At 71.0% G+C, this 47,412-nt stretch carries 43 protein-coding genes and 1 pseudogene; 23 read left to right on the top strand and 21 right to left on the bottom strand.

The genetic code is table 11. The annotated features are described in order from the left end of the window. Positions 1-47 precede the first annotated feature (47 nt). Positions 48-860 (top strand): SAM-dependent methyltransferase, encoded by an 813-nt coding sequence (locus BFF77_RS20010; protein WP_066951694.1) that lies wholly within the window; start codon positions 48-50, stop codon positions 858-860. Then, a complete protein-coding gene (locus BFF77_RS20005) occupies positions 860-3,016 on the top strand; it encodes a putative bifunctional diguanylate cyclase/phosphodiesterase (protein ID WP_211280279.1) in 2,157 nt (718 codons plus the stop codon). The genes BFF77_RS20010 and BFF77_RS20005 overlap by 1 nt, the downstream gene beginning before the upstream one ends. Here BFF77_RS20005 and BFF77_RS20000 read toward each other — a convergent pair. Continuing rightward, positions 2,986-3,984, bottom strand: a complete 999-nt coding sequence (locus BFF77_RS20000; RefSeq protein ID WP_079125316.1) for a LysR family transcriptional regulator — start codon at positions 3,982-3,984, stop codon at positions 2,986-2,988. The genes BFF77_RS20005 and BFF77_RS20000 overlap by 31 nt on opposite strands. 94 nt (positions 3,985-4,078) lie before the next feature. Between BFF77_RS20000 and BFF77_RS19995 the strand changes: the two genes are divergently transcribed. The 3 genes from BFF77_RS19995 (at position 4,079) to BFF77_RS19985 (ending at position 7,595) form a co-directional block, all read left to right on the top strand. After that, positions 4,079-4,789, top strand: a complete 711-nt coding sequence (locus tag BFF77_RS19995) for a succinate dehydrogenase (RefSeq protein WP_079125318.1) — start codon at positions 4,079-4,081, stop codon at positions 4,787-4,789. Positions 4,790-4,878: 89 nt separating this feature from the next. After that, entirely contained in the window at positions 4,879-6,852 is a 1,974-nt protein-coding gene (locus BFF77_RS19990; RefSeq protein ID WP_066951716.1) for a fumarate reductase/succinate dehydrogenase flavoprotein subunit, read from the top strand. After that, positions 6,849-7,595, top strand: a complete 747-nt coding sequence (locus BFF77_RS19985) for a succinate dehydrogenase/fumarate reductase iron-sulfur subunit (RefSeq protein ID WP_066951680.1) — start codon at positions 6,849-6,851, stop codon at positions 7,593-7,595. The genes BFF77_RS19990 and BFF77_RS19985 overlap by 4 nt, the downstream gene beginning before the upstream one ends. On the opposite strand, the gene BFF77_RS19980 is transcribed toward BFF77_RS19985, so the two are convergent. Next, a complete protein-coding gene (locus BFF77_RS19980) occupies positions 7,592-8,605 on the bottom strand; it encodes an MsnO8 family LLM class oxidoreductase (protein WP_066951678.1) in 1,014 nt (337 codons plus the stop codon). The two genes, BFF77_RS19985 and BFF77_RS19980, sit on opposite strands and share 4 nt — an antisense overlap. A 68-nt stretch (positions 8,606-8,673) precedes the next feature. On the opposite strand from BFF77_RS19980, the gene BFF77_RS19975 reads away from it, so the two are divergent. Then, entirely contained in the window at positions 8,674-9,162 is a 489-nt protein-coding gene (locus tag BFF77_RS19975; protein WP_066951675.1) for a phosphatase domain-containing protein, read from the top strand. A 79-nt stretch (positions 9,163-9,241) separates the two neighbouring features. Here BFF77_RS19975 and BFF77_RS19970 read toward each other — a convergent pair whose 3' ends face one another. The 3 genes from BFF77_RS19970 to BFF77_RS19960 are packed head-to-tail and all read right to left on the bottom strand — an operon-like array spanning position 9,242 to position 11,198. Further along, positions 9,242-9,466: a dodecin gene (locus BFF77_RS19970; RefSeq protein ID WP_066951714.1), complete on the bottom strand. Its 225-nt coding sequence runs from the start codon at positions 9,464-9,466 to the stop codon at positions 9,242-9,244. 59 nt (positions 9,467-9,525) lie between these two features. Continuing rightward, entirely contained in the window at positions 9,526-10,314 is a 789-nt protein-coding gene (locus BFF77_RS19965) for a GntR family transcriptional regulator (RefSeq protein WP_066951672.1), read from the bottom strand. Positions 10,315-10,346: 32 nt separating this feature from the next. Further along, entirely contained in the window at positions 10,347-11,198 is an 852-nt protein-coding gene (locus tag BFF77_RS19960; protein WP_066951669.1) for a GntR family transcriptional regulator, read from the bottom strand. 263 nt (positions 11,199-11,461) lie between these two features. On the opposite strand from BFF77_RS19960, the gene BFF77_RS19955 reads away from it, so the two are divergent. The 9 genes and pseudogenes from BFF77_RS19955 (at position 11,462) to BFF77_RS19920 (ending at position 21,174) form a co-directional block, all read left to right on the top strand. Continuing rightward, positions 11,462-12,709, top strand: a complete 1,248-nt coding sequence (locus tag BFF77_RS19955; protein WP_066951666.1) for an extracellular solute-binding protein — start codon at positions 11,462-11,464, stop codon at positions 12,707-12,709. Next, positions 12,706-13,647 (top strand): carbohydrate ABC transporter permease, encoded by a 942-nt coding sequence (locus BFF77_RS19950; RefSeq protein ID WP_079125315.1) that lies wholly within the window; start codon positions 12,706-12,708, stop codon positions 13,645-13,647. The genes BFF77_RS19955 and BFF77_RS19950 overlap by 4 nt, the downstream gene beginning before the upstream one ends. Positions 13,648-13,751: 104 nt before the next feature. After that, positions 13,752-14,501, top strand: a complete 750-nt coding sequence (locus tag BFF77_RS19945) for an ABC transporter permease subunit (RefSeq protein ID WP_107422200.1) — start codon at positions 13,752-13,754, stop codon at positions 14,499-14,501. Between the two features lie 12 nt (positions 14,502-14,513). Then, positions 14,514-14,727, top strand: a pseudogene (locus BFF77_RS36960) (glycoside hydrolase family 20 zincin-like fold domain-containing protein); the annotation flags it as partial. A gap of 2 nt (positions 14,728-14,729) precedes the next feature. Continuing rightward, the coding region (locus BFF77_RS19940; protein ID WP_245703601.1) for a beta-N-acetylhexosaminidase at positions 14,730-16,005 on the top strand (1,276 nt) is incomplete at its 5' end. A 128-nt stretch (positions 16,006-16,133) separates the two neighbouring features. Further along, the gene (locus BFF77_RS19935; RefSeq protein ID WP_066951704.1) at positions 16,134-17,519 is read left to right on the top strand and encodes a cellulose binding domain-containing protein; all 1,386 of its coding nucleotides are present in this window, start codon (positions 16,134-16,136) and stop codon (positions 17,517-17,519) included. 271 nt (positions 17,520-17,790) lie between these two features. Next, the gene (locus BFF77_RS19930) at positions 17,791-19,044 is read left to right on the top strand and encodes an extracellular solute-binding protein (protein WP_066951657.1); all 1,254 of its coding nucleotides are present in this window, start codon (positions 17,791-17,793) and stop codon (positions 19,042-19,044) included. A 436-nt stretch (positions 19,045-19,480) separates the two neighbouring features. Beyond that, entirely contained in the window at positions 19,481-20,299 is an 819-nt protein-coding gene (locus BFF77_RS19925) for a GNAT family N-acetyltransferase (protein ID WP_066951654.1), read from the top strand. Next, positions 20,296-21,174, top strand: coding sequence for a lysophospholipid acyltransferase family protein (locus BFF77_RS19920; RefSeq protein WP_066951641.1), 879 nt, complete (start codon positions 20,296-20,298; stop codon positions 21,172-21,174). The genes BFF77_RS19925 and BFF77_RS19920 overlap by 4 nt, the downstream gene beginning before the upstream one ends. Here the strand turns inward: BFF77_RS19920 and egtD are convergent. From egtD to BFF77_RS19895, 5 genes are all read right to left on the bottom strand, one after another. Continuing rightward, complete coding sequence (gene egtD, locus BFF77_RS19915) at positions 21,069-22,031, bottom strand: L-histidine N(alpha)-methyltransferase (RefSeq protein WP_066951626.1); 963 nt, start codon at positions 22,029-22,031, stop codon at positions 21,069-21,071. The two genes, BFF77_RS19920 and egtD, sit on opposite strands and share 106 nt — an antisense overlap. Continuing rightward, positions 22,028-22,783: an ergothioneine biosynthesis protein EgtC gene (gene egtC / locus BFF77_RS19910; protein WP_066951623.1), complete on the bottom strand. Its 756-nt coding sequence runs from the start codon at positions 22,781-22,783 to the stop codon at positions 22,028-22,030. The genes egtD and egtC overlap by 4 nt, the downstream gene beginning before the upstream one ends. Further along, positions 22,783-24,144 carry an ergothioneine biosynthesis protein EgtB gene (gene egtB / locus BFF77_RS19905; RefSeq protein ID WP_066951620.1) on the bottom strand — a complete coding sequence of 454 codons (1,362 nt, stop codon included), beginning with the start codon at positions 24,142-24,144 and terminating at the stop codon, positions 22,783-22,785. Before egtB ends, egtC begins: the two co-directional genes overlap by 1 nt. After that, positions 24,141-25,415 (bottom strand): ergothioneine biosynthesis glutamate--cysteine ligase EgtA, encoded by a 1,275-nt coding sequence (egtA, locus tag BFF77_RS19900; protein ID WP_066951617.1) that lies wholly within the window; start codon positions 25,413-25,415, stop codon positions 24,141-24,143. Before egtA ends, egtB begins: the two co-directional genes overlap by 4 nt. A gap of 285 nt (positions 25,416-25,700) precedes the next feature. Then, positions 25,701-26,153 (bottom strand): type II toxin-antitoxin system PemK/MazF family toxin, encoded by a 453-nt coding sequence (locus tag BFF77_RS19895; protein WP_066951614.1) that lies wholly within the window; start codon positions 26,151-26,153, stop codon positions 25,701-25,703. A gap of 154 nt (positions 26,154-26,307) precedes the next feature. Here BFF77_RS19895 and BFF77_RS19890 point away from each other — a divergent pair, with 154 nt between their 5' ends. Together BFF77_RS19890 and BFF77_RS19885 are read left to right on the top strand one after the other, a co-directional pair. After that, positions 26,308-27,342, top strand: a complete 1,035-nt coding sequence (locus BFF77_RS19890) for a LacI family DNA-binding transcriptional regulator (RefSeq protein ID WP_066951611.1) — start codon at positions 26,308-26,310, stop codon at positions 27,340-27,342. A 90-nt stretch (positions 27,343-27,432) separates the two neighbouring features. Next, on the top strand, positions 27,433-27,702 hold the full coding sequence (locus BFF77_RS19885; RefSeq protein WP_066951608.1) for a hypothetical protein: 270 nt from the start codon (positions 27,433-27,435) through the stop codon (positions 27,700-27,702). Positions 27,703-27,734: 32 nt separating this feature from the next. Here the strand turns inward: BFF77_RS19885 and trxA are convergent, their stop codons facing one another. Then, positions 27,735-28,121, bottom strand: a complete 387-nt coding sequence (gene trxA / locus BFF77_RS19880; RefSeq protein WP_066951605.1) for a thioredoxin — start codon at positions 28,119-28,121, stop codon at positions 27,735-27,737. Positions 28,122-28,306: 185 nt separating this feature from the next. Here trxA and BFF77_RS19875 point away from each other — a divergent pair, with 185 nt between their 5' ends. Further along, positions 28,307-29,740 carry a dihydrolipoyl dehydrogenase family protein gene (locus BFF77_RS19875; RefSeq protein ID WP_066951601.1) on the top strand — a complete coding sequence of 478 codons (1,434 nt, stop codon included), beginning with the start codon at positions 28,307-28,309 and terminating at the stop codon, positions 29,738-29,740. A 154-nt stretch (positions 29,741-29,894) separates the two neighbouring features. Here the strand turns inward: BFF77_RS19875 and BFF77_RS19870 are convergent, their stop codons facing one another. Both BFF77_RS19870 and BFF77_RS19865 read right to left on the bottom strand, forming a co-directional pair. After that, entirely contained in the window at positions 29,895-31,103 is a 1,209-nt protein-coding gene (locus tag BFF77_RS19870) for a S8 family peptidase (RefSeq protein WP_066951600.1), read from the bottom strand. Between the two features lie 332 nt (positions 31,104-31,435). Beyond that, entirely contained in the window at positions 31,436-31,987 is a 552-nt protein-coding gene (locus BFF77_RS19865) for a protease (protein ID WP_066951599.1), read from the bottom strand. Between the two features lie 279 nt (positions 31,988-32,266). Between BFF77_RS19865 and BFF77_RS19860 the strand changes: the two genes are divergently transcribed. The 4 genes from BFF77_RS19860 to BFF77_RS19845 all read left to right on the top strand — a co-directional run bounded on the left by BFF77_RS19860 (position 32,267) and on the right by BFF77_RS19845 (position 37,391). Further along, on the top strand, positions 32,267-33,217 hold the full coding sequence (locus BFF77_RS19860; RefSeq protein ID WP_066951597.1) for a GlxA family transcriptional regulator: 951 nt from the start codon (positions 32,267-32,269) through the stop codon (positions 33,215-33,217). Between the two features lie 83 nt (positions 33,218-33,300). Continuing rightward, positions 33,301-34,164, top strand: a complete 864-nt coding sequence (locus BFF77_RS19855) for a helix-turn-helix domain-containing protein (RefSeq protein WP_066951591.1) — start codon at positions 33,301-33,303, stop codon at positions 34,162-34,164. Between the two features lie 183 nt (positions 34,165-34,347). Beyond that, positions 34,348-35,364 (top strand): AEC family transporter, encoded by a 1,017-nt coding sequence (locus BFF77_RS19850; RefSeq protein ID WP_066951588.1) that lies wholly within the window; start codon positions 34,348-34,350, stop codon positions 35,362-35,364. 155 nt (positions 35,365-35,519) lie between these two features. After that, positions 35,520-37,391, top strand: a complete 1,872-nt coding sequence (locus BFF77_RS19845; RefSeq protein ID WP_066951585.1) for a LamG-like jellyroll fold domain-containing protein — start codon at positions 35,520-35,522, stop codon at positions 37,389-37,391. 33 nt (positions 37,392-37,424) lie between these two features. Here the strand turns inward: BFF77_RS19845 and BFF77_RS19840 are convergent, their stop codons facing one another. Both BFF77_RS19840 and BFF77_RS19835 read right to left on the bottom strand, forming a co-directional pair. Next, on the bottom strand, positions 37,425-37,922 hold the full coding sequence (locus BFF77_RS19840) for a hypothetical protein (RefSeq protein WP_066951582.1): 498 nt from the start codon (positions 37,920-37,922) through the stop codon (positions 37,425-37,427). Positions 37,923-37,973: 51 nt separating this feature from the next. Beyond that, positions 37,974-38,516 carry a COG4315 family predicted lipoprotein gene (locus BFF77_RS19835; RefSeq protein WP_066951580.1) on the bottom strand — a complete coding sequence of 181 codons (543 nt, stop codon included), beginning with the start codon at positions 38,514-38,516 and terminating at the stop codon, positions 37,974-37,976. A gap of 361 nt (positions 38,517-38,877) precedes the next feature. On the opposite strand from BFF77_RS19835, the gene BFF77_RS19830 reads away from it, so the two are divergent. Further along, the gene (locus tag BFF77_RS19830; protein ID WP_425424399.1) at positions 38,878-40,269 is read left to right on the top strand and encodes an LCP family protein; all 1,392 of its coding nucleotides are present in this window, start codon (positions 38,878-38,880) and stop codon (positions 40,267-40,269) included. Between the two features lie 52 nt (positions 40,270-40,321). Here the strand turns inward: BFF77_RS19830 and BFF77_RS19825 are convergent, their stop codons facing one another. The 6 genes from BFF77_RS19825 to BFF77_RS19800 form a co-directional block, all read right to left on the bottom strand. Continuing rightward, positions 40,322-41,497, bottom strand: coding sequence for a serine hydrolase domain-containing protein (locus tag BFF77_RS19825; protein ID WP_066951579.1), 1,176 nt, complete (start codon positions 41,495-41,497; stop codon positions 40,322-40,324). Next, positions 41,494-42,420 (bottom strand): DUF6895 family protein, encoded by a 927-nt coding sequence (locus BFF77_RS19820; protein ID WP_066951576.1) that lies wholly within the window; start codon positions 42,418-42,420, stop codon positions 41,494-41,496. The genes BFF77_RS19825 and BFF77_RS19820 overlap by 4 nt, the downstream gene beginning before the upstream one ends. A 349-nt stretch (positions 42,421-42,769) precedes the next feature. Further along, on the bottom strand, positions 42,770-43,513 hold the full coding sequence (locus tag BFF77_RS19815) for a hypothetical protein (RefSeq protein ID WP_066951574.1): 744 nt from the start codon (positions 43,511-43,513) through the stop codon (positions 42,770-42,772). Continuing rightward, positions 43,510-43,695: a hypothetical protein gene (locus BFF77_RS19810; RefSeq protein ID WP_425424398.1), complete on the bottom strand. Its 186-nt coding sequence runs from the start codon at positions 43,693-43,695 to the stop codon at positions 43,510-43,512. The genes BFF77_RS19815 and BFF77_RS19810 overlap by 4 nt, the downstream gene beginning before the upstream one ends. A gap of 116 nt (positions 43,696-43,811) precedes the next feature. Further along, entirely contained in the window at positions 43,812-45,740 is a 1,929-nt protein-coding gene (locus BFF77_RS19805) for an APC family permease (RefSeq protein WP_425424400.1), read from the bottom strand. A 585-nt stretch (positions 45,741-46,325) separates the two neighbouring features. Next, positions 46,326-47,312, bottom strand: a complete 987-nt coding sequence (locus tag BFF77_RS19800) for an ABC transporter substrate-binding protein (RefSeq protein WP_066951572.1) — start codon at positions 47,310-47,312, stop codon at positions 46,326-46,328. Positions 47,313-47,412 lie beyond the last annotated feature (100 nt).

Genomic DNA, 47,412 nt, shown 5'->3' with positions numbered 1-47,412 from the left:
CGGCCAGGTACCTGGCCGCGATCCGTGGCGACTTGTTGGAGACATCGATGGAGCGTCCCGCCTGGGCTCCGCGAGGCATCGACATATCGATGCCGAGCGTGTCCCGCATTTATGACTACTATCTGGGCGGTTCGCACAATTTCGAGGTGGACAGGGAAGCCGCGCGCAAGGCAATGGAGTTCATGCCGGGGCTTCCCAAGATCATGAAGGCGAATCGGGCGTTCATGCGCCGTGCGGTGGAATTCGCCCTGAACGAAGGCATCTCGCAGTTTCTCGACATCGGTTCCGGTATTCCCACCTTCGGAAATGTCCATGAAGTCGCCCAGACCGCGAACCCCGAAGCCCGGGTGGTCTATGTCGATCACGACCCGGTCGCCGTCGCCCACAGCCGGGCCGTTCTCGACGGGAACCGCAACGCCGCGATCGTGAATGCCGACCTGCGCAAGCCCGGTCAGATACTCGCCAGTCCCGAGGTGCTCCAACTGCTCGATCCGGCCCGGCCCGTGGCACTGCTGCTCGTCGCCGTGCTGCACTTCCTGGAGGACGAGGACGATCCGTACGGCGCGGTGGCCGAGCTGCGTGACGCGCTCGCGCCCGGCAGCCTGCTCGTCCTCACCCACGCCTCGTCCGACCGTCTGCCGCTCGGTCCTGAGCAGGCGGAGGGCACGGTCGGCGTCTACCGGGACATCCGCAATCCGCTGGTGATGCGGTCACGCGCGGAGACCGCCCGTTTCTTCGACGGCTTCGAACTGGTCGAGCCCGGCCTGGTGTTCATGCCCGAGTGGCGGCCGGACTGCCCGGAGGCCCAGGAGGACCCGTATGCCTACTCGGGCATCGCCGGCGTAGGACGCAAAGCGTGATGGTCCCGTCGGAGCCCGCGGACCCGGACGGCCTGGAGGACAGACTGAGGCGGTTCGCGACCATCTGGAGCCGGGCCGTCTTCCCGGCCACGGCGACACCGCTGACCCGCCCCGAGTTCGAGACCCATCTGATCCCGCTGGCCAGGAAGCTGACGGACGCGCTGCACGCGCGCCCGTTCGACACCGCGCCCGCGGCACATGTCGGCGCCGAACTGGTCATGGCGCACTGCACCGACCCCGAGGCCCTCACCCGGACGCTGGGCGTCATCGACTCCTATCTGGTCCTGTACTGCGGTACGGAGGACCTGCCGGTAGAGGAGGGCCGGGCCCGCTGCGCCCGGCTCCAGCACTCCCTCGCCGCGGGCTTCGCCCAGGCCCTGCGCGAGCGCACCCTCGCCGAGCAGGAGGCCATCGCGCGCTCCGCGCTCGCCGCCCGCAGCCATGCCGAGGAGGCGCTGCACGCCACCGAGACCCGGTTCCGCGCGGTCTTCGACGGCGCGGCCGTCGGTATCGGCATCGCCGACCTCGAAGGCAATGTGCTGGAGGTCAACGAGACCCTCACCGAGATGTTCGGCGGACTGGAACACCATGTCCGCAGCAGGAACGTCAGTGAGTGGGTCCATCCCGAGGACGTGCCGCACGTCTGGCGGATGTACGGCGAACTCGTGCGCGGTGAGCGGGAGAACTTCAGGGTCGAGAAGCCGTTCTACCGCAACGACGGCACCGTGCTCTGGACCAATCTGACGGTCTCGCTGCTCCGGGACGCCGAGGGCGCGCCGCAGTACCAGCTGGCGCTGATGGAGGACACCACCGAGCGGCGGCTGCTCAATCTGCGGCTGCGGTACGAGGCCACCCATGACGCCCTGACCGGGCTGCCCAACCGGACCCTGTTCTTCGAGCGTCTCGACAAGACGCTCTCCGCCGCCGGAAGCACCCGCTTCGGTCTCTGCTATCTCGATCTCGACGGCTTCAAGGCGATCAACGACAGCCTCGGCCACGCGTCCGGGGACCGGCTGCTCGTCGAGGTCGCGGACCGGCTCCAGAGCTGTGCCACGGCGCCCGGCGAGATGGTGGCCCGGCTCGGCGGCGACGAGTTCGTGGCGCTGACCACGGGCCCCGACACCCAGCGCGGTGTGGCCGATCTCGCCTCGCGGATCCTCGGCGCACTGGCCACGCCGATCCTGCTCGACGGCCGGGAGTTCACCGTACGCGGCAGCATCGGCATCGTGGAGGGACCCGCCGCCGAGCACAGCCCCGCGGAGGTGCTGCGCAGCGCGGACATCACCATGTACCGGGCCAAGGCGGCGGGCGGCAACCGCTACGAGCTGGCCGATCCGGAGGCCGATGCCCGCGCCATCACCCGGCACGGGCTGACCACCGCGCTGCCGGCGGCCCTGGAGCGCGGTGAGTTCTTCATCGAGTACCAGCCGCTCGTCCATCTCGACGACGGCTCCGTGTACGGCGCGGAGGCGCTGGTGCGCTGGTCGCATCCGCAGCACGGAGTGCTCGGGCCCGACCGGTTCATCCCGCTCGCCGAGCACACCGGGCTGATCGTGCCGCTCGGCCGCTGGGTGCTGGAACAGTCCGTACGGCAGGCCATGTTCTGGCAGCAGACACTGCCCGCCGGGGCACTCGGCGGACCGCTGCGGATCAATGTGAACCTCTCCCCGACCCAGCTCCACCACCCGGGCCTGGTCTCCGACACGGTGGAGGTGCTGGAGCGCATCGGTCTGCCGCCCGGCTCACTCTGCCTGGAGGTCACCGAGTCGGGGCTGATCGGGGCCGACGAGGATCTGCTCAAGCCGCTGCGCCAGCTCGCCGAGATGGGCGTCGACATCGCGCTGGACGACTTCGGGACCGGCTACTCGAATCTCGCCAATCTGCGCCGGCTGCCGGTGAGCGTGCTCAAGCTGGACCGTTCCTTCACCCAGGGGATGCAGCAGCATCCGGCGGACCCGGTCGATCTGAAGATCGTCGAAGGGATCGTGTCGCTCGCGCACAGCCTGGAGCTGGCCGTCACGGTGGAGGGCGTGGAGACCGGAGCGCAGGCGGAGCATCTGCGCCGGCTCGGCTGCGACACCGCGCAGGGCTGGTACTACGCCAGACCCGGGCCGCCGGAGCAGCTTCACGAGCTGTCGCTGGCGGACGCGGTCTGACCGTGCGTGACAGCCGCGGCCCCGGTCCTTCCCGGGGCCGCGGCTCCCGCGGTCCGGGTTCCTTCCGCGGTCCTGGCTCCTTCCTGGGCCGCGGCCCGGGTGGCCAGCAGCACCCGCTGGAGCTCACGGGCGGCGCGCGGCGGCGCGACATCGCTGCGGTGGGCGAGCGCGATCGTACGGCGCAGTCCCGGCCTGGCCAGGGCGGTGACCCGTAGATCGCGCGCCCGCCCGGCCACCATGCTCGGTACGACCGCCATACCGAGACCGGCCCGTACGAAACCGAGGACCGCGTCCATCTCGCCGCCCTCCACGGTGAACGACGGCTCGAATCCGGCGGCCCGGCAGGCCGCCACCGTCAGCTCGCGCAGGTCGTAGCCGTGCCGGAACATCACCAGCGGCTCGCCCTCCAGATCGGTGATCCTCAGCGGGCGGCGCGGTGCCGGGGCGGCGGCCGACGAGACCACGACCAGATCCTCGTGCAGCAGCTCCACCGTGGTCAGTGCCGGGGACGCGGCCGGCAGCGGCATGACCACCAGCGCCAGATCCAGCGCGCCGCGCGCCAGCTCCCGTACGAGATCGTGCGAACCGCTCTCCTCGATCAGCAGCTCGATGCCCGGGTGCAGATCGTGGAAGGCGCGCAGCACATCGGGCAGCAGGCCCGTGCACACACTGGGGGTCGCGCCCAGCCTGACCCGGCCGCGCCGGAGCTGCACCAGCTCCTGCACCTCGTGCCGGGCTGTCTCGGTGTCGGCGAGGATGCGCCGGGCGAGCGGCAGCAGCGCCTCGCCCGCGTCGGTGAGGGCCACATTGCCCCGGGCGCGGCTGAACAGCTCGGCGCCCAGCTCCTTCTCCAGCGCTCTGATCTGCTGCGAGAGGGAGGGCTGCGACACATGGACCCGTTCCGCGGCGCGGGTGAAGTGCCTGGTCTCGGCGACGGCCACGAAGTAGAGAAGCTGCTGGAACTGCACAGGGCCAGGGTAGACCCTACGATAGCCACTGGCTATGGAGATCAGCCGGACCATGTCTTGGACCACTGGGCGGCGGCGGCCTAGCGTGCTGTACATGGCGCTGGCGACGCGGGGGACGGACCAACGGCCGTCCATGACCCGCACCCTCTGGGGATCGACGATCGGGAAGAAGACGGTCATGGCCGTGAGCGGCCTGATCATGCTCGGCTATCTGGTCGCGCACATGCTCGGCAATCTCAAGATCTTCTTCGGGGCACCGGAGTTCAACGGATACGCGCACTGGCTGCGGACCCTGGGCGAACCGGTCCTGCACCACGAGTGGGCGCTCTGGATCCTCCGGGTGGTGCTGGTCGCGGCCGTGGTGCTGCACGCGGTCTGCGCGTACCAGCTCAGCCGCCGTGACCGCGCGGCCCGCCCGGTCGGCTACGCGCACAAGCGGGCGCGCGCCACGTACGCCACCCGCACCATGCGCTGGGGCGGGGTCATCCTCGCCCTGTTCATCGTCTGGCACATCCTCGACCTGACGACCGGTACCGCGCATCCCGGAGGCTTCCAGCCCGGCCATCCGTACCAGAACGTCGTGGACACCTTCTCCACCTGGTACGGAAACGTGGTCTACATCGTCGCGATGCTCGCGCTCGGCCTGCACATCCTGCACGGCTTCTGGAGCGCGGCCCAGACGCTCGGTGTGGGCGGCGCCGCCCGTGAACGCGCCCTGAGGACCTCCGCCGCGGTGCTGGCGTTCGCGCTCACCGCGGGCTTCATCTCCATACCCGTCGCCGTGATGACCGGAGTGGTGGGCTGACCATGGAAAACACCGCGGACAGCACGGACGGGACGGACTCCACGGACTTCACGGACGCCACGGACACCAAGGACAGGGATGAGCCGAGCATGAACAGGACCGCCCACTCCGCCCACTTCGACTACGCCGCGTACACCCTCGGGGAGCCGATCGCCGACACCCGGGCGCCGGACGGGCCCGTCGCCGAGCGCTGGAACCGGCGCCGCTTCGAGGCGAAGCTGGTGAATCCCGCCAACCGCCGCAAGCACACCGTGATCGTCGTCGGTACCGGCCTCGCGGGCGGCGCGGCGGGCGCGACACTCGCCGAACAGGGCTATCACGTCGTCCAGTTCTGCTACCAGGACTCGCCGCGCCGCGCCCACTCCATCGCCGCACAGGGCGGGATCAACGCGGCGAAGAACTACCGCAACGACGGCGACTCCGTCCAGCGGCTCTTCTACGACACCGTCAAGGGCGGCGACTTCCGCGCCCGTGAGTCCAATGTGCACCGGCTCGCCGAGGTCTCCGTCGAGATCATCGACCAGTGCGTCGCCCAGGGTGTGCCCTTCGCCCGCGAGTACGGCGGACTCCTCGACACCCGCTCCTTCGGCGGAGTCCAGGTCTCCCGTACGTTCTACGCGCGCGGCCAGACGGGCCAGCAACTGCTCCTCGGCGCCTACCAGGCGCTGTCCCGGCAGATCGCGGCCGGCGCCGTCGAGATGCGTCCCCGAACCGAGATGCTCGACCTGATCGTGGTCGACGGACGGGCCCGCGGCATCGTGGCCCGCGATCTGATCAGCGGCGAGGTCTCCACGTACTTCGCCGACGCGGTCGTCCTCGCGTCCGGTGGCTACGGCAATGTCTTCCATCTCTCGACCAACGCCAAGAACAGCAACGCCACCGCCGTCTGGCGGGCACACCGGCGCGGCGCCCTCTTCGCCAATCCCTGCTTCACCCAGATCCATCCGACCTGTGTCCCGCGCTCCGGAGAGCATCAGTCCAAGCTGACGCTGATGAGCGAGTCGCTGCGCAACGACGGCCGTATCTGGGTGCCGCTGACGGCCGGTGACCGGCGCCCGCCGGCCGAGATCCCGGAGGACGAGCGGGACTACTACCTGGAGCGGATCTATCCCTCCTTCGGCAATCTCGTGCCGCGCGACATCGCCTCGCGGGCCGCGAAGAACGTCTGCGACGAAGGGCGCGGGGTCGGCCCCGGCGGCCAGGGCGTCTATCTGGACTTCGCCGACGCCATCGCCCGGCTCGGCCGCAAGGCCGTCGAGGAGAGGTACGGCAATCTCTTCGAGATGTACGAGCGGATCACCGCCGAGGATCCCTACGAGGTGCCGATGCGGATCTATCCGGCGATCCACTACACGATGGGCGGACTCTGGGTCGACTACGACCTCCAGACCACCGTGCCCGGTCTGTTCGCGATCGGCGAGGCCAACTTCTCCGACCACGGCGCCAACCGGCTCGGCGCGTCCGCGCTGATGCAGGGCCTCGCCGACGGCTACTTCGTCCTGCCGTCCACCATCAACGACTACCTCGCCCGCAATCCGCACCACGACGGGATCGACGATTCCCACCCGGTGGTCGCCGAGGCCGTCGCCGAGACCGAGGACCGGCTGCGGCTGCTGCTCGCCGTCGACGGCGACCGTACGCCCGACTCGTTCCACAAGGAGATCGGCGAACTGCTCTGGGACCACTGCGGCATGGCACGGAACGAGCAGGGGCTGCGCAAGGCGCTCGACCGGATCCCGCAGATCCGCGAGGAGTTCTGGCGGCGGATCAAGGTGCCGGGCACCGGCGAACAGCTCAACCAGTCGCTGGAGAAGGCCAATCGCGTGGTCGACTACCTGGAACTGGCCGAGCTGATGTGCCTCGACGCGCTGCACCGCGCCGAGTCCTGCGGAGGCCACTTCCGTGAGGAGTCGCAGACCGAGGGCGGTGAGGCGGCGCGGCGTGACGGGGAGTTCTCGTACGCGGCGGCCTGGGAGTTCACCGGCACCGGCACCGCGCCCGTCCTGCACAGGGAAGACCTCGTCTTCGAGTACGTCCACCCCACCCAGCGGAGCTACGCATGAGGCTCACCCTGCGCGTCTGGCGCCAGCCGGACGCCGACACCCCCGGTGCCATGGTCACCTACGCCGTCGACGGCATCTCCGAGGACATGTCCTTCCTGGAGATGCTCGACACGCTCAACGAGGAGCTGATCCTCAAGGGCGACGAACCGGTCGCCTTCGACCACGACTGCCGTGAGGGCATCTGCGGCGCGTGCGGCGTGGTCATCAACGGCGATGCCCACGGCCCCGAGCGCACCACCACCTGCCAGCTCCACATGCGGCACTTCGAGGACGGCGACACCATCGACGTCGAGCCCTGGCGGGCCGGGGCCTTCCCGGTGGTCAAGGACCTGGTGGTGGACCGCTCGTCCTTCGACCGGATCATCGGCGCGGGCGGCTACATCACCGCCCCGACGGGCTCCGCGCCCGAAGCCCACGCCACCCCCGTCCCCAAACCCGACGCCGACTTCGCCTTCGAACACGCCGAATGCATCGGCTGCGGCGCCTGCGTCGCGGCCTGCCCCAACGGCTCGGCGATGCTCTTCACCTCGGCCAAGGTCAACCACCTCAACGTCCTCCCCCAGGGCGCCCCCGAACGCGAGACCCGCGTCCTCGACATGGTCGCCGCCATGGACGAGGAAGGCTTCGGCGGCTGCACCCTCACCGGCGAATGCGCCACGGCCTGCCCGAAGGGCATCCCGCTCCCCTCGATCACCGCGATGAACAGGGAATGGCTGAGGGCGACGCGCAAGGTGGCGCGCTAGCCCGCGCCGCTGAGCCCCAGCAGGGCCGCCAGGCGCTCGTACGAGTTCAGCAAGGAGACGGTGTCGTAGGTGCTGGTGGTGACCAGGAACTCGTCCGCCGCGGTGCGGGTGAGGAGTTTCTCCAGGGCCGCCGTCACCTCGTCCGCCGTGCCGTGGAGCTGGTCGCGGTGGGCTGCCTCGAAGAGGGTGTGCTCGCGGGTGGTCATGGTGGTGGTGAGGACCGTGTCGACGGGCACGAGCGGCGGGAAGACCCCGTGTGTGCGGGAGTACGCCGTGGACCAGGCCTCCGGGAGGAGCAGCCGGCGGGCCTCCTCGGTGGTGGCCGCGACCGCGACCGTGCCGGAGAGCACGACATGGGGGCGCTCGCTCCAGACGGACGGGCGGAAGTCCTCGCGGTACGTGTCGATCGCGCGCAGCATCGCGTCCTCGCCGCGTACCGCCGCGATGACCAGTGGCAGTCCGGCTCCGGCCGCGACCTGTGCGCCCTTGCCGGTGGCCAGGACGAAGGCGGGAACGCGCAGGCCCTCGGCGGGGTGGGCGTGGACCCGGGGGTGCGCGGTCTGGGTTGCGGTGAAGTAGCCGAGCAGTTCGGCGAGCTGTCCGGCGAAGTCCTCGGCGTCCCGCTTGTCCCGGCCGAGGGCCGCGCGTATCCCGTCGGTGAAGCCCACGGAACGGCCGAGCCCCATGTCGATCCGGCCCGGGAACAGCGACTCCAGCACTCCGAACTGCTCGGCGACGACGAGGGGTTGATGATTGGGCAGCATCACACCGCCGGTGCCGACGCGGATCGTCGAGGTCGCGGCGGCGACGGCCGCCGCGAGGACGGTCGGCGCGGACCCGGCGACTCCCGGCACGCTGTGGTGCTCGGAGACCCAGAACCGGTGGTAGCCGAGCGCCTCGATCCGCCGCGCGAACCGCACGGTGTCGCGCAGCGCCGTCGGCCCGTCCTGGCCCTGCCGGGTACGGGAGCGGTCGAGTACGGAGAACGGGATGCCGGCCAGGATGCTCACACACCTTTCAACGCCCGGCCCGCGCCAGGATTCCCAGGGTCCCCGGGACAGCACCTAGGCTGGTCGGCATGCCCCGTAACAGCAGGCCGCTGGCCGTGTTCGACCTGGACGGAACACTCGCGGAGACCGGCCACCGCCAGCACTTCCTGGAGCGGGCGCCTCGTGACTGGGCCGGGTTCTTCGGCGCGGCCGGGCGGGACGCGCCGCTGGCCGAGGGCGTACGGCTGGCGCTGGAGGCCGCCGGGGAGTGCGAGGTCGTCTATCTGACCGGCCGGCCCGAGCGCTGCCGCGCGGACACCGTGGCCTGGCTGGCCGAGCACGGTCTGCCCGGGGGCCGGATCTGGATGCGCCGTGACGACGACCGCAGGCCCGCCCGTACGACCAAGCTGGAGGTCCTGCGCCGGCTGAGCGGCGACCGTGAGATCCGGATGCTGGTGGACGACGACGAACTGGTCTGCGCGGCGGCACAACGCGCGGGCTTCCGCGTCGTACGCGCCCGCTGGGCCAGTACGTCACAGGCGCTGAGGGACGGGCAGGAGCGTGAGGGACGGACCTGAGCCGACCGGCCGCGCTTCCCCGCCCGTCGGCGCACCCTCCGTCAGCGCACCGCACCGTCCGTCCGTGCTTCGTCCGCGTTCACTCGTCGTCTTCGAGGCGGAACCCGACCTTCAGCCCGACCTGGAAGTGCTCGATGTCGCCGTCGACGATATGGCCGCGTACCTCCGTCATCTCGAACCAGTCGAGACCGCGCAAGGTCTGCGCCGCACGGCCGATGCCATTGCGGATGGCGTCGTCGATCCCCTCGTGGGACGTGCCGACGATCTCGGTGACCCGGTAGGTGTGATGGGTGTGGTGGGACATGGGCCTGCCCTTCTCCTCGTACGCCCCGGCACGCGTCCGTACGTCGTACGCCACGGTTCTCACTCCACCGTGCCCCACCACGCGGCGCTCCGCGAGGCGTCCGGCGCCGGACGGTCCTCCGCCGCGGTGCCCAGGGCCAGCCGGGAGACGATCCGGTAGCGGTCGCCCCGGTAGAGGGAGCGCACGTATTCCACGGGCCGGCCCGACGCGTCCGAGGTGATCCGGTCGAACAGCAGCGCCGGTGAGAACACCGGTACCCCGAGCAGCTCCGCCTCGTCCTCGCTCAGCACCGTCGGCTCGATCGACTGCACGGCCTCGGCCGGCGTGATCCGCCGCTCCTCGCGCAGATACGCGTAGAACCCGGACTCCATCCGCGCCGGTGTCAGTCCCGGGACCAGCTCGGCGGGCAGATGCAGATACTCCAGGGCCACGGCCCCGCCGTCCACGAGCCGCAGCCGGGCCACATGGACGACCTCGGCGGCGGGCGGGAGCCCCAGCCTGCGCCCGACCCGCGCGCCCGCGCGCACCGTACGGAACTCCAGCACCCGGGCCGACCACGCGCCCGGCGCCCGTGGGGCCAGGGCGGAGCGGTCCTCGGCGACCAGCTCCTGAGTGATCTTCGCGGGTGCGACGAACATGCCGCGCCCGTGTTCACGGACCAGCAGCCCGGTGGCGACCAGCTCGTCCACCGCCGCGCGCAGCGTGGGCCGCGACACGCCCAGCTCGGCGCAGAGCGTGCGCTCGGACGGGATCGCGTCGCCGGGCCCGCGGGCGTCGACCAGCCCGAGCAGATGCTCCCGTACCCGCTCCCGCTTGAGCACCGGGTGAGGGGAACGGGTGTCGCGCACGGGCCCTCCCGGTGAGCCGTCGGAAGCTGCGGTCAGTATGCATCACCGGTGGTGGACGAGGTGATGATGCCGTCGTGGGCGAAGTCGCCCGGCGGAATGCCCGGATGGTGGCCGTCGGGGCGCGGACGGGGGCGGGGATGGGACGGCCGGGTGCCCAGGGCCAGCCGGGAGACGATCCGGTAGCGGTCGCCCCGGTAGAGGGAGTGGACGTACTCGACGGGACGGCCCGAGGTGTCGAGGGTCAGGCGTTCGATGAGCAGGGCGGGGGAGAGCACCGGGACACGCAGTACCGCCGCCTCGGACTCGCTGACCACCGTCGGCTCGATGGACTGGGTGGCCTCGTGGACGTAGAGCTGATGATGCTCCCTCAGATGGTCGTACAGTTCGCCCGACTCCAGCTCCTGCGGAGTGAGGGCGGGGGCGAGTTCGGCGGGGATGTGGAGATGCTCGATGGCGATGGGCGAGCCGTCGACGAGCCGGAGCCGGGCGATGTAGATCAGCTCCGTGGCGGGCGAGACCCGCAGCTTGCGGCCGATCCGGGCGCCGGCCTGGAACGTGGTGCGCTCCAGGACGCTGCTGGACCAGGTGCCGGAGGCCCTGGGAACGACGAACGCCGTGTCCTCGGGCGTGAGTTCCTGAGTGATCTTCGCGGGTGCGACGAACATGCCCCGGCCGTGTTCACGGACGAGCTGCCCGGTGGCGACGAGTTCGTCCACCGCGGTGCGCAGGGTCGGCCGGGAGACGCCGAGTTCGGCGCAGAGGGTGCGCTCGGACGGGATCGCGTCGCCCGCGCTGCCCGCCTCGATCAGGCCGAGCAGATATTCTCGTACGCGCTCACGTTTGAGTACGGCACCTGACGAGCCACCCGACGCGCCGCTCCCCATGGGCATGACCTCTTCCGTCCTTCGTGATTCTGTCCCCGATGACCCTGGTATGACCCCGACTGGTCAACTGGTAAACACCATCGTAACCAAGCGAACGGTGCGTTCGCTGCGGGCGGCTCGGAGGATCTGTGCACAGTGTCTGCGGGCGGTGCCTCCGAACAGCGCCTGCTTTCCAGGGGCTTGACGCCGACATTGGTCCATGCCACCTTCTGGGCACACACCTTACCAGTTGACCAATTGGTAAATCCCTATCGAGGTGGCCCGTGAAGATCCGCTTCATCGCCGGCGCCGCAGCGCTCGCGGCGACCCTGGCCGTCAGTGCGTGCGGCTCCTCCTCCGACAGCGCCGAAGGACCGGAGAGGCTCACTGTCTGGATCATGAAGGACAGCGTCACCGAGGACTTCCTCACCCGGTTCAGCGAGGACTTCGAGCGGCGGCACAAGGACATCGACCTGGACGTCCAGATCCAGGAGTGGGACGGCATCGGCGAGAAGGTCACCGCGGCCCTCGCCTCCACCGACGCGCCCGATGTCATCGAGGTCGGCAACACCCAGGTCGCCCAGTACGCCGCCAGCGGCGGCGTCAAGGATCTCACCGACCGTACGGAGGACCTGTCCGGCGCGGACTGGCTGCCGGGACTCGCGGAGCCGGGGAAGATCGACGGCAAGCAGTACGGCATTCCCTGGTACGCGGCCAACCGGGTCGTCCTCTACCACAAGGACCACTTCGCCCGGGCCGGGATCACCTCGCCGCCCGCCACCCAGGACGACTGGCTCGCGGACACCGCGAAGCTCGACAAGGGCCGGATCCAGGGCATCTATCTGCCGGGCCAGAACTGGTACACCCTGGCCGGCTTCATCTGGGACCAGGGCGGCGATCTCGCCGTGCGCTCCGGCGACACCTGGAAGGGTGCGCTGGACACACCTCAGGCGCTCGCCGGGATGGACTTCTACCGCCGCCTCCAGGCTCTCGGCAAGGGGCCCAAGGACTCCGACGAGGCCAAACCGCCGCAGGCGGAGGTCTTCGCCAAGGGCGATGTCGCCCAGATCATCTCCGTACCCGGCGGAGCCAAGATCATCGAGGAGGCCAATCCCGCGCTGAAGGGGAAGATCGGCTTCTTCCCGGTACCGGGCAGGACGGCGGGCGAACCGGGCGCGGTCTTCACCGGCGGCTCCGATCTGATCGTCCCGGAGGCCTCCGCCCACCAGGACGCCGCCTATCAGGTGATCAAGGCGCTCGCGGGCGACACCTGGCAGACCGACATGGCGAAGACCATGAGCTATGTTCCCAACAGGACCTCGCTCGCGGGCGCCGTCCGGGGCAGTGAGGGCACCGCGGCGATGGCCGCGGGCGCCGCGCGGGGCCGCGCGACTCCCAACTCGCCGCAGTGGGCCGCCGTCGAGGCGACCAACCCGATCAAGCAGTACATGACCGCGGCGCTCACCGGAACCGATCCCGCGAAGGCCGCGAAGGAAGCGTCCGACAGCATCACCAAGACGCTCGGCTCATGACCGCGGCAGCCGGGGCCCGCCGCACACCCGGGGCCGAGCGCGCGGCCCGGACCCCCGGGGCGCTGTGGCCGTATCTCCTGATCGCGCCCACCGTGCTCGGCACCGCGTATCTGCTCCTCTATCCGCTGGTCCGCAATCTGGTCATCTCCTTCCAGACCTACGGAATGGGCGAACTCATCCGCGGCGGCGCTCCGTTCGCCGGGCTCGCCAACTACCGGGAGATCCTGGACGACACCGTGTTCTGGGAGGTCGTACGGCGGACCTTCTGGTGGACCGCGGTCAACGTGGTCCTGATCATGGTGCTCGCCACGCTCGTCGCGCTGATGCTCCAGCATCTCGGCCGGCGGACGCGGCTGCTGGTCATGAGCGGTCTGGTGCTCGCCTGGGCCAGCCCGGTCATCGCCACCACCACCGTCTTCCAGTGGCTGTTCTCGTCCCGGCTCGGCGTGGTCAACTGGCTGCTCGTACGGCTCGGCTTCGAGTCGTACGAGAACTACTCCTGGTTCGCGAACGGCAGCTCCACCTTTGTCATCCTGGTCCTGCTCGTCGTCTGGCAGTCCGTCCCGTTCGCCGCCATCACCCTGCACGCGGCCCTGCTCACCGTCCCCGCCGAGCTGTACGAGTCGGCGCGGCTCGACGGCGCGGGCGCGGCCCGGATCTTCCGCTCCGTGACCCTGCCCATGCTGCGACCGCTCTTCGCGCTGGTGCTCTGTCTCGAAGTCATCTGGGTCTTCCGGTGCTTCGCGCAGATCTGGGCGATCAGCAAGGGCGGCCCGGGCGACGCCACCACCACACTGCCCGTCTACGCCTACCGCGTCGCGCAGTCCCTGCACCGCTACGACCTGGGAGCGGCGGTCTCCACCCTCACCGTGCTGCTGCTCGTCGCGGTGCTGGTCGTCCACCTCCGCCAGATGTTCCGGCAGGAGGGCGAGCTGTGAACCGGACCTCCGCGAGCCCGGTCACCCATGCCCGGATACGCCGGCTCCCGCTGCACGCGGCGGCGCTGCTGGTCTTCGTCCTCTCCGTCTTCCCCGTCTACTGGATGGTGCTGACCGCCTTCAAGCCGACCCAGGACATCCAGTCGCAGACACCGCTGTTCCTGCCGACCTCGGTCACCCTCGACCACTTCACCAAGGCAGTCCAGGCGGACGGATTCTGGCTCTTCTGGCGCAACAGCCTCGCCGTCACGGCCAGTTGTGTGCTGCTCGCGCTGATCGTCGCCCTCGGTGCCGCGTTCGCCGTGGCCCGGCTGCGCTGGAAGGGCCGCAGAGGCTTCATCCTCATGGTCTTCATCGCGCAAGTGGCGCCCTGGGAAGCGCTGTTGATCCCGATGTATGTCATCGCCCGGGACACCGACATGCTCGACAAGCTGTCGATGCTCACCCTGATCTACTTCATGATCACCCTGCCCTTCACCATCGTGACCCTGCGCGGCTTCCTCACCGCCATCCCGGTCGAGCTGGAGGAGGCGGCCCAGGTCGACGGCTGCACCCGAGCGGCCGCCTTCCGCCGGATCACCCTGCCGCTGCTCGCACCCGGGCTGCTCGCCACCTCGCTCTTCGGATTCATCACCGCCTGGAACGAGTTCGCCTTCGCCAACATGCTGATCATCAAGAACCAGGACGACCGCACCCTGCCGGTCTGGCTGTCCTCGTTCTCCAATGTCTTCGGCACCGACTGGGGCGCCACGATGGCCGCCTCCACTCTCTTCGCCCTGCCCGTCCTGGTGCTCTTCCTCGTCCTTCAGGGACGGGTCGCCTCCGGGATGACCAGCGGCGCCGTCAAGGGATAGGAGACCACCGCCATGACCACCCCCACGACCCCCCTCACGACCGCCGCACACCGCGCCGGACTCCAGATCGTGCCCCGGCCCTCCCAACTGGCGCCGCTTCCAGGGAAGTTCACACTCGACGAACACACCGCGATACGCGCGGCCCCCGGCGGCGCCGAGGACGCCGCCGCCCTGCTCCGTACGCTGCTCGCTCCTGCCACCGGGCTGCCGCTGCCGTGCGCCGGCGNNCGCCGGCGGCCGGACGGGGCTGCTGCGTGGCGTCCAGACGCTCCGTCAGCTCCTGCCGCCGCAGGCGCTGTCGGACGAACCGGCGCGCGGTACGGAGTGGTCGCTGCCCTGCGTACAGATCACGGACGTACCACGGTTCGCCTGGCGCGGCGCGATGCTCGATGTGGCCCGGCGCTTCCGGCCGGTCTCCTTCCTGCGCCGGTTCACCGATCTGCTCGCCCTGCACAAGCTCAATGTGCTGCATCTCCATCTCACCGACGACCAGGGCTGGCGGATGCCCGTCGCCGCGTATCCGAAGCTCACCGAGGTGGGCGGCGAACCGCACGGCGGCGCCTACACCCGTCAGGAGCTCAGCGCCCTCGTGGCCTACGCCGCCGCCCGCGGTGTCACCGTCGTACCGGAGATCGAGATGCCCGGTCACGCGCGGGCCGCGCTCGCCGCGTATCCCGAACTCGGCAACGAGCCCTCGCGCAGACTCACCGTGTGGGACCGCTGGGGTGTCTGCGAGAACGTCCTCGGCGTCCATGACCAGGTGCTCGACTTCTGCCGCGGCGTCCTGGACGAGGTCATGGAGACCTTTCCGTCGCCGCATGTGCATGTGGGCGGGGAGGAGTGCCCCACCACCGAGTGGGAGCGCTCGTCCGACGCGCGCCGGCGCGCCGCGGCCGAGGGGCTCCCCGGACCCGAGGCGCTGCACGGCTGGTTCATGGCGCGCGTCGGCGGCTTTCTCACCGAGAGGGGCCGACGGCCGCTGGGCTGGACCGAGTCGGGGAGCGATCTGCCCGTCGGCTTCACCGCCGTGCCCTGGCGGGCCGCCGAGCACGGGCTCACCGCCGCGCGCCGGGGCCAGGACGTGATCATGGCACCGTACCGCTCCACCTATCTCGACTATCCGCAGAGCGACGGTCCCCACGAACCGCCGGGTCAGCCGGGCGGCGTGGTGTCCCTGCGCGATGTGTACGACCTGGAACCCGTGCCCGCCGCCTGGGAACCGGCCGCCGCCGCCCGCGTCCTGGGCACCCAGGCACAGCTCTGGAGCGAGTACGTGCCCACCGCCGCGCACGCCGAGTACCTGGCGTTCCCGCGGCTCTGCGCGCTCGCCGAGACCGCCTGGTCGCCGCACCGGGACTGGCCGGGCTTCCAGCGGCGGCTGATCCACCACCGAACCCGGCTCGACGCGCTCCGCGTGCCGAGCCGCCTCCCGCACGACCTGGCACACCATGTGCCGCACCACACCCCGCTCGGTCCCCCACCAGGAGAGGAAACCGGTCGATGACCGCACAGGAGAACACCACCGCACCCATGGGCACCGCCCCACCGGCCGACACCGTCCCGTCCACGGACCCCGCGTCGGCGAGCGGCACGCGCCGCGCCCGCCGCGCCGGGATACGGACCGCCGTCGCCATGGGCCTGGCGGCCGGACTCGGCTGCGCCGCGCTCACCGCGCTGCCGGCCGCCGCCGCCGACCCGTCGCTGAAGGTCCAGTACCGTCAGAGCTCCACCGGCTCCGACCAGGCCGAGCCCTGGTTCAAGGTGGTCAACGCCTCGGGCTCGGCCGTCTCCCTCGGCACGGTCAAGATCCGCTACTACTTCAAGGCCGACGCGGGCGCCTCGTACACCTTCGCCTGCTCCTGGGCGGTGAAGGGCTGCGCCAACATCACCGGCACCTTCGGCACCCTCGCCAGTCCCACCGCCACCGCCGACCGCTATCTGGAGATCGGTTTCACCGCGGGCGCGGGCTCCCTCGCGCCGGGCGCCGACAGCGGTGACATGCAACTGCGCTTCTACCGCTCCAACTGGGCCGCGCTCAACCAGAGCGACGACTACTCCTTCGGTCCCTCGCAGACCGCCTACGGCGACTGGACGAAGGCCACCGCCACGGTGGGCGGCGCACTCGTCTGGGGCACCGCTCCGGCGGGCAACGACCCGGGCGGCCCGACGAACCCGCCCACCGATCCTCCGACCGACCCGCCCACCGGGGGTACCGCGCTCTTCGACGACTTCAACTACACCTCGTACACCGATCCCGCGCTCGGCTCCCACGGCTGGAGCGTGCGCGCCAACTCCGGCGGACCCGGGGTGCCGGGCGCGACCTGGGCGCCCGAGAACGTCACCTTCGCCAAGGAGGGGACGAACTCGATCATGAATCTGGAGACCTCCACCGCGGGCACGAGCGGTACGACCGAGCAGACCGAGGTCCTCACCAGGGCGACGAAGTTCAAGAACGGCACCTACGCGGCCCGGGTGAGGTTCACCGACACCCCGAAGTCGGGCCCGGACGGCGACCGTCTCGTACAGACCTTCTTCACCATCAACGACCTCAAGGCCCCGATGGCGGACGACTACGCGGAGTACGACTTCGAGTATCTGCCGAACGGCGGCTGGGGCGAGCCCGCCAACATCCTCTACACCACGTCCTGGGAGACCTACCGGCCCGACCCCTGGGAGGCCGTCAACCAGCACTCGGAGTCCCGGATCAGCTACGCGGGCTGGCACGACCTCGTGGTCACCATCGACAACAACGCCATCACCTACTACGTCGACGGGCAGACCTTCGGCACGCACGACGCGCGCTATCTGCCCGAGCGGCCCATGTCGATCAACTTCAACCAGTGGCTGATCGACCTGGCCGGCCAGACGAGCACCGCACCGCGGGCGTACGACCAGAAGGTCGACTACGTCCTGCACGTCAAGGACCAGGTACTGACCCCGGCTCAGGTCGGCGCGAAGGTCAACGCCTACCGTGCGGCGGGCACCACCTTCGAGGACACGGTGCCGGGCACCCAGTGACGGGACCGGGCACCGGCGTTGCCTGACGGACCGTGCGCCGGTGGAACGCCGCACCGCGCGCGGGCGGCAGGCCGGCGGTACACCGGACCCGCGCGCCGGGCCGGGCCATCACGGGGACGGGTGTCGTTCAGGCGCCCGTCCCTCTCCGTCTCCTTGTGGGACTTGACCCTCCCCTTGGTCCATACCAAAATCCCACACACCCGTGCGAACGCTGTTCGCCCCCCACGCCGGGCTCCCTTTTCGTGCTGTCCACGCCAGAAGGTTGACCTACGTGAAGAACCGTTGTCTCGCCTGTTCCGTAGCCCTTGTCTCCTCTGTCGCGCTCGGCGGCTGCGGAATGATGCCGGGCGGAGGCGGCGGCTCCACCACGGTGACCGTCTGGCTGATGAAGGACAGCGTCTCGGACGCCTTCCTCGACCGCTTCGTGGCCGACTACGAGGACGAACACCCCTCTGTCGAACTGGACATCAAGATCCAGGAGTGGACCGGGATCGGCGAGAAGGTGCTGACCGCGCTGGACGGCGAGGACGCACCGGATGTCATCGAGGTCGGCAACACCCAGGTCGCCCAGTACGCGGAGAGCGGGAATCTGCGGGACCTGACGCTGGAGTCGGTGAGGGACCTGGGCAGCGAGGACTGGCTGCCCGGCCTCGCCGAGCCGGGCAGTATCAACGGCGCGCAGTTCGGTATCCCGTGGTACGCGGCCAACCGCGTCGTGATCTACAACAAGGATCTGTTCGCGCTCGCCGGGATCGACGAGCCTCCCAAGACCCGTGAGGCATGGCTCGCCGACACCGAGGAGCTCAACCGCGGGGGCAACCAGGGCATCTATCTCGCGGGCCAGGACTGGTACACCCTCGCCGGCTTCATCTGGGACGAGGGCGGCGAGCTGGCCGTCGAGACGGGAGGCGAGTGGCAGGGCGTGCTCGACTCGCCCGCCGCGCTCAAGGGCATGTCCTTCTACAAGGACCTCCAGTCGCTCGGTGGAGGACCCAAGAACTCCGACGAGGCCAAGCCTCCGCAGGCGGACGTCTTCGCCAAGGGCGATGTCGCCCAGATCATCTCCACGCCCGGCTCGGCGCGGCTCATCGAGGAGCAGAACCCGGAGCTGAAGGGAAAGCTCGGCTTCTTCCCGATACCGGGCAAGTCGTCCGACAAGCCCGGCCGTGTCTTCACCGGCGGTTCCGATCTGATCGTGCCGAAGAACTCCGGTCACCACTCGGCCGCCGTCGAGGTCGTCAAGGCACTGGCGGGCGAGAAGTGGCAGACGGATCTCGCGAGAACGATGAGCTATGTGCCGAACAAGGTCACGCTCGCCAAGGTGATCGGTGGCGACGAGGGCACGGCCGCGATGGCGGCGGGGGCGGCCGGAGGACGGGCCACGCCCAACTCGCCGCAGTGGGCGAGCGTCGAGGCGGACAATCCGATCAAGCCCTACATGACGGCCGTGCTGGAGGGCCGGGACCCGCGGAAGTCCGCGAAGGAGGCCTCCGAGCACATCACCGCGGCTCTGGTCTCCGGCTGAACCGGCCCCGGTGCCCGGGCTGGGCCGGTCCCGGCACTCGGGCCGAAGCGGCCCCGGCGCTCAGGCCGCATCACGCTCGCCGCGCTCCGGCCGGCCCGCTCCCGGGCCGTACCCGACCCATGCCCGCCGCGCTCCGGCACGCTCCCGGCCCGCCACGGCCGCCGTGGCCCCGCCGGTTTCCCCGTCGTGGGACGGTACCGGTAGGTTACGAGGAGGCGCCCAAGAGGCGTCCGGAGATGGAAACAGGACACCGGACGGGGTGCGGAAGAAGACCTTCCGCTGTCCTCCCAATCCCGGCCATTCAACCGTCTCACATCCACACTCCGCCGTGTGGTCATGTCAAATCCAGTCGGTCACGGAAGAAACAAGGTGCCGGACCCGCCGCGCGAGCGACGGACTCCGGCAGCCGCCTTCCCCACCGGCACAGGAGACAGCCATGTCCGCCATCGCACCAGCTCCGCTCACGACCGTTCCGGCTCCCTCGCCCGTCGGCGTTTCCGCTCCCGCCGACACCGAGACGCGCTATGTGGTCTCCCTCGCCCGTAACCAGGAGGACGTACGGGCCGCGCAGCGACTGCGCCACCTCGTCTTCGCCGGAGAGCTGGGTGCCCGGATCGACGGGCCCGAGCCCGGTCTGGACATCGACGAGTTCGACGCGTACTGCGACCACCTGCTGGTCCGCGAGGAAGCCACCGGCGAGGTGGTCGGCACGTACCGGCTGCTGCCGCCCGACCGGGCCAGGGCCGCGGGACGCATCTACTCCGACAGCGAGTTCGACCTCTCCCGGCTGGGCCCGATCCGGGACGACCTGGTCGAGGTCGGCCGTTCCTGCGTCCACCCGCTGCACCGCACCGGCGGTGTGATCGCCCTCATCTGGGCTGGACTCGCCCGCTACATGACCACCACGGGCCACAACTGGCTGGCGGGCTGCTGCTCGATCCCGCTCGCGGACGGCGGCGCCCTGGCCGCCTCCACGTGGAGCACCGTGAAGACCAAGCACCTCGCGCCCGAGGAGTACTGGGTCACCCCGCACCGCCTGTGGACCCCGGATGCCGCAACCAGCACGGTCGCCGCCGCCTCGGCCGCCGAACTGCCGCCGCTGCTGCGCGGTTATCTGCGGCTCGGCGCCTGGGTCTGCGGCGCGCCGGCGCACGACCCGGACTTCGACTGCGCCGACCTCTATGTCCTGCTGTCGATGAAGCGCACCAACCCGCGCTATCTGCGGCACTTCCTCTCCCTCGTTCCGTCGGCATGAGCGTCTGGCTGCCCACCGCGCCCTGCGTCTCGCCGGAGTGCGTGACCCACAGCGGACCGGCCGTCGGCACACTCACCGCGGTCGCCCGGCTGCTGGTGGGCATCCCCCTCGTCCTCGCCGGGGTGCTGCTCACTCCGCTCGTCTCGCTGCTGCGCGGGGCGCACCGGGACCGGCTGACCAGGCTCTGGGCGCGCTCGGTGGTCCGGAGCTTCGGTCTGCGCCTGCGTGTGGTGGGCGATCCGGCGCCCCCGCGCGGCGACGGATTCCTGGTCGTCTCCAACCACATCTCGTGGCTGGACATCCCGCTGATCGCGGCCGTCTTCCCCGGGCGGAACCTGGCCAAGAGCGAGATACGCGGCTGGCCGGTGCTGGGCGCGATGGCGACCCAGGGCGGCACGGTCTTCGTGGAGCGCGAGCGGCTGCGGGCACTGCCCGGCACCGTACGGACCCTGGCCACGGCGATGCGCGAGGGCTCCCGGGTGATCGTCTTTCCCGAGGGCTGCACCTGGTGCGGCCAGGAGCACGGCCGGTTCACCACCGCCGTCTTCCAGGCCGCGCTGGACGCGGAGGCCGATGTCCGGCCCGTACGGCTCACCTATCGCGGCCCCGGTGGGGAGCCGTCCGGCGCGCCGGCCTTCATCGGCAGGGACTCGCTGGGGGTCTCGCTCTGGCGGGTGGTGACGGCCGGCGGGCTGACGGCGGAGATCACGCTCCTGCCGGTGATCCCCGCCGGCCGCCACACCGACCGCCGTGCGCTCTCCCGGGCCGGTCAGACCGCCGTCGCGAGCGAGAGCGCGAACCGCCCCGCCTCATCGGTCCACCAGCGTGTCAGCTCCATCCCGGCGGCCGAGAGTTCCGTCCGTACGCCGTCCTGACGGAACTTCGCCGACACCTCCGTCCGTACCTCCTCACCGGCCTGGAAGTGCACCACCAGATCCAGTTCGGGGATTTTCACGGTCAGGGCCCGGCGGGCCCGCAGCCGCATCTCGATCCACTCGTTCTCCGCGTCCCAGAGCGCCACATGGCCGAAGTCGCGTGGATCGAAGTCCGCGCCCAGCTCACGGTCGATGACGGAGAGGACGTTCTTGTTGAACGCGGCTGTCACTCCGGCGGCGTCGTCGTACGCCCTGACCAGTACGGACTCGTCCTTGACCAGATCCGTGCCGAGGAGCAGCGCGTCGCCCGGCGCCAGCAGCGCGCGGACCGACGCCAGGAACACCGCGCGCTCTGCGGGCAGCAGATTGCCGATCGTGCCGCCGAGGAACGCGACCAGCCGGGGACCGGGAGTCGCGGGCAGCGCCAGCCCGGCCGTGAAGTCGGCGATCAGCGCGTGCACCCGGAGTCCGGGCCGCTCGGCGAGCAGCGACCGGGCGGCGCCGGTCAGCGCGCTCCCGCTCACGTCGACGGGCACGTAGAGCTGGAGCGCGGTCAGCTCGTCGAGCAGATGACGGGTCTTGTCGGACGATCCCGAGCCCAGCTCGACCAGGGTGCGCGCCCGGGTCCGCGCAGCGATCTCGGATCCGCGCGCGAGCAGGATCTCCCGCTCGGCGCGGGTCGGGTAGTACTCGGGGAGCCGGGTGATCTCCTCGAACAGTTCGCTGCCGCGGCTGTCGTAGAACCACTTGGGCGGCAGTGTCTTGGGGGTACGGGTCAGGCCCTGGAGCACATCGGCGCGCAACGCGGCGCCGGTGGCGTCCTCGGGCAGGGTGCGGGTCAGCTCGAACGGGCTCACGCGGGTGGCTCCTTGAGGGGGGTGAGCAGAACATCGGCGCGGGTCGCCACCAGCAGGGTGCGGTCGGGGACCGCGCGCCAGCGCGGATCGTCGTCGTAGGGCTCCGACGCGACCACCGTGCGGTCGCCGGGCCCGGTGCGGTACCAGAGGGTGTCGCCCCAGGTGGTCGCCGCGATCCGGGTGCCGTCGGTGAGCAGCAGATTCAGCCGGGACGCGGGCGCCGCCGCCGCGACGTCGAGAACGGTGTCGGCCAGCGCCTGGCCGAGTTCGTCCCCGGCCCGCAGCCGGTGCAGCACCAGCGCCCACAGCAGCGCGGAATCACTGCGGGCGGGCAGGGCGAGCAGCTCGGCCGCGGGCAGCGCCGCGGCAGGCGCGGTGACACTGCCCGGCCAGCCGTCGACCGAGCCGTTGTGGCCGAACAGCCAGGGCCCGTCGGCGAACGGCGCCGCCGCCGCCTCGCCGTCCGCGCCCGGCACCGTGGCGTCACGGACCGCGGCGAGCAGGGCGCCGGTACGGATCACCCGCGCCAGATCGGTGAAGCCGAGGTCGGCCCAGATCGGCAGCGCGCGCCTGTAGCGGGCCGGGACCGGATCGCCCTCGGCGTACCAGCCCACCCCGAAACCGTCGGCGTTGACGGTCCCGTACCGCTGGTGGCGCGGCGCCCAGGACTGCCGGTGGAGCCCGTGGGGAGGCGCCACAAGCACCTCGCCGAGCGCCACCGGCGGTCCCAGGTAAGCGATCTGACGGCACATCAGGATTCCTTGGATCTGCCGCCGGCGGACCCCGCGCCATCGGCCGTGCGGGCGGTGCGGAAGCCGGAGAAGATCTGGCGCCGCACCGGCAGGTCCCAGTTGCGGAACGTGCCCCGGCAGGCGACCGGGTCCACCGCGAACGATCCGCCTCGCAGCACCTTGTGCGCGCTGCCGAAGAACACCTCGGAGTACTCGCGGTACGGGAAGGGGGCGAAGCCCGGGTAGGGCAGGAAGTCGCTGGACGTCCACTCCCAGACATCGCCGATCAACTGCCGTACACCCAGCGGTGACGCGCCCTGCGGATAGCTGCCGACGGGCGCCGGCCGAAGGTGGCGCTGGCCGAGATTGGCCCGCTCCGCGGTGGCCTCCCCGTCGCCCCACGGATGGCGCAGCGACCGGCCCGAGACGGGATCGTGCCGGGCGGCCTTCTCCCACTCCTCCTCGGTCGGCAGCCGCCGCCCGGCCCAGCGGGCGTACGCGTCGGCCTCGTACCAGCTCACATGGAGCACCGGCTCGTCCAGGGGCACCGGCTCCACCACGCCGAAGCGGCGGCGCAGCCACTGACCGCCCTCGCGCCGCCAGAACAGCGGCGCGCCGATGCCGTGTTCACGGATCTGGGCCCAGCCCTGCGGAGCCCACCAGCGTTCGTCCGTGTATCCGCCGTCCTCGATGAAGTGGAGGTAGGCGCCATTGGTCACCGGCACGGTGTCGATGAGGAACGCGGGCACCAGCCGCTGATGGGCCGGCCGCTCGTTGTCCAGCGCCCAGGGCTCGGTGGAGGTGCCCATGGTGAAGGGCCCGGCGGGGACGAGCACTTCGGCGGGCAGTCCCGTCGCGTCACCGGCGGGCGGCGGGGGCGCGGTCAGCGCGGCCGGGCCTTGGCGCAGCTGATGGGTGATGAGCATGGTCTCGTCGTGCTGCTGCTCGTGCTGGGCGATCATGCCGAACGCGAAGGCCGCGTCCAGCAGCGGGCCGCCGTGCAGCGGAGTGCGCTCGATGACGTCCAGGACCCGGCCCCGTACGTCCGACGCGTACGCCCGCGCCTCGGCGGGCGGCAGCAGCGGCAGGGTGGGCCGCGCCGAGCGCGGATGCTCGAAGGCGTCGTACACCGAGTCGATCTCGGGCCGGATCGCCGGGCGCCCCGCGACGGTCCGCAGCAGCCACTGCTCCTCCTGGTTGCCGATGTGGGCCAGATCCCAGACCAGCGGGGACATCAGCGGGGAGTGCTGCGCGGTCAGATCGTGGTCGTCGACGCACGTGGTCAGCAGCGCGGTACGGTCCCGGGCGGTCGTCAGCGCGTCGACGGCCCGCCGGCGCAGCAGTTCGGCCGGTATCCCGACGGTTTCCACGGAGTCGGTCATGTCCTCTGGTCCTTCCCGTTCAAAGAGGCGCGCAGTTCGTCGGCGGGACACCGGCCGGGCACCACATAGCGGTCGTGGAAGGCGGCGACGGCCTTCTGCACGGCGGGTGTGGCACCGATGCGCGGAAGCGCTTCCTGCGCGACGGCGAAGCAGGCCATCGCGGCGAGATGCAGCTCGGGGTCGGCCAGGCCGTACCGCGCGGCGTTGACCCAGAGCAGATTGCGCGGCGCGGGCAGCGAGCCCGCCGTCTCCGCGAGCGACTTGACGGTGCGGTAGGCGGTCTCCGTCGCCTCGGGATCGTCGAACAGCGCGGTGGTGACCGCGAGCGGCACCATCCAGCCGTCGTCGCCCGGCTGCTGGTCGATCATCCGCAGTTCCAGATGGCCACGCGGCCGGACCGGCGGAAAGAGGGTCGTGAGGTGGTAGTCGAGATCGGCGCGGACCGGTGGCCTGGGCGCCCCGGACCGGATCCAGTTCCGGAAGGTCAGTCCCTCGGGCACGGACCAGGGGCCCTCGGGCTCCCGGATGCACATCACCGGTGCGTCCAGGGCGAGCGCGGCCCAGCCCGCGCGCGGCTCGTGCCGCGCGGCCGGCGCGGTGGTACGGGCCGGGTCGAGCTGGGCCCACAGCGCCTGCCGGGTGGAGCGCCAGCCGGTCGGTCTGCGCTCGCGCATCGGTGAGTTCGCGAACGCGGCGACCAGCACCGCGCCCAGCAGATGGGCGAGTTGCCAGCGCCGGCCGTAGCCGAGCGGCCCCGGCTCCTCGTGGCCGGCGTCCAGACAGACCTGGATGGAGGCGGTGGTCCGCATCATGGCGCGGCCGGCCGGGCCGATCCGGTCGAGATAGGTTTCCATGGCGTCGTAGCGCGGTGCGCGCAGCAGCCGGTCGGGACAGTGCCAGGGATCCTGTCCGAGACCGGCGAGAGCGAGTCCCGCCGGGCGGAGCGCCGACCGTACGAGGGCCAGATCCCGGTCGGCGGAGGTGATGCACTCCATCAGTGACGCGGCGGGCGCCGAGCTCAGTTCGAGCTGGCCGCCGGGTTCGAAGGTGAGTGCGGAACTGAGGCGCAGGGCGCGCAGTCCGTCGAGGGCTTCCTTGAGCCGGCCGACCGGAACCGGTTGTTCGGGGCTGTGCAGATCGTGTACGAGCCATTCCAGTTCCACGCCCACGGTGCGGGGCGGGCCGGTCTTGAAACAGATACCGCGGAGCAGTTCCTCGGCGTCGTCCTCGCCGATCGCTGGTCCCTCGTCGCTGAAACTGTTGGGTGGCATGGCCGGATCCTCCTGTCGAAGACCGAGACCGGACTCCACCCCGGGTTCGGGGCGGAGCGCTTCGTCCAACCTAAAACCCCTCTCACCGCTTCGCACAAGAGTGCCCTCGGGGACACACTTTCGCCAGAAAACCGGTTGCCCCGGTCGGCGCCGTCCACACATGATTCGCCGTGTCAGCGCGCGGCGGCGAGGCGTCGCGAAAGAATCCGGGGAGATCGTCCGAATGGGGACCGCGGCGCGCCGCGCGGCTGTGACATGCCGATTCGCCCGGGAGCGGGACGGGGCTCAGCTCCAGCCGTAGCGCTCCCTGAGCCGGTTCACGACCAGATTGAACCGGCCCCGGTCCAGGGCGCACGCCTCGCGCCGCATGCCCCGCTCATGGACCCGCAGCACGCGGTCGACATCCACCCAGGACTCGCGCCCGGCGCGGTCCCACGGACCCACTCCGATCGGCACCCACTCACGGTCGTGGTCATGGCGCCTGCTGGAGAGCTGAACGGCCAGCAGTGTGCCCGCCGCCTCACGCGCGACCACCAGAACCGGCCGGTCCTTGCCACGGCCGTCGTTCTCCTCGTAGGGCACCCAGGTCCAGACGATCTCGCCCGGGTCCGGATCGCCGTCGTGCTCGGGGGCGTACGAGGTACGGACCGGTCCCACGGCGCGGGGATCGGCCTCGGTGGTGGCGGCGGGACCGGAGCGGCCGGGGAGGTCGCCGGAGGCGTCGGAGAAGGTCGTCATCCGCACGACGTTAGAACGTCCGTGCGGCGCTGTGGCGGCCGGGGCCCGGTGGCCGGATCTCCGCGCGATGTCCGGCGCCCCCCGAAAAGGTACGCACCGGTTCAGGACATCCGCGGGACCTCACCCGCGGCCGTCTGGAAAGATACCCGGAGCGATGAGCCCGTTGCCCGAGCAGTCCGCCGCACACCCCGTCGAACGTCCGGTCCCGACCAGCGCCGATGTGGCGCGGCTGGCCGGTGTCTCCCGTGCCACCGTCTCGTACGTACTCAACAACACCTCGGCCGTCCGGATCAGTGAGCCCACCCGTCGCAAGGTGCACGAGGCCGCCGAGCGGCTGGGATACGTACCGCACGCGGCGGCCCGCAGTCTGCGCGCGGGGCACACCGGGATCGTGCTGCTGCCGTCGGCACATGTCCCCGTGGGCCCGCTGTACAGCGCCTTCTTCAACGATCTCCAGTGGGCCCTGCGACGGCTCGGCTACACCGCGGTGCAGTACTGCAGCCTCGGCATGGACGGGGACGCGGCGGCCCGCGCCTGGGCCGAGCTGCGCCCCGTGGCCGTTGTCTCGCTCGGTGAGATCGCCCTGACCGCGCAGGGCGTGGACCTGCTCAAACGGTCCGGTGCGCGAGCCGTGATCACGCTCGGTCCCGACCGGGTCGCGGGCGCGCACGCGCTGGTCATGGACCAGCGGGAGATCGGCCGCCGGGCGGTGGCCCATCTCCTCGGACGCGGCTACACCCGGATCGGTGTGGTGGTGCCGCAGGAGCCCGGTCTGGAGCTGTTCGCCGGCCCGCGTCTCACCGGGGCCCGTACGGCCGCCGAAGGCACCGGCGCCCTGATCGAGCCGCTGCCGCTGGCCTACGAGGAGGAGGCGGCGGCGGCCCTCGCCGCCCGCTGGCGCGCGCTCGGCCTGGACGCCGTCTTCGCGTACAACGACGAGTACGCGATGCTGCTGATGCGGGCGCTCCAGGACGAGGGGATCGCCGTCCCGCGGGAGACGGCCGTGATCGGGGCCGACGATCTGCTGCTCGGCAGGCTGCTGCGGCCCAGGCTCTCCAGCGTGCACATCGACATGGTGACGGGACAGCGGCTGGCCGAACTCGTCCACCGGGTCGTCCGCGACCCGGACGGCGAGCCGGAGCGGCACGATCTGATGGACGCGCGGGCCGTCCACCGCGAGTCCACCTGACCCCGGGGCCGGGGGCCCGGTGCCGAGGCCCCGCCGGTCACCGGGGGCGGCGACATGCGGCGCTGTCGCCGGATGGCTAGCGTCGGCTCCATGAGCACCGTTCCCCAGCGCTTCGAGATCTTCCTGGTCGCCGAGTTCACGGAGGACGACGGGGGCCCGCCCAGCGCGGCGAACGCCCTGCGCTCGGCCGTCGTCGAGGCGACCGGTGACACGGGAGCCTCCGGCTATCCGCGGTACGAGGGCGACGGCATGGAGGCGGACATCGATCCCGGGACCCTGACGGTGGAAGCCCTGCTGGTCGACGGCTCGGAGCTGGACTACGGAATGTCGGTCCGGGTGATCGCCGTCCCCGGCCTCTGAGGACGGCGGGCACCTCGCGGTGGTGCTCCCGGTTACGCGCTCTCGGTGTTCTTCGTCTTCGCCTCGGCCTCCGCGACCGACTTGCGGACCTCGTCCATGTCCAGCGCGCGGGCCTGGCCGATCACATCCTCCAGGGCGGCCTCCGGCAGCGCGCCGGGCTGGGCGAACACCGCCACATTGTCCCGGACGATCATCAGCGTCGGGATGGAGCGGATGTCGAAGGCGGCGGCGAGCTCCTGCTGGGCCTCCGTGTCGACCTTGGCGAAGACGAGGTCCTCATGACGCTCCGAGGCCTTCTCGTACACCGGCGCGAACTGGCGGCACGGTCCGCACCAGGAGGCCCAGAAGTCGATCAGGATGAAGTCGCTCTCCGACACCGTCCGGTCGAAGTTGTCCTTGGTGAGTTCCACAGTGGCCATGGCCTGTTACCTCTTCCTGCTCGCCGGTGGGAAGCCGATTGCGACAACCGTTCGCGTCGTCGGCGTATTCCTTGAGGTCTTTCAGGTCGTTCAGGTCCGTGAGGCCCTTGGGCCCTCGGCCCCTTCGGGGCCCTTGCCCCGAAGATCATGTGGCCATGCGGCGATCTCCGCACCAGACTGACCCCATGACGGAAGCCATGGAATATGACGTTGTGGTGCTGGGCGCGGGACCGGTCGGGGAAAACGTCGCGGACCGCACCAGGGCCGCCGGACTGAGCACGGCGGTCGTGGAGAGCGAACTGGTCGGCGGCGAGTGTTCGTACTGGGCCTGCATGCCCAGCAAGGCGCTGCTGCGCCCGGTGATCGCGCGCGCGGAGGCGCGCAGGCTGCCGGGGCTGAGCCAGGACGTGGACGGCCCGCTGGACGTGCCCGCGGTGCTCGCCCGCCGCAACGAGTTCACCGCCAACTGGAAGGACGACGGCCAGGTCGCGTGGCTCGAAGGCGTGGGGGCGGCCGTCGTACGCGGTCACGGCCGGCTGGACGGCGAGAAGAGGGTCGTGGTCACGGGCCCCGACGGCGAGGAGCGGGTGCTGACCGCGCGGCACGCCGTCGCCGTCTGCGTGGGCAGCCGGGCCGTCCTTCCCGATCTGCCGGGTCTCGCCGACGCCCGTCCGTGGACCAGCCGCGAGGCGACCAGCTCCCAGCGGGTCCCGGGGCGCCTGGTGGTCGTCGGCGGGGGAGTGGTGGGCGTGGAGATGGCCACCGCGTGGCGGGCCCTCGGCTCGGAGGTCACCGTGCTGGTGCGCGGCGACGGTGTGCTGCCGAGGATGGAACCGTTCGCCGGTGAGCTGGTGGTCGACGCGCTGACCGAGGCGGGCGCCAAGGTCCGTACGGGGGTGTCGGTCGCCGCGGTCGAACGCGACGGCGGCAGCGGCCCGGTGACGGTCGTGCTGGCGGGCGGCGAGCGGATCGAGGCCGACGAGGTCCTCTTCGCCACCGGCCGGGCGCCGCGCACGGACGACATCGGTCTGGAATCGGTCGGCTTCGCCCCGGGGTCCTGGCTGACGGTGGACGACAGCTGCCTGGTCGGCGGGAGCGACTGGCTCTACGCGGTCGGTGATGTCAACCGCCGCGCTCTGCTGACCCACCAGGGCAAGTACCAGGCCCGTATCGCCGGCGCCGCCATCGCGGCCAGGGCCGGGGACCCGGCCGCGCCCCTCTCCGCGCCCTGGGGCCCGTACGCCGCCACCGCCGACCACGGCGCCGTTCCGCAGGTCGTCTTCACCGACCCGGAGATCGGCGCGGTCGGACTCACCCTCGCCGAGGCCGAGCAGGCGGGCCACCGGGTCCGCGCGGTCGACTACGAGATCGGCCATGTCTCCGGCGCGGCGCTCTACGCCGACGGCTACCACGGCCGCGCGCGCATGATCGTCGACCTCGACCGCGAGATCCTGCGCGGTGTGACGTTCGCCGGACCGGGAGTCGGTGAACTGCTGCACTCGGCCACCGTCGCGGTGGTCGGGGAGGTGCCGATCAGCCGTCTGTGGCACGCCGTCCCCTCGTATCCCACGATCAGCGAGGTGTGGCTGCGGCTGCTGGAGACCTACCGGGACGAGTGACCGCCGCCGCGCGCCCGGGCGGCCCCCGGAGCCGTCGAAGCCCTCCGAGCCGCGCAAGCCGTCCGCGCGCACGGCTCAGGTATACAACGCGGCGCGCCCGCCGCCTGGATGGCGGCGGGCGCAGGAGCGGTCAACTCGTCCAGGGACCGGCGAGTTACGGGACGATGCGCAGGAGCTTGTTGGGCGAGCCGCTGCCCGGGTTGCCCACCACGTTGGACGTGGCGCCGTTCACCAGGGCCGTGGCCACCTGGGCCGGGGTGGCCGTGGTGTGCCCGGCGAGGTAGACGGCCGCCGCTCCGGCCACATGCGGTGTGGCCATCGAGGTGCCGGAGATGGAGCTGCTCGCCGTGTCCGAGGTGTTCCAGGCACTGGTGATGGCGCTGCCCGGGGCGAACAGGTCGACGCGCGTACCGTAGTTGGAGTAGCTGGCACGGGCGTCCGTGCTGGTGGTCGCGCCCACGGTGATGGCGTCGGCGACACGGGCCGGCGAGTAGTTCTGGGCGTTGAGCCCGTTGTTGCCGGCCGCGACCGCGTAGGTCACACCGCTGTTGATGGAGTTCTGCACCGCGGTGTCCAGCGCGGCGTTGGCGCCACCGCCGAGGGACATGTTCGCGACGGAGGGACCCGAGTGGTTCCGGGTCACCCAGTCGATGCCCGCGACGACCTGGGCCGTGGTGCCCGAGCCCGCGTTGTTGAGCACCCGTACGCCCACGATGTTGGCCTTCTTGGCCACGCCGTAGACGTTGCCCGCGACATTGGCCGCGACATGGGTGCCGTGGCCGTTGCCGTCCTGCGCGGTGTTGTCGTTGTCGACGGCGTCGTAACCGTACGAGGCCCGCCCGCCGAAGTCCTGGTGCGTGATGCGGACTCCGGTGTCGATGACGTAGACCGTGGTGCCCTGGCCGGCCGTGTCGGGGTAGGTGTACTGGCCGTTCAGGGGGAGCGCGGCCTGGTCGATCCGGTCCAGGCCCCACGACGGCGGGTTGACCTGGGTGGCGAGCGCGTGCACCTCGCGGTCCTGGAAGACCCTGTCCACGGCCGGGTCGGCGGCCAGCTTGCGCGCCTGCTCGGGCGAGAGGGCCGCGGCGTAGCCGTTGAGGGCAGCCGTGTAGGTGTGCTCGACCGTACCGCCGTACTCGGCCACGACGCTCCGGCCCGCGGCCGAGGCGGACTTGAGGCCTGCCGTCTCCTTCAGGGTGACGATGTAGCTGCCCTGTACCGCGTCCGCGGAGCCGGCGCCGATGACGGTGCCGACGGTGGGGGCCGCCTGGGCGGGGGCGGAGACGGCGGCGAGAGCCGCGGCTGCCGCGGTCGCGGTGACCGCGGCCGCGATCCGTGTCCTGGTGGTACGCATCCTTGCCATGATGAGGGGTCCTCCTCAGCGTGGTGCGCGGGGTGCGTGCGCAAATGTGGGGGACGCATACGGATGTATGCGCAAGGCGGTGCGAGTGGTTTCCGCACCGCCCGTGCGAGAACGATCGCGGAGAGTGGGGGGCGTCGACAAGACGGTCTGAAGCCATGTCATCGACATGTCATGGCCATGCAATGACTTGGCAATGACCGCACGTCAGGAACGCCGAGTACCGTGCCATGAAGGACTTTTGACCCACCGGGGCCCAGACCTCGGCCCGGACCTCGACCCCGATGTGGGGCCGGACCCGGGCCCGGACCCGGCCCGCACCTGGATCCGATGCGTCAGGCGCCCGTGGTGGAGCCGGGACGGATGATCATGAGAACGGTCACGGTGGCCCAGAGGAGATTGAAGATCCCGGTGACCATGGCCAGCCGGGCGGTCGCCCGTCGGTCCGGCGGTGCCGCCGCCGTCTTCCCGGCCGGCCCTGTCGCCCCTGACCCTTCTGTCCTTCCTGCCTCTCCTGTTGCCTCTGCCGCCCCTGTCTCCGTGATCGCCTCGATCCCGGCCAGCAGGGCTTCCTGGCGTGGCAGTACGAGCGCGCCGAGCGCGACGGCCGCGAGCGCGGTCAGGGCGATCGAGACGATCAGCCAGGTGTCCCCGAGCACACCCATCGAGCTCGCGGTGGCGAATCCGAAGACCGGAACGGTCAGGCCGATCACGGCGTAGACACGGCAGATCCGGTGCAGCAGTCGCACCCATGCCACCGCCTGCCGGTCGCCCGGATCGGCCAGCGCCCGGCGGACGGTCGGCGGGAACATGCTGGCGGCCACGGTGACCGGTCCGATCGCGACGATCGCGGCCAGAACATGAACGGCGAGAAGGAATTTCGTCACAGGTGGGTGCTTTCTCAGGCGTACGTCCGGGACGGGCAAGGAGGGCCCCCGCGCGGGAAGCCGAGCCCGACGTTAGGCGTGGGCGTCGCGGTCCAGTAGTGGCTTGAGTGCCAGGAACCGACGGATTCTCGCCAGGTGCCGCGAGCCGGATGAAAACGGACACCGTGTCGGAGCCGCACGGCCCTCACCAGCGCGAACAGGACGCTGTGCGGGCACATCGCCGAGCCGCTCCGGCCCGGGAGCCTTGGCCGTCATCCGTTCCTGCCATAGCCTCTCGCCATGCACACCGTGGCCGTACTCGCGCTCGAACAGGTCGTCTCCTTCGACCTCGCCACACCCATCGAGGTGTTCTCCCGCACCCGGCTGCCCGACGGCCGCGCCGCCTACCGCGTACTGATCTGCGCCGCCACGGAAGAGGTCGACGCCGGCCCGTTCGTCCTGCGCGCGCCGCACGGTCTCGACCGGCTGCGCGAGGCGGACACGATCATCGTCCCGGGCACCCTGGAGCACGCCGGTCCGGTGCCCGAGGCCGTACTCGACGCGCTGCGCGAGGCCGCGGCGGACGGCACCCGTATCGCCTCCATCTGCGCCGGTGCCTTCGTGCTCGCGGCCACCGGCCTCCTCGACGGGCTGCGCGCCACCACCCACTGGACCGCCGCCGAGCGCCTCGCGGCCCTCCATCCGAGGATCGCCGTCGATCCCGATGTGCTCTACGTGGACAACGGCCAGTTCCTCACCTCGGCGGGAGCCGCCGCCGGACTCGATCTCTGTCTGCACATGGTCCGCAAGGACCACGGCTCGGCCGTCGCGGCCGACACGGCCAGGCTGTCGGTCATGCCGCTCGAACGCGAGGGCGGCCAGGCCCAGTTCATCGTCCACGCCCAGCCGCCCACGCCGTCCGGATCCGTCCTGGAGCCGCTTCTGAGATGGCTGGAGGAGAACGCGGACCAGGAGCTGACCTTGGAGGACATCGCCGTACGGGCCAGGATGAGCAGCCGAACGCTCAGCCGGCGCTTCCGCGAACAGACCGGCACCACACCGCTGCGCTGGCTCCACCGCGCCCGGATCCGCCGCGCGCAGTACCTCCTGGAAACCACCACCCACTCCGTCGACCGCATCGCGTCCCAGGCCGGGTTCGGCTCACCCACGGCCTTCCGTGAACGCTTCAAGCGCGTCGTCGGCACCAGCCCGCACACCTACCGGCGCGCCTTCCGCGGCTCCGCCGGTTGAACTGTGCGATCAATATGCCATCCCCACCTACCAGTTGCTGTGGCAGACTGCCCGAAAACGGTGGTGTTGCTCGGGGGTGGGACATGAGCGAACCGCGGTCTGCCCCGACGATCGGGCAGCTCGTCCTCAGTAGGCAGTTGCGTGCCCTGCGCGAGAAGGCTGGGCTGAGCAGGGAGCAGGCCGGCAAGCTGCTCCGGATCACCGCGGCCACCATCCGGCGCATGGAGACGGCCGAGGTCGGGCTCAAGATCCCGTATCTGCAGATCCTGCTGCCCGCGTACGGGGTGTCCGAGGCGGAGGCCGGGATATTCCTGCGGCTGGCCGAGGAGGCGAACGAGCCGGGCTGGTGGCAGCGTTTCCATGATGTGCTCCCGGAGTGGTTCAGCGGTTATGTCAGCCTCGAAGAGGCCGCCACGACCATGCGTGTCTACGAACCGCACTTCGTGCCGGGTCTGCTCCAGACCGAGGACTACGCCCGCCAGGTGCTGACCACCGGGGCGCTGGGGCGGACGGCCGACTCCGAACGGATAGAGCGCCATGTCTCCCTGCGCCGCCAGCGTCAGGCGCTGCTGACCCGCCCCGACGCCCCGGCCTACTGGGCCGTCCTGGACGAGACCGTCCTGCGCCGGCCCGTCGGTTCGGCGGCGGTGATGCGGGCGCAGATCGACCGTCTGATGGAGGCGACCGAGCAGCCCAATGTGACCATCCAGATAGCCGAGTTGGGCGCGGGACACCATCCCGGGACGTACAGCCCGTTCGTACTGTTCCGCTTCGACGTTCCCGAAGTGCCCGACATGGTCTACATCGAGTATCTGACGGGCGCGCTCTATCTGGACGAGGCGGGCGAGGTCGCCGAACACATGGAGGCGATGGACCGGATGGTGGCCCACGCGGAGCCCGCGAGCCGCACCAAGGAGCTCCTCACCATCCTCCGCAAGGAGTTCTGAGCCGGTTCCGCGCCGGTCCGGGGCCGCTTCCGCGCCCGTTGCTACGCGGCTCCCGCACACCCGTGGCCACCTCGCCGCCGGCACCCCGATGTCCAGTGCGCGAGATCACGTTGACCTCGGGTGATGTCCTGGGGAGGGTTGGCGTGTGAGCCACGCACCCATGTCCATCGACCGGAACGCGCAGTGCGGGGAGTACTGACCGGCTTCGGGGTCATCGCCGTGGTGATCGGCGTCGGCTATCTGATGGGACGGCGCGGACATCTCGGGGAGAACGGGCGTGAGGTGCTCACCCGGCTCGCCTTCCATGTGGCCACGCCCGCGCTGCTGTTCACCACCCTGGCGCGGGCGGAACTCTCGGCGGTCCTCTCCAGCCGGCTGCTGATCACCGCGATCAGCACGGCCGTCACGGCCGGGGTGTTCCTGGCGGTCGCCGTGGCCCGCCGCTGGGACGCGGGCCGCACCACCATCGGGGCACTCTGCTCCAGCTATGTCAACGCGGGCAATCTCGGGATTCCGATCGCCGTCTATGTCCTGGGCGATGCCTCACTGGTCGCTCCCGTTCTGCTGTTCCAGCTCATCGTGGTCACGCCGATCGCCCTGACAGTGCTCGATCTGGCCGTGGCGGGAGCAGGAACGGGAGCAGAGGCACAGGCAGAAGCAGGGGCAGGGACAGGAGCAGCAACAGAAACAGGGACCGGGGCCGGTACCGGGGCCGGACTCCGGAGGAGATTTCCGCTCGGGCAGGGGCTGATCACACCGCTGCGCAATCCGGTCGCGGCCAGTTCGCTGTGCGGAGTGGCGGTGGCGGCCACGGGCTGGACGGTGCCGGGACCTGTCCTGGATCCGCTGATCCTGATCGGCAACATGTCCGTTCCCGCCGTACTGCTGGCCTTCGGAATATCGCTCCACGGGAGCGCCCTGCCGGGCCGCGGCCCCGACCGCCACCCCGTTCTGCTCTCCGCCGCCCTGAAGTCGGCGGGTCAGCCGCTGGTGGCCTGGACGCTGGGGGCGTGGGCCTTCGGACTGCACGGCGCGGCCCTGCTCGATGTCGTGGTGACCTCCGCCCTGCCCGCCGCGCAGAACCTCTACACCTACGCCTCGCGCTACAAGGTCGCCGAACGGCTGGCGCGGGAGTCGATCCTGCTCTCCACACTGCTGTCGATCCCGGCCCTGGTGGCGGTGGCGGCACTGCTGGGCTGACGTACGGCAGGGCGCGCGCGCAAAGGGCGCAGCCGGTGCGGACCGGCCCATACGTACCGCGAACGGGCAGACGGCGTTCAGATGTCATCCATCGTCACGCCACGGCTGATCAGAACAGTGCGGCTGACACAGATGTACAGCGCAGGGAGTTCGACATGAGCACAGCAGACAACCACGGCAAGCCGGCGAGACGGGCGCTGCTCCAGGCGGCCCTCGCCGTGCCGGCCGCCGGTGCGGCGGCCACGTTGTTCGACGCGGCACCGGCGCAGGCCGCCTCCAGCGGCGAGACCGGCCGGTTCGACACCGTCAGCCCCCGGTTCGCGGTGGCCGTCCTTCCCGACACCCAGTACCTCTTCGACGCCGACAGCTCCGACCCGGCGCCGCTGCGCGAGACCTTCCGTTACCTCGTGTCCGAGCGGAAGGAGGCCAACATCGCGTTCATGACGCACCTCGGTGATGTCACGGAGCACGGCACCGTCGACGAGATCGAGCTGGCCGCCGACACCTTCCGTACGCTCGACGGCAAACTGCCCTACAGCGTGCTCGCGGGCAACCACGACATCAACGGCGCCGACGACCAGCGCGGCGACTCCGCCTATCTGAGGGCCTTCGGACCGGCGCGCTACGCCTCCATGCCGACCTTCGGCGGCTCCTCGCGCGACGGCTACAACAGCTACCACGTGGTGAGCGCCGCGGGACGCGAGTGGCTGATCCTCGCCCTGGACTGGCGTGTGTCCGACGCCGGGCTCGACTGGGCCCGCTCGGTGCTCGACAGCCACCCGACGCTGCCGGCCATTCTCACCACCCATGACATCGCCTCGTCCGGCGACGACGGCAAGGCCCAGCTCTCCGGCAACGGACAGCGGCTGTGGGACGGTCTCATCCGCGGCAACGACCAGATCTTCCTCGCGCTCGGCGGTCACTACTGGCCGCCCGGCCGTACGGTCCTCACCAATGACGCGGGCCACGACGTCCATGTCCACATCACCAACTACCAGGACCGCTACTACGGCGGCGCCGGGATGATCCGGCTGTACGCCTTCGACCTCGCGCGCGGTGTCGTCGACGTCGAGACGTTCTCGCCCTGGTTCCTCGCGCGCAATCCGGAGAAGCGGACGCCGCTGGAGGCCGAGACGATCGAACTGACCGGTCCCACCGACCGGTTCAGCCTGGACATCGACTTCGCCGCCCGGTTCGCGGGCTTCGACCGGTCCGTACCCCCGCCGGCCCGCCCGGCCTCCGCCGTGATGCCGCGCGGGACCGTCGCGTACTGGCGCTTCGACTCCGCCGGGCTCGGCGGCGCCGGCACGGCGGGCGCTCCCGTGGCCGACGGAAAGGTCGCGCGCGATCTGACCGGCAACGGCAACGACCTGACCGTGAGCCGGCTGCACTCCAGCGGCGCCGACGCGCTCACCTGGTCCGAGGACCACCACGAGGGCCAGCCGGCCCACGCCAGCCTGCGCTTCGACGGCGGCAAGTCCCCGGACCGCGGCGCCATCCTGACCACCTCCGCCAACGCACCGCTCAACAGCGCGAAGTTCACCTCGGGCTACACCATCGAGACCTTCATCAAGCTGCCGGAGCCCTTCGAGGGCGACCACGCCTGGATGGGCATCCTGAGCTGGGAAGGGCGCAACAGCGAGGCGGGCAAGACGACCGGCTGGTCGCCCGACGAGCCCACGTGCAGCCTCAACATCTCCCCGGAGCGGTTCGTCCAGTTCGTCGTCTACGCGCACCGCCAGGACGCCGATCCCACCTCGTGGAGCCACGCCCTGCCGGTCGGCCGGTGGACGCACATCGCGGTCGTCAACGACGGTCACCGTACGGTGATCTACGTCGACGGCTCGAAGATCGCCCGTAATCCCACACAGGAGTCGACCGGTATCGCCACGCTCGGCAAGCCCTTCGTCATCGGCGGGACCCAGTTCGACGAGAAGTTCGGCCAGGGCTTCTACGGCTGGGTCGGCGACACCCGCATCGTGGAGCGGGCGCTGAGGCCGAAGGAGTTCCTCACCCCGTACGAGTGACCACGCCCGCGCCGCCGCGCGCGAGGGGTCCGGTCAGGACACCTCGCCGCGGCGGCGTCTGCGGTTGCCCAGACCGGCGTGCACGCCCCGGCCCCGCCGCCAGCGGTGGGTGAGCAGCAGGAAGACCGTGGCGAGGACGGCGAGCGCCAGTGCGACGACGGCCACGAACTTCTCGTCGTACCACCTCGGTTCGTACATGTTCGGGAACGGTCCGAGCGTGCCGACATCGACATATCGGTACACGAACAGCAGCGCCAGGCTTCCGGCGGCCACGATCCAGGTGAAGAGATCACCGACCAGCCGGTGCCAGATCAGGACGAGCAGGGCGGCCAGCGCGGACAGACCGGCCTCGGCACGGAAGAGTGTGCCCTGGCTGATGTTGTCGCCGACGAGGTCGTAGCGGGGAGCGAGATCGGCGTGGACATAGGCGTTCACCGCCAGGGCGAGCGCGGCCAGCAGCCGGGCCGCGCCCCGCAGCACACGGAGCCTGCGTCCGCGATGGGCGGATACGACGGACGTGCCTGAGGACATCGCTTCTCCTGTCTCACCGGTGGCCAGGGGTTTCGAAGGCGGGGTCGGAGGTCAGTAGAGACCGCCGGTGTCCTGCTGCGGGGTCGTGTTCTTCTCGCCCGCGGTGTCGACGACGTACCACCGGTGCCGGAAGGAGATGTCGCCCTGGCCGTTGGTGTCGCCGGGCTTGTGGTCGTCCTCGAACGTGTACAGGGGATGGCCGTTGTAGGTGACCTGCCGGGCGCCGTCCGCGCGAACGGCGATCGCCAGCAGACTCTTCCGGACTCCGCCGCCCGCGGTCGCTTTCGCCGCCACCGTCAAGGGACGCCAGATCTTCGCGCAGGGCCCGGCGCAGGTGGAGGTGTTCCGTGCGTCTCCTTCGAAGAGATAGAGAGTCCGCTGCGCGCCGTCGACCAGGATCCGTCCGAGCGCGGTGGACCGCGCGGAGACCTCGTCCCTGTGCGGGCCGGGCGAGGACGCGTCCGCCGCGAGTCCGTCCCGCGCCTCGGACCGCGTCATCGGGGAGCCGCCTCCGTCGCCGGCGCAGCCCGTCACCGCCGGGACGCAGAGCAGCGCCACGGCCATGACACCGGCCGTGCTGGACGTGCTCCCCATCGAGGCTCCTCCGATCCGGCCGTCCCGCGGGCCGGCCGTCCCATGGGCGGCACACCGACCGCCCGTCGGGGCCGCACCCTCCACTACACGGCACCTCCGGGCCCCGGGCCACCGGACAGAGCCGTCCGACGTACTTTGTCCGCGCTTCCGCCCTCGCCCGCGGATCGCCCTCGGCCCCGCTCCCGCGCTCGCCCTCGCACCGGCCCCCGTGATCCGCCGCCGACCGGTTTCGGTGACCTGTTCGACGCGTGGCCGATCCTCGTTCTCGCCTGAATGATTGTCCGACACATCCGGCACATCGGGCACGTCACTCCCCGTACGATCCGTTCCATGACCGGGCCGCAGTAAGGAGTTTGACGGCGTGAAAGCAGGACAGACGAGCCCGGTGAGCCGGTCCGCGCCGAGTGGAGGACACCCGCGCCGGCGGTCTCCGCTCCGCCGGATCGGACGCTGGATCGCCCTGGCCGCGGCCCTCCTGGTGCTGGGCACATCGGGCGCGGGCGGCTGGCTGTACACCCGGCTCAGCGGCAACATCCAGGGCACGGGCGTGGACGACGCGATCGGTGACGACCGGCCCAGCGCCACGCAGGGCGGGGAGAACATCCTGGTCATCGGCTCCGACAGCCGTAAGGGCGCGGGGGACGGCTATGGCCGCGGGCTGACCAGCATGCAGTCCGACACCCTGCTCCTGCTCCATCTCGGCGGCGGCGGGAAGTGGGCCACCGTGGTGTCCTTCCCCCGTGACTCCTGGGTCCGGATCCCCGCCTGCGACCAGGGCGACGGCACCTTCTCCGTACCGCATCACTTCAAGATCAACGAGGCTTTCGCGATCGGTGGTTCCACCGGCGACACCGGCAAGGCCGCCGCCTGCGCGATCAAGACCGTCGAACAGAACACCGGTGTCCGCGTCGACCACTTCCTGGTCGTGGACTTCCGGGGATTCACCGGAATGGTCAACGCTCTCGACGGGGTGGAGATCTGTCCCGAGCGGCCCATCCACGACAGAAAGGCCCACCTCGATCTCCGCGCGGGCTGCCAGACGGTGAAGGACAGCGCGGCCCTCGGCTATGTACGGGCCCGCTACAGCCTCGGTGACGGCACGGACATCGGCCGTATCGGCCGGCAGCAGGAGTTCATGCGGGCGCTCGTCGCCCGGGCCAGGACCAAGCTCCACAACCCCGCGGCCCTGTACGGTTTTCTCGACTCGGCCACCGGATCGCTGACCACCGATCCCGAACTGGCCGGTCTCAGGCCCCTCCATGAACTGGCCTCCGGCCTCAAGGCGCTGCCCGCCGACCGGATTTCCTTTCTGACCGTGCCCAACTACCCACGGGAGCGGGACGTCCCGAGCGACCGGGCCAATGTCGTCTGGAACGGGCCCGCCGCCCACAGGCTGTTCACCGCCCTCACGCTCGACCGGGAGATGACGAGGTCCCGGCTGGCGGAGGCGGCCCGTCAACTGCCGCCCGCGACGGTCACCGTCACGGTGACCGTGCTCAACGGTTCGGGCGTGACCGGCAAGGCCCGGGAGACGGCCGGCCGGCTGAGGGAGCTCGGCTTCCGGATCAGCGCCACCGGAAACGCGCCCGCGCCCGTCCAACGCACCACCCTCACCTATCCGGAGGGCCTCGCGGACCAGGCCAGGGCGCTCGCCGCGCACCTCCCGGGCCTGGTGCCCGTACGGTCGGCGCAGGCCGCGCCGGGCACGGTGACGCTCACCATCGGTCCCGATCTGCCGGCGGTCACCGGATGAGCGGCGGGGGAGCGGCGGGTGGCGCCGCGGCGGGCGAAGCGCGCCTCGGACGTCATCGCCGCCCCGGGAGCGAGAGCAGTGTCCGGTAGGCACTCTGGATGAAGCGCCCGTCGGGGGACGGCGCGGTGTTGGCCAGGGCGACCACGGCGGTCCGGTGCCGAGGGCTGAATCCGGCGAAGGCCGTGAATCCACGGGTGCCGCCCGAGTGGTGGTAGACATCGCCGTCCGGCCGGACACGGATGTTCCAGACGAGCGCCAGCTGGCCGGTGCCTCCGCGCAGCGCGAGCCGTGGACGGACCACATCCGCCAGTGCCGTCCGCAAGGGCGCGGGCAGCGGTACGGAGCCGTCGCCGGCCGAAGGGGCCGGCGGGACACCGCGCGTGGCGTCGGGTGAGGTCTCCGGCGTGTTGGCGGGTGAGGAGTCGGGCGCGGCGTCGAGGAGGGCGTCGAGGAGCGTCAGAAGATCGCGGGCGCTGGAGCGGACCGCGCCCGCTCCGGCGAGACCCGGGATCCGCCAGGGCGGCCGGGCGCGGCCGTGCCAGTAACCGGTGGCCTGCCGAAGGCCCGGCGCGCAGCCGGTCCGGTGCAGCCCGAGCGGCTCCAGGACCCGGTCGGCCAGCAGTTCCCCGTACCCCAGCCGGCCGGGCACGGCACGGCCGAGGAGATGACCGAGCAGCCCGACCCCGAAGTTGGAGTACCGCACCCGCTCGCCGGGCCGGGCGAACGGACGGGTCCTGGCGAGCGCGCGCAGCAGATCGTCGTCGCGGAAACCGGCGTACGGATTGCTGAACCAGTGCGGCACCGCCCCGGCGAGCAGCCCGGGGGGCAGCCGGGGCAGCCCCGAGGTGTGGGTGGCCAGATGGAGCAGGGTGATCGGCCCGCCGCGCGGCGCCGGAACGGAGCCGGGCGGCAGCAGCCGGGTGAGGGGATCGCCGTACGAGACATCGCCGCGCGCGGCCAGTTCGGCGAGCAGCAGCGCGGTGAGGCATTTGGTGAGCGAGCCCGTCTCGAACCGGGTGTCGGCCGTGACCGGGGCGCCGCCGTACGCGGAACTCCCGTAGGTCATCACCGCCCGCCGCCCGCCCTGGCGGATCGCGACGGCCACACCGCTGGCGCCGCGCGCCGAGGCGGCGATGGCCGAGGCGGGACCGTGGGCCCACTCCGGCCGTCGCACCGGCCGGTCGTGGGCCGTCGTCCCGTACGCCGTCCCCCTCGCTGCCGACGTCATGGACGGAGGCCGAGAGTACGGGAGAGGGCGAGCGTACCGGCGACCGCGGCGACCACAGTGGTGTGGTGGTGCGCCGCGAAGCGCTCGCCGGGATCCTCGCTGACGGGGTGTCCGTCGCGGGGCATCAGCCCGTCCTCGTGCTGGAGACGGGCCAGTCGCTCCCAGTCCGCCGGATCGCAGTACGGATCGGGCAGCGAACTCCCGACGATCATAAGCTCGGCCACCAGATCCCACTCGCCGATCTCGGCCCAGATGTCGATCCAGGCGGGCAGCCAGTCGGCGAGATAGCGGGCCGACTCGGCGGGCAGACCTGCCGGAACGCGGCCCCAGTCGGTGAGATGGAAGACGGTGTGCGTCATGTTGTAGGCGGTCATCCAGTCGATGAGCCACGGTTCGGGGAATGAGCCCAACCAGGTGGCGCCGGCCAGCGCGGTCCAGTCGACGGCGCGGTCGTCGCCCTGGTCGAAGCCGCCGACGCGGGCGGCGTTGGCGATCGCCAGCCGCCGGTTGGGCATCACCTCGACGGCGCGGGCCGAGCGGAGCGAGGTGGTGTGGGTGAGCAGCCGGTCCAGTGCCTGGTGGCGGTAGCCGCTGCGGGCGAAGTGGGCGTAGGTCTCCAGCGGGTCGCTCATCATCGGGTAGCGCAGCAGCCGTTCGTGGAGCATGGCTCCTGCGCCGAGCTGCTCCCAGCTGAAGTCGAGCAGTTCACGGGCGAGCCGCAGTTCGACGGTGCCGGCCACCGCCTCGCGCAGGACGAGGGAGGCGGCGAGAGCGGTCTCGCCCAGCGGCTTGTACACACTGTTGGGCTCGGCGAGTTCGGCGGTGGTGCCGGGTGGCAGCGCGCCGTGCTCGCGGTGGGTGTGGAGCCAGGTCAGTGCCAGGGAGGTGATCCGGTGGGCGGCTTGTGCGACGGGCATCTGCATGGCGGGATCTCGGTCCGATCGGGTGACGATCAGTCAGACGGGGGTCTGTTGATCGGAGGTGAACGGGTGGGATCGGGTGGCGTCGGGACGTATCGGGAGGCGCCGGGAGGGGACGTGACCAGGGGGAATCGGGACAGGCGGGACCGGGACGCACGGGAACGGGGGACGCTCGGTGACGGCCGAACGCGTTCGTCCGAACGGGAGCGGGCGGCGGATCGGACCGGCCGACGGGCCGCGCGATGACGGATCGCACCGGCCGAGGGGCCACGCGGCGGCGGATCGCACCGGGCGGCAGGTCACGCGGTGACGGGCCGGATCTGACGGCGGATCGCACGGTATCGAGTGCCCGTCAGACAGCGACCAGTCGGCGCGCGATCGCCGTGTCCAGCGCCAGCCGGTCGCCTCCGGCCATCAGACCGATGTGCTCCACCAGCGGTACCGGGTCGAGCGGCAGCTCCACACCGTCCGCGCGGAGCCACGCCAGCCACCGCACGATCCGCGCGGCGGTGGGATAGTCCCTGCGCAGCACGGCGCGGGTCGCCCCGCGTGCCAGCGCCAGTGGGGCGACCCGCGCCGCGTCGTGCACCGGACTCTCCAGGCCGGGCAGGGCGAGCGCGCTGAGCCGGCCCATCCTGACCGACCAGGCGGCCCATCCCGTGCCGTCCTCGACGGCGGGCGCACCGGGCGGCGGTGAGGACGGCCGGGGCGCCGCCGTCCGCGTGGTGTCGCCGCCGGCGGTGAGGACGGTCAGCAGGGTGACGGTGCCCCAGTCGCGCCAGGCCATCAGCCAGGGCTCCTCGGGCCCGGAGGGCGGCGGGAGCGGTTCGTCCCGGGAGGGCGGCAGGGCCGTGAAGGAGAGGGCCACCGCCTCGGCGTCCAGCGGATGGATCGCGGCGCCGCCCAGTACGGCGGGCGCGAGGACATCGGCGCCGAGGATCCGGATGGCGGCCAGCGCGGCGCCGGGGTCCCGCTCACTCTCGACGTGTTCGGCGACCATGGCCGTGCCCCCGGCACCCCGCAGGGCGCCGAGGGCACGTCGTGCCAGGCCGGCCGCTGATTCTTGGTAAATGGTCCGCGACCGGTCGTGGCTCACAGGCCCTTGGGCTCCTTCGGCTCCTTCGGGGACAGCAGAAGCAGCAGAAGCAGTAGACCGGCGGCTTCCGGCGCGTACACCGGCGCGTCGCTGCAGGGCGCCTCGGGCTCGGCCATCGCCACACCCAACGCGTGGTGATCCAGGGTGATTTCTCCGGGCCTGATGGTCTGAGAAAGCATCATGGGCTCCTCGTGTAGTCGCACTTGCCCTATCTGGGCGGTGCCATCGCTCACCCTAGATCGAATCGGACAAATCAACCAATTGGGATGGGTGATGAGCATTCAATCCGCTCTTTCCGTCAGCCATCCACATGGAACGGGACCGTCGTCACCACGATCTTCGGCAGCGGCCGGAGCGCCCGCCGCAGCCGGCCGGCGAGCGGGCTGTGGAGCAGCCGGTGCCACCAGTGCCGTACGACGATCTCCGGCAGGATCACGGTGATGGTCAGATCCGGGCGCTGATGGTGGAGCTGTTCGATATAGCTGATCAGCGGGGTCACGATGGCCCGATAGGGGGAGAGGACGATTCTCAGCGGCAGGTGGTCACCCCACAGGAGCCAGCTCTCACGGAAGCGTTCGGCGTCCTCGTCGCTCGGACTGACGTGGAGGGCCAGCACGGGCTGCTGGAGGGAGGCCGCGTAGGCCATCGCGCGCATGCTCGCCTGATGCAGCGCGTCCACCAGGACGACGGAGAGATGCCGGATCTCCTCGGGTGTCTCCTCCCGCTCCTCCCCCTCGCCCTTCTTCCCTTTCCCCCGGGGCTCCCCCTGGGGAAGTACCTCTTCCGACGGCCCCTCGGCGCCCTCGGCGCCCTCGGCACCGTCGGGCGTCCCGTCAGCGCGGGCACGGGTTTTGCGGGACTCCGGCCCCGTCGGCAGCGTACGGCTCGGAATCTCGATCAGCCGGGAGTGCAGCCGCACCTCCCGGCGCACCATGTCGTAGTGGTGCCGGATCCTGGTCGTCACCAGCAGGAACAGGGCGACGGTGAGAAGGGCGAGCCAGGCTCCCTCGGTGAACTTGGTGATGCCCGCGGTGATGAAGACCACGGCCGAGAGCAGGGCGCCGACCGCGTTGAAGACGAGACTCTTGCGCCAGTGCCGTTCACGCCCGCGCCACCAGTGGACCACCATCCCGCACTGCGACAGGGTGAAGGCGAGAAAGACCCCGACGGCGTACAGCGGAATGAGTGACGCGGTCTTCCCGTCGAAGGCGGCATAGACCACCGCCGCCGCCACGGAGAGCAGCATGATGCCGTTGCTGAACGCCAGCCGGTCGCCCAGCCGCAGAAAGATCCGGGGCGCGTGGTTGTCGCGTGCCAGCAGGTACAGCACACGGGGAAAGTCGTTGTACGCGGTGTTCGCCGCGAGCAGCAGGACCAGTGCCGTGGCCGCCTGGATGAAGATGTACATGCCGCCGGAGCCGAAGGTGATGTGCGCGAGCTGCGACAGGACCGTCTCCCGCGACTCGGGTACGACCCCGGTCAGATGGACCAACGCGATGATGCCCGCGAACAGCGTGACGAGCAGTCCGATCATCCACGACAGTGTCGTACGCGCGTTGCGCCAGGAGACGGGCTCGAACGCGGGTACCGCGTTGGAGATCGCCTCGATACCCGTCATCGCCGTCGAGCCCGAGGCGAACGCCCGCATCACCAGCAGCAGCCCGACGCCCTCGACGGCGTGCGGCGCCGGGGGCGGGGCGGCCTCGAAGCCGCGCCCGGCCGCGTCGTGGAGTCCCACCGCCACCAGCGAGAGGATGGCGATGATGAACGCGTACGTGGGCGCGGCGAACAGCGCCCCGGCCTGTTTGACACCGCGTAGATTCCCCGCGAGCAGAACGGCGATGACCAGCAGGCCGATCAGGACGACATCGTCCGACAGCCCGGGGAGCGCCGAGGTCACCGCCGCCATCCCGGACGAGACCGAGACGGCGACCGTGAGGACGTAGTCCGTCAGCAGTCCGGCCGCGGCGATCAGTCCGGGCACCCGGCCGAGATTGTCCGTCGCGACGATGTAGGACCCGCCGCCGTGCGGATACGCCCGGATCGTCTGACGGTACGACAGCCCGACCGCCAGCATCAGGAAGACGATCGCCCCGGCGACCGGCGCCGAGTAGGCCAGCCCCGCGGTACCGGCCAGCACCAGTACGGCGAGCAGCGCCTCGGGACCGTACGCGACCGAGGACAGCGCGTCCGCCGAGAGCACCGGCAGCGCCACGATCTTGCGCATCCGTTCCCGGGCGATCGCCGTGCTGCGCAGCGGCGCTCCCAGGATCGCGTGCCGGATCCGCGTACCGGGACCGCCCGGCGCCGCCCGGCTCTCCACCGTCTCCATGTCGCCCGCCTCGGCGGTCAGCGGCAACCCGCCGAGCGGGGGTACGCGTACGATCCGGCCGAAGCGCGCGGGCACGATCGCCGCGGGCTCGGGATAGCGGCCCATGTCGGGATCCACGGGCAGCGCCGCGCGCCACGCGTCACGGGCGGCGGACACCCGTGCCCACTCACGGCCCACCTGACGCAGCACCATGGACTGCTCCGGGTCGAGCTTGTCCACGATGACGGGCGTGGGCGTACCTTCGCTGTCCTCCGGTGCCCGGCCCGGCCTGCCGTCTTCTCCCTGGATATCCGTCACACGGGCGAGTCTCATCGGCCGAGCGCGCCGACCGTCTCACCCACGGCGGTCGACACACGGGCCGGGACGGCGACAACCCGTTCGGAGGTACGGCGGCGGGTCCGGCCAGGTCGCGTGGTGTCACCGACGGCGGTGGGACGGAGAACCCCGGGGCAGCCCGCCCCCGAGCCGGGTACGGGCCGGCTACTCGGTCTTCGGCAGTCCGGGCGGGTTCACCTCGGAGGCGGTCACGGCCTCGTTCGACAGTCCCCAGCGTGCCAGGACCTTCTCGTACGTACCGTTCCCGATCACGGTGCCGAGCGCCTCGTGGAGGGCCTTGATCAGACCGTTGTCCTTCTTCGTCGTGGCCGCGATCTTGCCCTGGATGTCGGCGCCGCCGCCCGAGTAGGTGCCGATGATCTCGGACTCCCCGGTGGAGGCGGCGTGGTACGCGGCGACCGGGTTGGGCCCGAGATAGGCGTCGAGACGACCGGAGCCGAGGGCGAGATAGTAGTCGCTCGCGTTCTGGTAGTACTTGATGTCCGTGGCCTTGAGGCCGTTCTTCACGTTCTGCTTGCTCCAGTCGACCAGCAGCTTCTCCTGGTTGGTGCCGGAGCCGACACCGATGGTCCGGCCCGCCACGTCCTTCGGGCTCGTGACCTTCCAGTCGCCGCCCTTCCTCGCCTCGAAGGCGAGATTGTCCAGCCGGTAGGTGGCGAAGTCGTACTTCTCCTTGCGCTCCTCGGTGACGGTGATGTTGCTGATCCCGACGTCGTACTTGCCGCTGTCGAGACCGACGAAGATGTTCGCCCAGTCGACCGTGTTGTGGTGCACCTTCAGCCCGAGGACGTCGGCGACCAGCGAGGCGATGTCCGTCTCCACGCCGATGACGGTCTTGTCGTCGGTGGCGTAGAAGGACAACGGCGGTACGGAACCGGCCGAGTCGGCCACCTCGAGGGTGCCGCGCTCGCGGATCGCCGCGGGCACCAGCGCGGCGACGGAGTCCACCTTGGGCGTGGTGATCCGCTTCTGGTCGGGGCTCAGGTCGATCCGCAGACCGTCCTTGCCCGCGTCCTTGGCCACCACCTCGTTGGTGGCGCCGTCGGCGGAGTTGCCGCAGGCCGACAGGGAGAGCGTGGCGACAAGGCCGAGAAGGGCGGCGGTGGTGCGGAGGACGGGTCTGGACGGCACGGAGGGCTCCTTGTGGGAAAGACGGGCCGGGAAGGACGGGGCCGGGAAGCGGGTCGGGCAGGACGGACCGGGCAGGACGGATCGACGGGCGGGCAGGGCG

This window comes from Streptomyces lushanensis, assembly GCF_001700515.1.
Lineage (GTDB): Bacteria > Actinomycetota > Actinomycetes > Streptomycetales > Streptomycetaceae > Streptomyces > Streptomyces lushanensis.
Note: the sequence above shows the minus strand (reverse complement) of the source record. Positions and strands in the feature narration are given on the sequence as shown.

What these genes read in the sequence shown, in the direction of transcription:
- BFF77_RS20010 (WP_066951694.1), top strand. Translation starts at nt 48, where the DNA reads ATGGAGCGTCCCGCCTGGGCTCCGCGAGGCATCGACATATCGATGCCG.
- BFF77_RS20005 (WP_211280279.1), top strand. Translation starts at nt 860, where the DNA reads ATGGTCCCGTCGGAGCCCGCGGACCCGGACGGCCTGGAGGACAGACTG.
- BFF77_RS19995 (WP_079125318.1), top strand. Translation starts at nt 4,079, where the DNA reads ATGGCGCTGGCGACGCGGGGGACGGACCAACGGCCGTCCATGACCCGC.
- BFF77_RS19990 (WP_066951716.1), top strand. Translation starts at nt 4,879, where the DNA reads ATGAACAGGACCGCCCACTCCGCCCACTTCGACTACGCCGCGTACACC.
- BFF77_RS19985 (WP_066951680.1), top strand. Translation starts at nt 6,849, where the DNA reads ATGAGGCTCACCCTGCGCGTCTGGCGCCAGCCGGACGCCGACACCCCC.
- BFF77_RS19975 (WP_066951675.1), top strand. Translation starts at nt 8,674, where the DNA reads ATGCCCCGTAACAGCAGGCCGCTGGCCGTGTTCGACCTGGACGGAACA.
- BFF77_RS19970 (WP_066951714.1), bottom strand. Translation starts at nt 9,466, where the DNA reads ATGTCCCACCACACCCATCACACCTACCGGGTCACCGAGATCGTCGGC.
- BFF77_RS19960 (WP_066951669.1), bottom strand. Translation starts at nt 11,198, where the DNA reads ATGGGGAGCGGCGCGTCGGGTGGCTCGTCAGGTGCCGTACTCAAACGT.
- BFF77_RS19950 (WP_079125315.1), top strand. Translation starts at nt 12,706, where the DNA reads ATGACCGCGGCAGCCGGGGCCCGCCGCACACCCGGGGCCGAGCGCGCG.
- BFF77_RS19945 (WP_107422200.1), top strand. Translation starts at nt 13,752, where the DNA reads ATGGTGCTGACCGCCTTCAAGCCGACCCAGGACATCCAGTCGCAGACA.
- BFF77_RS19935 (WP_066951704.1), top strand. Translation starts at nt 16,134, where the DNA reads ATGGGCCTGGCGGCCGGACTCGGCTGCGCCGCGCTCACCGCGCTGCCG.
- BFF77_RS19925 (WP_066951654.1), top strand. Translation starts at nt 19,481, where the DNA reads ATGTCCGCCATCGCACCAGCTCCGCTCACGACCGTTCCGGCTCCCTCG.
- BFF77_RS19920 (WP_066951641.1), top strand. Translation starts at nt 20,296, where the DNA reads ATGAGCGTCTGGCTGCCCACCGCGCCCTGCGTCTCGCCGGAGTGCGTG.
- egtC (WP_066951623.1), bottom strand. Translation starts at nt 22,783, where the DNA reads ATGTGCCGTCAGATCGCTTACCTGGGACCGCCGGTGGCGCTCGGCGAG.
- egtB (WP_066951620.1), bottom strand. Translation starts at nt 24,144, where the DNA reads ATGACCGACTCCGTGGAAACCGTCGGGATACCGGCCGAACTGCTGCGC.
- egtA (WP_066951617.1), bottom strand. Translation starts at nt 25,415, where the DNA reads ATGCCACCCAACAGTTTCAGCGACGAGGGACCAGCGATCGGCGAGGAC.
- BFF77_RS19895 (WP_066951614.1), bottom strand. Translation starts at nt 26,153, where the DNA reads ATGACGACCTTCTCCGACGCCTCCGGCGACCTCCCCGGCCGCTCCGGT.
- BFF77_RS19890 (WP_066951611.1), top strand. Translation starts at nt 26,308, where the DNA reads ATGAGCCCGTTGCCCGAGCAGTCCGCCGCACACCCCGTCGAACGTCCG.
- BFF77_RS19885 (WP_066951608.1), top strand. Translation starts at nt 27,433, where the DNA reads ATGAGCACCGTTCCCCAGCGCTTCGAGATCTTCCTGGTCGCCGAGTTC.
- trxA (WP_066951605.1), bottom strand. Translation starts at nt 28,121, where the DNA reads ATGGCCACTGTGGAACTCACCAAGGACAACTTCGACCGGACGGTGTCG.
- BFF77_RS19875 (WP_066951601.1), top strand. Translation starts at nt 28,307, where the DNA reads ATGACGGAAGCCATGGAATATGACGTTGTGGTGCTGGGCGCGGGACCG.
- BFF77_RS19870 (WP_066951600.1), bottom strand. Translation starts at nt 31,103, where the DNA reads ATGGCAAGGATGCGTACCACCAGGACACGGATCGCGGCCGCGGTCACC.
- BFF77_RS19860 (WP_066951597.1), top strand. Translation starts at nt 32,267, where the DNA reads ATGCACACCGTGGCCGTACTCGCGCTCGAACAGGTCGTCTCCTTCGAC.
- BFF77_RS19855 (WP_066951591.1), top strand. Translation starts at nt 33,301, where the DNA reads ATGAGCGAACCGCGGTCTGCCCCGACGATCGGGCAGCTCGTCCTCAGT.
- BFF77_RS19845 (WP_066951585.1), top strand. Translation starts at nt 35,520, where the DNA reads ATGAGCACAGCAGACAACCACGGCAAGCCGGCGAGACGGGCGCTGCTC.
- BFF77_RS19840 (WP_066951582.1), bottom strand. Translation starts at nt 37,922, where the DNA reads ATGTCCTCAGGCACGTCCGTCGTATCCGCCCATCGCGGACGCAGGCTC.
- BFF77_RS19835 (WP_066951580.1), bottom strand. Translation starts at nt 38,516, where the DNA reads ATGGGGAGCACGTCCAGCACGGCCGGTGTCATGGCCGTGGCGCTGCTC.
- BFF77_RS19825 (WP_066951579.1), bottom strand. Translation starts at nt 41,497, where the DNA reads ATGACGTCGGCAGCGAGGGGGACGGCGTACGGGACGACGGCCCACGAC.
- BFF77_RS19820 (WP_066951576.1), bottom strand. Translation starts at nt 42,420, where the DNA reads ATGCAGATGCCCGTCGCACAAGCCGCCCACCGGATCACCTCCCTGGCA.
- BFF77_RS19810 (WP_425424398.1), bottom strand. Translation starts at nt 43,695, where the DNA reads ATGATGCTTTCTCAGACCATCAGGCCCGGAGAAATCACCCTGGATCAC.
- BFF77_RS19805 (WP_425424400.1), bottom strand. Translation starts at nt 45,740, where the DNA reads ATGCGCAAGATCGTGGCGCTGCCGGTGCTCTCGGCGGACGCGCTGTCC.